The 56,476-nt window shown below is 66.7% G+C and carries 56 protein-coding genes (2 of these 56 only partly in view); 15 read left to right on the top strand and 41 right to left on the bottom strand.

Annotation, left to right across the window (positions count from 1 at the left end; all coding sequences use genetic code 11):
• Positions 1-266: the final stretch of a M1 family aminopeptidase gene (locus CIW53_RS11615; protein ID WP_149364887.1), read on the top strand. 3,337 nt of this gene lie to the left of the window's left edge; only the last 266 of its 3,603 coding nucleotides appear in the window; its start codon lies beyond the left edge, outside the window; it ends in the stop codon at positions 264-266.
• 319 nt (positions 267-585) lie between these two features.
• Here CIW53_RS11615 and CIW53_RS18075 read toward each other — a convergent pair whose 3' ends face one another.
• The 11 genes from CIW53_RS18075 to CIW53_RS11560 form a co-directional block, all read right to left on the bottom strand.
• Positions 586-942, bottom strand: a complete 357-nt coding sequence (locus CIW53_RS18075; RefSeq protein WP_277949633.1) for a DUF2884 family protein — start codon at positions 940-942, stop codon at positions 586-588.
• On the bottom strand, positions 939-1,382 hold the full coding sequence (locus tag CIW53_RS18070) for a DUF2884 family protein (RefSeq protein ID WP_172969649.1): 444 nt from the start codon (positions 1,380-1,382) through the stop codon (positions 939-941). The genes CIW53_RS18075 and CIW53_RS18070 overlap by 4 nt, the downstream gene beginning before the upstream one ends.
• Before the next feature lie 215 nt (positions 1,383-1,597).
• On the bottom strand, positions 1,598-2,449 hold the full coding sequence (locus tag CIW53_RS11600) for a mechanosensitive ion channel domain-containing protein (RefSeq protein ID WP_149364884.1): 852 nt from the start codon (positions 2,447-2,449) through the stop codon (positions 1,598-1,600).
• A 115-nt stretch (positions 2,450-2,564) separates the two neighbouring features.
• Complete coding sequence (locus CIW53_RS11595) at positions 2,565-2,870, bottom strand: DUF2845 domain-containing protein (protein WP_149364883.1); 306 nt, start codon at positions 2,868-2,870, stop codon at positions 2,565-2,567.
• 68 nt (positions 2,871-2,938) lie between these two features.
• Positions 2,939-3,211 (bottom strand): DUF2845 domain-containing protein, encoded by a 273-nt coding sequence (locus tag CIW53_RS11590; RefSeq protein ID WP_149364882.1) that lies wholly within the window; start codon positions 3,209-3,211, stop codon positions 2,939-2,941.
• Positions 3,212-3,238: 27 nt separating this feature from the next.
• Positions 3,239-3,814, bottom strand: coding sequence for a DUF924 family protein (locus CIW53_RS11585; RefSeq protein ID WP_149364881.1), 576 nt, complete (start codon positions 3,812-3,814; stop codon positions 3,239-3,241).
• A gap of 10 nt (positions 3,815-3,824) precedes the next feature.
• Entirely contained in the window at positions 3,825-4,265 is a 441-nt protein-coding gene (locus CIW53_RS11580; protein WP_149364880.1) for a DUF2383 domain-containing protein, read from the bottom strand.
• 117 nt (positions 4,266-4,382) lie between these two features.
• Positions 4,383-5,135, bottom strand: a complete 753-nt coding sequence (locus tag CIW53_RS11575; RefSeq protein ID WP_172969648.1) for a DUF2884 family protein — start codon at positions 5,133-5,135, stop codon at positions 4,383-4,385.
• A 120-nt stretch (positions 5,136-5,255) separates the two neighbouring features.
• A complete protein-coding gene (locus CIW53_RS11570) occupies positions 5,256-5,726 on the bottom strand; it encodes a hypothetical protein (RefSeq protein WP_149364879.1) in 471 nt (156 codons plus the stop codon).
• Positions 5,726-6,256 (bottom strand): peroxiredoxin, encoded by a 531-nt coding sequence (locus CIW53_RS11565; protein WP_149364878.1) that lies wholly within the window; start codon positions 6,254-6,256, stop codon positions 5,726-5,728. The genes CIW53_RS11570 and CIW53_RS11565 overlap by 1 nt, the downstream gene beginning before the upstream one ends.
• A gap of 103 nt (positions 6,257-6,359) precedes the next feature.
• A complete protein-coding gene (locus tag CIW53_RS11560) occupies positions 6,360-6,818 on the bottom strand; it encodes a hypothetical protein (protein WP_149364877.1) in 459 nt (152 codons plus the stop codon).
• A gap of 284 nt (positions 6,819-7,102) precedes the next feature.
• Between CIW53_RS11560 and CIW53_RS11555 the strand changes: the two genes are divergently transcribed.
• Positions 7,103-7,519 carry a universal stress protein gene (locus tag CIW53_RS11555; RefSeq protein WP_149364876.1) on the top strand — a complete coding sequence of 139 codons (417 nt, stop codon included), beginning with the start codon at positions 7,103-7,105 and terminating at the stop codon, positions 7,517-7,519.
• A gap of 134 nt (positions 7,520-7,653) precedes the next feature.
• Positions 7,654-8,475 carry a ferritin-like domain-containing protein gene (locus tag CIW53_RS11550; RefSeq protein ID WP_149364875.1) on the top strand — a complete coding sequence of 274 codons (822 nt, stop codon included), beginning with the start codon at positions 7,654-7,656 and terminating at the stop codon, positions 8,473-8,475.
• Between the two features lie 19 nt (positions 8,476-8,494).
• Here the strand turns inward: CIW53_RS11550 and CIW53_RS11545 are convergent, their stop codons facing one another.
• The 3 genes from CIW53_RS11545 to CIW53_RS11535 all read right to left on the bottom strand — a co-directional run bounded on the left by CIW53_RS11545 (position 8,495) and on the right by CIW53_RS11535 (position 10,773).
• A complete protein-coding gene (locus CIW53_RS11545) occupies positions 8,495-8,956 on the bottom strand; it encodes a DUF6491 family protein (protein WP_242451873.1) in 462 nt (153 codons plus the stop codon).
• Positions 8,957-9,070: 114 nt separating this feature from the next.
• Positions 9,071-9,820: a hypothetical protein gene (locus CIW53_RS11540; RefSeq protein WP_149364874.1), complete on the bottom strand. Its 750-nt coding sequence runs from the start codon at positions 9,818-9,820 to the stop codon at positions 9,071-9,073.
• Between the two features lie 86 nt (positions 9,821-9,906).
• Positions 9,907-10,773 (bottom strand): LytTR family DNA-binding domain-containing protein, encoded by an 867-nt coding sequence (locus tag CIW53_RS11535; RefSeq protein WP_149364873.1) that lies wholly within the window; start codon positions 10,771-10,773, stop codon positions 9,907-9,909.
• 139 nt (positions 10,774-10,912) lie between these two features.
• Here CIW53_RS11535 and CIW53_RS11530 point away from each other — a divergent pair, with 139 nt between their 5' ends.
• From CIW53_RS11530 to CIW53_RS11520, 3 genes are all read left to right on the top strand, one after another.
• Positions 10,913-12,724: an FAD-binding protein gene (locus tag CIW53_RS11530; RefSeq protein WP_149364872.1), complete on the top strand. Its 1,812-nt coding sequence runs from the start codon at positions 10,913-10,915 to the stop codon at positions 12,722-12,724.
• Between the two features lie 294 nt (positions 12,725-13,018).
• Positions 13,019-14,287, top strand: a complete 1,269-nt coding sequence (locus CIW53_RS11525) for an MFS transporter (RefSeq protein ID WP_149364871.1) — start codon at positions 13,019-13,021, stop codon at positions 14,285-14,287.
• Positions 14,288-14,312: 25 nt separating this feature from the next.
• Positions 14,313-15,230, top strand: coding sequence for an arginine deiminase-related protein (locus tag CIW53_RS11520; protein ID WP_149364870.1), 918 nt, complete (start codon positions 14,313-14,315; stop codon positions 15,228-15,230).
• A gap of 355 nt (positions 15,231-15,585) precedes the next feature.
• On the opposite strand, the gene CIW53_RS11515 is transcribed toward CIW53_RS11520, so the two are convergent.
• Positions 15,586-17,748, bottom strand: coding sequence for a TonB-dependent receptor (locus CIW53_RS11515; protein WP_149364869.1), 2,163 nt, complete (start codon positions 17,746-17,748; stop codon positions 15,586-15,588).
• Positions 17,749-17,930: 182 nt separating this feature from the next.
• On the opposite strand from CIW53_RS11515, the gene CIW53_RS11510 reads away from it, so the two are divergent.
• Together CIW53_RS11510 and CIW53_RS11505 are read left to right on the top strand one after the other, a co-directional pair.
• Positions 17,931-18,692 (top strand): hypothetical protein, encoded by a 762-nt coding sequence (locus tag CIW53_RS11510; RefSeq protein WP_149364868.1) that lies wholly within the window; start codon positions 17,931-17,933, stop codon positions 18,690-18,692.
• A 76-nt stretch (positions 18,693-18,768) separates the two neighbouring features.
• Entirely contained in the window at positions 18,769-19,515 is a 747-nt protein-coding gene (locus CIW53_RS11505) for a pteridine reductase (protein WP_149364867.1), read from the top strand.
• 10 nt (positions 19,516-19,525) lie between these two features.
• Here CIW53_RS11505 and CIW53_RS11500 read toward each other — a convergent pair whose 3' ends face one another.
• The 4 genes from CIW53_RS11500 to folB all read right to left on the bottom strand — a co-directional run bounded on the left by CIW53_RS11500 (position 19,526) and on the right by folB (position 22,740).
• Positions 19,526-20,386 (bottom strand): DUF6159 family protein, encoded by an 861-nt coding sequence (locus tag CIW53_RS11500; RefSeq protein WP_149364866.1) that lies wholly within the window; start codon positions 20,384-20,386, stop codon positions 19,526-19,528.
• A gap of 72 nt (positions 20,387-20,458) precedes the next feature.
• On the bottom strand, positions 20,459-20,947 hold the full coding sequence (folK, locus tag CIW53_RS11495; RefSeq protein WP_149364865.1) for a 2-amino-4-hydroxy-6-hydroxymethyldihydropteridine diphosphokinase: 489 nt from the start codon (positions 20,945-20,947) through the stop codon (positions 20,459-20,461).
• A 4-nt stretch (positions 20,948-20,951) separates the two neighbouring features.
• Positions 20,952-22,232, bottom strand: coding sequence for a mechanosensitive ion channel family protein (locus CIW53_RS11490; protein WP_149364864.1), 1,281 nt, complete (start codon positions 22,230-22,232; stop codon positions 20,952-20,954).
• 148 nt (positions 22,233-22,380) lie between these two features.
• A complete protein-coding gene (gene folB / locus CIW53_RS11485; RefSeq protein ID WP_149364863.1) occupies positions 22,381-22,740 on the bottom strand; it encodes a dihydroneopterin aldolase in 360 nt (119 codons plus the stop codon).
• A 117-nt stretch (positions 22,741-22,857) separates the two neighbouring features.
• Between folB and dbpA the strand changes: the two genes are divergently transcribed.
• Both dbpA and CIW53_RS11475 read left to right on the top strand, forming a co-directional pair.
• Positions 22,858-24,237 carry an ATP-dependent RNA helicase DbpA gene (dbpA, locus tag CIW53_RS11480; RefSeq protein WP_149364862.1) on the top strand — a complete coding sequence of 460 codons (1,380 nt, stop codon included), beginning with the start codon at positions 22,858-22,860 and terminating at the stop codon, positions 24,235-24,237.
• Positions 24,238-24,280: 43 nt separating this feature from the next.
• Positions 24,281-25,069, top strand: a complete 789-nt coding sequence (locus CIW53_RS11475) for a glutaminyl-peptide cyclotransferase (RefSeq protein WP_172969647.1) — start codon at positions 24,281-24,283, stop codon at positions 25,067-25,069.
• Positions 25,070-25,240: 171 nt separating this feature from the next.
• Here the strand turns inward: CIW53_RS11475 and CIW53_RS11470 are convergent, their stop codons facing one another.
• Positions 25,241-26,509, bottom strand: coding sequence for a TIGR03862 family flavoprotein (locus tag CIW53_RS11470; protein WP_149364861.1), 1,269 nt, complete (start codon positions 26,507-26,509; stop codon positions 25,241-25,243).
• Between the two features lie 229 nt (positions 26,510-26,738).
• Complete coding sequence (locus CIW53_RS11465) at positions 26,739-27,254, bottom strand: hypothetical protein (RefSeq protein ID WP_149364860.1); 516 nt, start codon at positions 27,252-27,254, stop codon at positions 26,739-26,741.
• Between the two features lie 297 nt (positions 27,255-27,551).
• On the opposite strand from CIW53_RS11465, the gene CIW53_RS11460 reads away from it, so the two are divergent.
• Positions 27,552-30,086, top strand: a complete 2,535-nt coding sequence (locus CIW53_RS11460) for a pre-peptidase C-terminal domain-containing protein (protein ID WP_149364859.1) — start codon at positions 27,552-27,554, stop codon at positions 30,084-30,086.
• Positions 30,087-30,328: 242 nt separating this feature from the next.
• Entirely contained in the window at positions 30,329-31,723 is a 1,395-nt protein-coding gene (locus tag CIW53_RS11455) for a M20/M25/M40 family metallo-hydrolase (protein ID WP_149364858.1), read from the top strand.
• Positions 31,724-31,755: 32 nt separating this feature from the next.
• On the opposite strand, the gene CIW53_RS11450 is transcribed toward CIW53_RS11455, so the two are convergent.
• From CIW53_RS11450 to gspE, 14 genes are all read right to left on the bottom strand, one after another.
• Positions 31,756-32,442 carry a helix-turn-helix transcriptional regulator gene (locus CIW53_RS11450; RefSeq protein ID WP_149364857.1) on the bottom strand — a complete coding sequence of 229 codons (687 nt, stop codon included), beginning with the start codon at positions 32,440-32,442 and terminating at the stop codon, positions 31,756-31,758.
• Positions 32,443-32,528: 86 nt separating this feature from the next.
• Entirely contained in the window at positions 32,529-35,156 is a 2,628-nt protein-coding gene (locus CIW53_RS11445; RefSeq protein WP_149364856.1) for an EAL domain-containing protein, read from the bottom strand.
• A 170-nt stretch (positions 35,157-35,326) separates the two neighbouring features.
• Entirely contained in the window at positions 35,327-37,852 is a 2,526-nt protein-coding gene (hrpB, locus tag CIW53_RS11440) for an ATP-dependent helicase HrpB (RefSeq protein WP_149364855.1), read from the bottom strand.
• A gap of 74 nt (positions 37,853-37,926) precedes the next feature.
• Positions 37,927-40,551 (bottom strand): type II secretion system secretin GspD, encoded by a 2,625-nt coding sequence (gene gspD, locus CIW53_RS11435; RefSeq protein WP_149364854.1) that lies wholly within the window; start codon positions 40,549-40,551, stop codon positions 37,927-37,929.
• A gap of 3 nt (positions 40,552-40,554) precedes the next feature.
• A complete protein-coding gene (locus CIW53_RS11430; protein ID WP_149364853.1) occupies positions 40,555-41,283 on the bottom strand; it encodes a general secretion pathway protein GspN in 729 nt (242 codons plus the stop codon).
• On the bottom strand, positions 41,280-41,930 hold the full coding sequence (gene gspM / locus CIW53_RS11425; protein ID WP_149364852.1) for a type II secretion system protein GspM: 651 nt from the start codon (positions 41,928-41,930) through the stop codon (positions 41,280-41,282). The genes CIW53_RS11430 and gspM overlap by 4 nt, the downstream gene beginning before the upstream one ends.
• Entirely contained in the window at positions 41,927-43,135 is a 1,209-nt protein-coding gene (locus CIW53_RS11420; RefSeq protein ID WP_149364851.1) for a PilN domain-containing protein, read from the bottom strand. The genes gspM and CIW53_RS11420 overlap by 4 nt, the downstream gene beginning before the upstream one ends.
• A complete protein-coding gene (locus CIW53_RS11415) occupies positions 43,132-43,959 on the bottom strand; it encodes a type II secretion system protein GspK (RefSeq protein WP_343192316.1) in 828 nt (275 codons plus the stop codon). Before CIW53_RS11415 ends, CIW53_RS11420 begins: the two co-directional genes overlap by 4 nt.
• Before the next feature lie 35 nt (positions 43,960-43,994).
• Entirely contained in the window at positions 43,995-44,666 is a 672-nt protein-coding gene (locus tag CIW53_RS11410) for a prepilin-type N-terminal cleavage/methylation domain-containing protein (protein ID WP_149364849.1), read from the bottom strand.
• Positions 44,663-45,157 carry a prepilin-type N-terminal cleavage/methylation domain-containing protein gene (locus tag CIW53_RS11405; RefSeq protein ID WP_242451872.1) on the bottom strand — a complete coding sequence of 165 codons (495 nt, stop codon included), beginning with the start codon at positions 45,155-45,157 and terminating at the stop codon, positions 44,663-44,665. The genes CIW53_RS11410 and CIW53_RS11405 overlap by 4 nt, the downstream gene beginning before the upstream one ends.
• 23 nt (positions 45,158-45,180) lie before the next feature.
• Complete coding sequence (locus CIW53_RS11400; protein WP_277949637.1) at positions 45,181-45,651, bottom strand: GspH/FimT family pseudopilin; 471 nt, start codon at positions 45,649-45,651, stop codon at positions 45,181-45,183.
• A gap of 83 nt (positions 45,652-45,734) precedes the next feature.
• The gene (gene gspG, locus CIW53_RS11395) at positions 45,735-46,154 is read right to left on the bottom strand and encodes a type II secretion system major pseudopilin GspG (protein WP_149365038.1); all 420 of its coding nucleotides are present in this window, start codon (positions 46,152-46,154) and stop codon (positions 45,735-45,737) included.
• Between the two features lie 111 nt (positions 46,155-46,265).
• Positions 46,266-47,483, bottom strand: a complete 1,218-nt coding sequence (gspF, locus tag CIW53_RS11390) for a type II secretion system inner membrane protein GspF (protein WP_149364847.1) — start codon at positions 47,481-47,483, stop codon at positions 46,266-46,268.
• Position 47,484: 1 nt separating this feature from the next.
• Positions 47,485-49,218: a type II secretion system ATPase GspE gene (gene gspE, locus CIW53_RS11385; RefSeq protein ID WP_149364846.1), complete on the bottom strand. Its 1,734-nt coding sequence runs from the start codon at positions 49,216-49,218 to the stop codon at positions 47,485-47,487.
• A gap of 473 nt (positions 49,219-49,691) precedes the next feature.
• Between gspE and CIW53_RS11380 the strand changes: the two genes are divergently transcribed.
• A complete protein-coding gene (locus CIW53_RS11380) occupies positions 49,692-50,489 on the top strand; it encodes a TatD family hydrolase (RefSeq protein ID WP_149364845.1) in 798 nt (265 codons plus the stop codon).
• 36 nt (positions 50,490-50,525) lie between these two features.
• Here the strand turns inward: CIW53_RS11380 and CIW53_RS11375 are convergent, their stop codons facing one another.
• From CIW53_RS11375 to CIW53_RS11355, 5 genes are all read right to left on the bottom strand, one after another.
• Positions 50,526-51,062: an rRNA large subunit pseudouridine synthase E gene (locus CIW53_RS11375; protein WP_149364844.1), complete on the bottom strand. Its 537-nt coding sequence runs from the start codon at positions 51,060-51,062 to the stop codon at positions 50,526-50,528.
• Positions 51,063-51,077: 15 nt separating this feature from the next.
• Positions 51,078-52,013, bottom strand: a complete 936-nt coding sequence (locus CIW53_RS11370) for a class I SAM-dependent methyltransferase (RefSeq protein ID WP_149364843.1) — start codon at positions 52,011-52,013, stop codon at positions 51,078-51,080.
• A 74-nt stretch (positions 52,014-52,087) separates the two neighbouring features.
• Positions 52,088-52,750: an NYN domain-containing protein gene (locus CIW53_RS11365; RefSeq protein WP_149364842.1), complete on the bottom strand. Its 663-nt coding sequence runs from the start codon at positions 52,748-52,750 to the stop codon at positions 52,088-52,090.
• A gap of 175 nt (positions 52,751-52,925) precedes the next feature.
• On the bottom strand, positions 52,926-54,038 hold the full coding sequence (locus tag CIW53_RS11360) for an S-(hydroxymethyl)glutathione dehydrogenase/class III alcohol dehydrogenase (protein WP_149364841.1): 1,113 nt from the start codon (positions 54,036-54,038) through the stop codon (positions 52,926-52,928).
• A gap of 71 nt (positions 54,039-54,109) precedes the next feature.
• Positions 54,110-55,030 carry a LysR substrate-binding domain-containing protein gene (locus CIW53_RS11355; protein ID WP_149364840.1) on the bottom strand — a complete coding sequence of 307 codons (921 nt, stop codon included), beginning with the start codon at positions 55,028-55,030 and terminating at the stop codon, positions 54,110-54,112.
• Positions 55,031-55,137: 107 nt separating this feature from the next.
• On the opposite strand from CIW53_RS11355, the gene CIW53_RS11350 reads away from it, so the two are divergent.
• Entirely contained in the window at positions 55,138-55,317 is a 180-nt protein-coding gene (locus tag CIW53_RS11350; protein ID WP_149364839.1) for a hypothetical protein, read from the top strand.
• A 109-nt stretch (positions 55,318-55,426) separates the two neighbouring features.
• Positions 55,427-56,371, top strand: coding sequence for an aldo/keto reductase (locus CIW53_RS11345; protein WP_149364838.1), 945 nt, complete (start codon positions 55,427-55,429; stop codon positions 56,369-56,371).
• A gap of 11 nt (positions 56,372-56,382) precedes the next feature.
• On the opposite strand, the gene CIW53_RS11340 is transcribed toward CIW53_RS11345, so the two are convergent.
• Positions 56,383-56,476, bottom strand: partial view of a TraB/GumN family protein gene (locus CIW53_RS11340; RefSeq protein WP_149364837.1) — the 3' portion only. The gene runs 917 nt beyond the window's last position; only the last 94 of its 1,011 coding nucleotides appear in the window; its start codon lies off the right edge, out of view — the gene reads right to left on this strand; it ends in the stop codon at positions 56,383-56,385.

The following is a 56,476-nucleotide window of genomic DNA, read 5'->3' as shown; positions in this document are numbered from 1 at the left end:
ACGCCGGCAAGGTCTACGTTGACGGCACCGGCAAGGAGACCGCGGCGAAGCCGGATATTCCGATCGACATCGGCGTGTTCGCCGCCTCGTCCAGTGCCGGCAAGGACGGCAAGCCGCTGTACCTGGAAAAGCGCCTGCTGCCCGATGGCGACAGCACGATCACGGTGACCGTCGACAGCCTGCCCGCGCAGGCCGGCATCGACCCGTACAACGAGCTGATCGACAAGGTCTCCAGCGACAACCGCCGGGCGGTGACGGTGCAATAGACGACCGCAGCAGATGCGGATTTCACTTGACCACGGGCAGACATTCTGAGATCCGCGTTCCTGCGAAAGCGCGCCGCTGTCCGAAGTCATCGGGAGTGGAAACCGGGAACGCCCCACGCGCTTCGACGGTTTATCCTGCCTGTGGGAGCGACTTCAGTCGCGATGCTTTTTGCGCAGACGCCGCAGAACTCCAAGAGCATCGCGACTGAAGTCGCTCCCACAAACGTTCGAGGCTTCCGATCCGGTCGGGACCAGGAGCCGCGTCCGGCAGCGAGCCATGCGCGGCGGCTGTTCCGCGCGATCGGGTCGACTCCGGGCTTCAGCGTGCGGCGAGCTGCCCGGCCGGCTTGTCGCGCCCCGCTTCCGGCACGATCAGTTTCAGCGGTGAACCATCGGCGAGCCGGAAGCGAAACTGTTGCTGCAACCGGTCGAGCGCCTGCAGGCGTGGGCAGACCGCCTTGACGCGCGCATCGAGCTTGCCCGAGCGCGCATCCATCTCCTTGTCGACCGACTGATCGACCGTATCGGCACGCGCCTCGACATCGCTGGTGCGACCGGTCAGCACCGACCACAACACGTGACGCGTGAGCGAGCTGGCCAGCGCGTTGGCGGCATCCGTCATCGGCTGTTCGAGCGCCCGCCCGAGACCCTGCTGATCCCAGCGCTGCGCGTTCATGTGCGCGCCGAGCTCACGCAACGCATCGCGACGTTGTTGGTTGAGCCCGTCCACCAGCGCATCGCGATGATGCCGGCTGCCGCCAACGTCGCCGCCACGATGGCCAGCGAATCGAACCCGATGCCCACGGCCTCCTGCGCGATGCCGGCCATCTTCGGCAGCAGTTCGCGCATGCCGGCCTCGTAGTCGCGCAGGCGTGCCGCATCGTCGGCCGACACTGCAACCGCGCGCCCGTCCACGCTCAACTGGCCATCGTGCATGAACACGTCCGTCGGTCGCGCGTCGCTGCGGCTGAAGTCGACGCCGCCCGACTTCACCTGCACGTCGTAGACACTGTCGTAGCCGCAGTGATCGCCTTCGATACGCATGTCATGGGCCTGCACCTGCGTCATCGCAGCCAACCCCACAGACACGCAAAGAACCACCCATCGTTTGCGCATGATCGTTTCCCCGTGGGCGCGGACGGTCATCGTCCGGACGCGGCCTGGATGCCGCGTCATGCCAACAAGGTTTAAGGCAACGCCGATCCGTCACGCCGGCATGAGCCGGTGGTCACGCCGTGCCATCAGTCATGTGCAGGCGGGACGAATGGCACATCGACCTCAACGAATGGACGTCCATTTGCGGGCGCGCGATCGAATGCAGGCAGCGCCGCTCAACCTCGCCCGGACACCGTCGATGGCGGGGGTTCGGCGGTCCAGCGGATATCCATCGGGATGACCGGGATGCTGATCCTTCCGGCGTCGATCTGCTGCTTGATGGCACGCAACAGGTCGGTCTGCACGGCCCAGCCGTCGGCACTGCGGGTCCAGCCGCGCAGTACCAGGTTCACCGTCTGGCCGGCCAGGCTTTCGATCCACACGCCGGGCGCGGGATCCTTCAGCACGCGATCGTCCGCTTCGAGCAGACACATGATCGTGCCCATCACCTGGTCCGCCTCGTCGCGATGGCCGATACCCAGCTTGAGCTCGAAACGGCGCGTACCCAGCCGGTTGAAGTTGACGATGACGTCGCTGCCGATTTTCGCGTTCGGCAGGATCGCCTCGCGGTTGTCCGGCAGGATCAGCAGGGTGTGCATCAGGTTGATGCTCTGCACCGTGCCCTCGGTGCCGCCGGCGGTGACGTAGTCGCCGATGCGGAACGGCCGGAACACCACCAGCAGCACGCCCCAGGCCAGGTTGCTGAGCGACCCCTGCAAGGCAAGGCCGATCGCCAGACCGCCGGCACCCAGCGCGGCCACCAGCGGCGCCGACGGCACGCCGGCCTTGGTCAGCGCCATCACGATCAATACCGCCACCAGCACGCCATAGATGAGGTTGCGCAGGAAACCGCTCAGGGTGACGTCGACCGCGGCCCGCCGCAGCGCGCGCTGGCTGAAATTGGCCAGTCGCGCGGCCAGCCAGGTCCCGACCAGCAGGATCAGCAACGCCACCAGCAGGTTCAATCCGGCACGGATGACGCCATCGGAAAGCGTGGTTCCGAGCAGGTTGTCGAGAAAGTCATGCATGGAATCGGCTCGTTTGAAAAGCCGCCACAGCGTATCAAACCGGTCATGAAGCCGCGTCGAGGATCGCTCGGCAACTGCGTACCGACCTGTTTGCCGCGCAGATCCGAAGCCGCCTTCAAAGTCGACGATCCTCGATATCGCTGACACGGCCGCCGACGATCGTCACCACGGTGACATGGTCGCCGCGGCGGTAGCGCCATTGTTCGCCGCCTTGGTGGTTGTCCAGCACGCGGACGCCACGACGACCGCCGCGGCGGCGCGACTTGTGCGCGTGCGATTTCGACGTGGGCTTGCCCAGCAACGCGACGACCCGCTCGCGGCTGTCGCCGGCGGTGAGCACCCGGTTGCCCACCCGCAAGGTGCTCGATGCGTGCACCGCGGCACTGAAGGCGAACAACGCAACGATAAAATGAACACGCATGACCTGCTCCCTGGCCTGACTGGAAATCCTGCAACCCCGAATAACCGTCTCGCGACGGCGCTTCCGCTTCAGCTGCGGCGATCGTCGATGTCGGCGACCTTGCCGGCAATGATCGTCACCACGACCACGTGCCCCTTGTCGCGGGCGTATTGCCAGCGCTCGCCCAGATGTGCGCCGAACTTGTTCTCCACCGGCTCCTTGAACGCCGGCGTGCCCAGCAGGGCGATCGCATGTGCGGCGGTATCGCCGACTGTCAGCACCTGCTGACCGATGCGCAGGGTCTGCCCGGCCTGGGCGGCCAGGCTGAAAGCCAGCAACGAAATCAGCAAGAGATGGCGCATCACGTGCTCCTTTTCAGCGAAAGGATTTCAAAACCCCGCATTCGGCCCGGCCAGGTAGAACATCTCTTCGGACGTGCTGGCCCGGCCGAGCAACGCGTTGCGATGCGGAAAGCGGCCGAAGCGCGCGATCACCTCGCGATGGCGCCGAGCATAATCGAGAAACCCCTCGAACCGCTCGCGATGATCCAGCGGCGCCTCGGCGCACAGCGCCTCGAACAGGGCTACCGAACGCTGCTGCAGCGCCATGTCTTCGGCGTGTTCCAGCGGCAGGTAGGCGAACACGCGCTGCAGCGGGGGCAGTTGCCGGTCATCGCCGCGGGCGATGCCTGACAGCGCAACCTCCTGCGCGTGCGCGTCCTGTGCCCAGGCCTGTGGGTCGTGGCGGTGGATGTTGCGTGAAAACTGGTCGAGTACGATCAACCACGCCAGCCAGCCCAGCGGGATGGTCTTCCAGTCGTCGAGCGCACCTCGTGCGGCCGCGTCCAGCAGGCGACCGAAACGGTCGCGGATCTGCTCATCGAACGCCGCGTCGACATCGAACCAGCGCGGCATGTTCGCTTCGGCAAACCAGAACGCCAGTACCTCCTGTGCAGCAGGCGACATCTTTTCACCTTCAGTAGCGTGCAGCACCACCCAGATTATCCAAATCGAGATGAATGTCACGCAGACGTGAAAGTTGCCGGCGCAAGGCCAGCGTGTCGGGAGCCGGCGCGGTGGCTATCGCCCGCTCGAACGCTCCCAGCAAGGCGGCTTCCTGATAGGCCAGTGCGCGGATCCACGCGTTGTCGGGGCGGGCGGCAAGCCTCACCAGCCACCCGGCCAGGTGACGTCGGCCGACTCCGCGCCAACTGCCGTGCCGACGCGGCGTACCGCCCTCGGCGCGTCGCTGTGCCTGCAGATCGGCAATCAGCAGATCCAGCGTCTGCGCGCTCTCATTCAGCACCACCCGCAAACCCGGCTCGCATTGTCGGGCGGCGTGGCGGTACAGCCGTCGCAGGTCGATGGCCTGGCGCAGGAGAGCATTGCAGCTGGAAGGTTGGAATCGCGGCGGCATGGCCGCCTCCGGTGGGCGATGAGCGTGGGGGAGCATGGTCGCGCCGACGCACTTAGCGGGACATAAACCCGGCGGCACAGGCCGAACAACGGTCAGCCGGGGGTCACTCTGGCGTCTTCAGGGAGCGATCTGCAGCAGGTTCAACGGACGCCCGTCACTGCCGCGCACGCCCTGCTGCAATTCGGCGAGCCGCTGGATGGCCGGGCACAACGCTTCGATCTGCGGACGCAAGGCCTGCATGCGCTGTTGCAGCCGCGGCTGCAAGTCGCTGGCCAGGGCGCTGGCGCGATCACGCAGACTCGCGGCAGATTGAAGGTCGCCTGCCAGTGCCGCGTCGAGCGCTTGCTGGCCGAGGTCGGCCGCCACCACCGGCAACAGGTCGGCGGCGACCTTGTTCGCATATTCGCCGGCGACGTCGCCCTGCCAGTCGTGCGTGCTTCGACTGGTCGCAATACGCTGCCGGAGTTGGTCGGCGTGCACGCCGAGCCGGCGATCGAACTCGGCGCGGGTTGCCGGGGCCAGGCCCATGCCGTCGGCTTCGGCGCGCATCGCGCGCATCGCCAGATCCACGCCGTTCCGGGCGACGACGCGCACGCGCGGAACCAGCGTCCGCAGGTCGCGCTCGAACAACGCCAGCCGATCCTGGTCCTCCGCATTCAGATGCACGGCCACGCCGTCGGTACGCAACGCACCGTGCTGAAGCTCGACATGAAATGGCGCTGGCGAGGCACGATCGAACAGCAGGCTGTCGGTCTTCAGGGTGACGTCGTAGCTGCTGCTGGCATGGCAGGTAGCCGCCAGATCCTGCGCCTGCAGCGGCAATGCGGCGGACAGGAACAGCACAATGGCGAGCGAGCGAAGTGGACGCATCAGCATGATCCGGCGGGCAAAGGACATCAGCGATACCCGCTGCGCCACCAACCGAGGCTGAATGTGCCATGGCATGCCGCCCGGCGCGGAGCCCGACCCATGCCGTCTGTCGCGGCGAACTCAGCGACGCCGCTGGAACTGCGCCCGCACCGCCGGCCGGCCGAGTTGCCAGGCCAGCCAGAGCAGCAGCGGTATCGCGATCGCCTTCAACACCAGGGCTACCTGCCAGGTGCGCTGCGCCCGATCGATCATCCACAGCGCGATCTGGCCAAGCTGCGGCTGCGCCATGGCATGTTGCCGTGCGGCTTCAAAGTCGCCCGACTGCTGCAGCATCAGCACGCCGGTAACCAGCGCCCATGCCGCCAGCAGCACCGCCAGCACTTGCATCGCCGGGCGCGCCCACGACTGCCGCAGGATGCAGCCGGCACACACCGCGATGACCACCAGCGCCGCCGCGAGATACGCATATTCGGCGTGCCGCAGGTATTGCACGCCGCCCAACGCCGCAAGCAGCAGCGCCACCCACGGACCAACCGCCCAGAGCGAAAAGCGCCGCGCCGACGCCGTGTCGGCGCGCACCGCCAGCGGCATCAGGGAGCCGCCTTCAGGGTCGCCAGGTCGCTGAGCACCTGGGCGGAATTCTTCTCCGGATCGACGTCGACGTAGACCTTCGCGATCCGGCCTTGCGGGTCGATCAGGAAGGTGGTGCGCTTGGCGTAGTGCATGCCCATGTGCGAAGTCAGCACGCCGTAGGTGGTGGCGACGCTGCGATCGGCATCGGCCAGCAGCGGGAACGGCACGTGGTATTTCTTCGCGAATTCGGCATGCGACTTCACGTCATCCAGGCTCACCCCGACCACATCGGCCCCGGCCTTGCGCAGCTTGGCGATGTCATCGCGGAACGTGCACACCTCGGTGGTGCAACCGGGCGTGAAATCCTTCGGGTAGAAATACATCACCAGCCAGTGGCCGTGGAAATCGGCCGGCGAACGCCAGTGTCCATTCTGGTCTTGCAGTCGGAACGTGGGGGCGGCTTGGCCGACCTGCGGCGTGGCAGCGAAGGCCGGGGCGATCAAGGCACACAGCAGGGTCAACACGAGCAGGCAGGACAGACGACGCATGGCGCAACTCCAGCGGGAAACGAAAGTACGGCCCCGGCAGTTTACGCTCACCCACAAAGAAGGGCGCCATCAAGGCGCCCTTCTTTGTGGGTGAGCGGGAGTATCAGCGCTTGCTGATGGTGAACTTGCCCACCGAGACGCCGAGGTTGACGCCCTGGCCGGTACCCGTCAGGGCCAGCGAGGTGGTGCCCTTGGTCAGTACCTGCGCGCTGGCGCTCTTGACCACGCCCGCCTCGGCGCCGGCCTGTGCGTAATCGCCATACACGTCCTGGATACTGTGCACGTTGCTGATTTCGCCCTTGCCGTTGTCGATGTGGTATTTGCCCGCGGTGAGGCCGCCGCCGACGACGGTGATCTTCACGCTCGCTCTCTGGCCGTTGTCGCAAGTGATCATCCCGCTGCCTTGGGCATGCTTGTAGATCAGCGACCAGCCGGACAGGTTGTAGGTGAGGTCACATTTCACGCTGGCTTCGGCGGCTCGTGCGTTGCCCGTCGGCAATACGGTCATTGCCCCCGCGCAGGCCATTACCAGTGCAGCCATTCCAAAAGTACGCTTGATCATCGGTATCTCCTTGGTTTTCCCATGCGGGTCGTAGTGTCGTGTCCGCGTCATCAGGAGCCCTTGGGGTGGCACCTGGTTACGCGGTGATCGAATCGTGTGCAGGAAAGTGTGACAGCCGCGTGCAGGTCCACGCGCCCCCGTTCAGCTTTGTGATCCTGGTGCATGGACAACCGCGCGCGGCGCAAACTGCAGTTGCATGGACGCCGGGAGCGCGGCACCGTGTCCACGTGGGGCATGTCCTGAAGGCATGGCCTCCGACGCCCGATCACAGCAAAGGAGCATTCATGGTCAAGTATTCCCTGGTCGGTTATGACGGCTCCGATGCCTCCCGCCGTGCATTCCAGTTCGCCATCGACCTGGCCCGTTGCGCCAACGGACGGGTTCGCGTGGTGTCGGTGCTGCAGGTGACCGAAGGCGGCGCCGACGCGTCGGCCCTGATGATGGCCGACTCCGGCACCCGGCGCGTGCAGGAACTGCTGGAAGAGCTGACCTCGATCGTGCCCGACGCCACCACCCTGGTCGACGTCGAGATGGTCTACGGCAGCCCCGGCGACGTACTGCTCGGCCAGATCGATCAGCATGGCGTCGACCACATCGTGATCGGACACACCGAGCGCGGCGCGTTGGCGCGCTGGCTGCTCGGTTCGGTTTCCAGCAACGTTCTGGCCCGCGCCCATGTGCCGGTGACGGTGGTGCGCTGAGAGAGGCCGGACATGTGCCGGACAGCGAGTCGGTCGGGGTTAATCCGGCAACGCGGCGAAGCCGTATGCTGTGTCATCCCTTTGTCATGCGCTGGCCGACGGGTCGGACGCAACCGTTGCGCACAGGAAACCGCTTGAATTATTCCGCTGCCCTGCCCTGGACTCTGGAGAGTCTCGCCCTCGACCAGATCGAGGTCGCCCGCATTCGCCACGACGAAGACCTGTTTTTCCTGCTGTGCAGCTCGTCGTTTGTCGAGAGCGGCTCGGATCTGTACACGCAGAACCTGATCGATCACTTCGCCGACGACCAGGAACTGCAGGGCTGGCTCAGCCAGCACTGGCAGCACGAGGAATTGCAGCATGGCCGCGCGCTGGCCGCGTATGTGCGCAAGGTATGGCCGGAGTTCGACTGGGATACCGCGTTCAAGGCGTTCTGGAACGAGTACGGCGCAGTGTGCACGGCCGAGCAGCTCGAACCCTGCCGCGGGCTGGAGCTGGCCGCGCGCTGCGTGGTGGAAACCGGCACCGCCAGCTTGTACCGCGCACTCAACGAGATCACCGACGAGCCGGTGCTGAAGCAGCTGACCGGCCAGATCAAGAGCGACGAAGTCCGCCACTTCAAGCACTTCTACCAGCACTACCGGCTATACCGCGAGCGCGAGGGTTTCGGCCGCTACAAGGTGTTGCGCACCATCCTGCGCCGGGTCAACGAGATCAAGAGCGAGGACAGCGACATCGCGCTGCGCCACGTGTTCAACCAGTGCTACCCGCAGCACCTTGGCAACGAGACCGAGTTCCGTCGCATCAGCGATCGCGCGCAGGGCCTGCTGCGGCGGCACATCCCGGCCGGCATGACGGTGAAGATGCTGCTCAAGCCACTGGACCTGCCGCCACGGCTGCAGAAGGCGCTGGAAAAACCGCTGGCGCGCGTGACCGAAAAGCTGTTCCTGCACTGAAGCGGCGGAGCCGAGGGCGTCATGGCTTGTCCGTCGGCGAGCGCGGTTTTTCCTCGATCTTGCGTTGGGCTTCCCGCGCGGCCTTCAGCTTGCTCACGTCGATCGGGCGGATCTGCGTGATGGTGCAGGGGACATTGCCGCGCCCGGTCAGTATGTGGTCGAAGCCGGCCATCACTTCATGCATGTTGGAAGTGAGCCCGATGGCGGTGGCGAACGGCAACTCGTTGCATCCGGGTACATCGAGCAGCCACGCCTGGTTGGGCCGCGTATAGACGGCCAACTGCTGATTGCCCAGCGGCTCCCATGAATACAGCGAGCCGAAGAAGCGGAAGCTGCGCACCGGTGCGCCAGTCGCGGCCTGGTACGCGGCCTGGCGCTGGCTCTCCCGCTGGGGGTAGTTCGTGGCGCATCCGCCGAGCAAGCCACCGAACACCAGCACGCCGACGATCAGGCATGAGCTGGGGATACTGCGAACAAGCATGGGAACCTCCCACTGCACGCACGCGCCGCTGCAGTCGAATGACCGTGTCGATAAAAGCCTATTCCCGCGGACGTCGCGGCCACGTCACGAGCGGGCCCTCCACGCCATCGGGCATCACTGGACCTGCTTCTTGCCGCCCTTGTGCCCGGCCTTGTCCAGCGGCGCCCATTTCGACGGATCGAAGCCACCCACTTCATAGACCAGTGCCTGCTTCTTGTCGCCATCGGCCAGGGTCACGTTCAGGGTGATTTTCTTCGCCTTTTCCAGCATCGCGATGAAGGCCTTGTCGTCGCGGATCATCAGCGCCGGCTCGCCGGTGGAAGGCGCAAATGCCTTGATGCCCACCGGCTTGCCGTCGACCGTGCCGGCGATGGTGCAGTTGCCGCGGCAGAAGAAGCCGGGCTTGCTGCCGTACAGGAACACGCTCTGGCCCCAGCTGGTGTGTCGGCGCAGCACCAGTTGCACGCGGTCATTGCCCGAAGGCTGGCTGTTCTGGATGGTGGCGGTGGACTGCGTGCCGCCGGCCATCGGCGACACCTGGTACAACCACAGCCGGGCCAGCCGGCTCTTCTCGCTGGTCTCGGTGTAGCGCTTCTCGATCGCAGGCAGGGTCTTCTGCACTTCCTTCGCGGCATCGCTGTCGGGAAACCGGTTGACGATGTCCTTGCCCATCGACACCGCCATCTCGTCGTTGTGGATGCGCAGCAACTGGCGATAGGTGTCGAGGTTGCGTGCCGCATCGGCGGCCTGCGTCTGGGCTTGCTGCTGTTGCGCGGTCGGTGCCGGCGTGCCGGGCGAGCAGCCGGCGAGCAGCCAGGTGGCGCATGCGGCGATCAGGGCGTAACGAAGAAAGGCGCGATTCATCGGCGGCATCCAGGCGGAAACAGGCAGCTAGCTTGAAGCGATCCGCGGTCACCATGCAACAACCGCACGGTTTCGCTCGGGTCGACTCAGTCCGGCTGGCCGAAGCGCTCGCGCAGCGCCGCGCGGTAGCGCCGGCTGCAGGGAATCTTCACGCCGTCACGCATCTGCAGGCGCGCGTCGCCGGTCTCCAGCGGCTCGATCTCGGCGAGGTAGTCGAGGTTGACGAAGTAGCTGCGATGCACCCGCACGAAGCGCGCCGGATCCAGCCGATCCTCGATCCCGGCCATGGTGGCGCGCAGCGGGTAGTCGCGCCCGCGCACGTGCAGGTTCACGTAGTTGCCCGAGGCCTGCAGCCATTCGATCTCGCTGGCGTTGAGGAGGAACTCCTTGCCCAGTTTGCGCACCAGGAAGCGCTCCGGCCGCTCCACCGGCTCCACCGGCGCGCCTTCATCCGGCTCGGCCAGCAGCCGCGCTTCGCCCTGCTGGCGCAGCAGCCACAGCCGGTACAGCACCAGCACGCCGACGATCAGGAAATAAGTGCGGATGTCCTTCAGGTATTCGTAGCCGATGCCCGGCTCCCATCGACCGAAGTCGTAGTGGATGCCTGCGATGCGGTAGCCCAGCACGCGTAATGCGATCATGCCGGTGACGTGCACCAGGCAGAACGGCACGGTGGCGAGCAGGTGCCAGGGCAGGTTTCGGCGCCAAGTGTCGAAGCGGAACGGCCAGCGCCGCTCCACTGCCAGCACGGCGGGCACCAGCGCCAGAATCATCAGCGAGCTGGTCCACTCCCACAGCCACGGCTCCCAGGCGGCGACGCGGGCATGGTCGATCTGCGCGACCACGCTGTTGAAGACGGTGTTGAGGATGGCCAGCAGGACCCAGAAGGCGATCTCGGTGGGGCGCCGCCAGCGGTGGACATCGCGGTATTCGAGTCGGATGGCATGGCTCATTCGACGAATTCTACGCGACGGCGCACACCATTCGTCCCGGCTGCCCACGGCTCGTCCCCAGGCGCCCACGATCGGTCACACCAGCGATGCGAACCGCCGTCGCACGGCGTAGCGTGCGCCAATCACCGGAGAGATTGCGATGGAACGACGTGAACTGCTGAAGGCCGCCCTCACCCTGCCGCTGGTGCCGCTGCTGGCGCGCACCGCACGGGCCCTGCCCGCTTCCGTGGCCGGCGCGCTGCGCGCGCGGGTGCGACCGGGCCAGTTGGGTTGGCCGGCGCCGGCCGAATGGGAAGCCTTGCGCCGCGCGGTCGGCGGCCGACTGTTGCAACCGGTTTCACCCTTCGCCGAGGGCGCACCGGCCGCCGCCCGCGCGCACGCGCTCGAGCAACTGCGCAACCCTTTCGCGCTCGGCGACGACCCGGCGCTGACCCAGACCAGCGGCTGGGCCGATGCCTGGATTTCGCAGCCCAGCGCCTACGCCGTGGCAGCCGAATCGGCGGCCGACGTTGCCGCAGCGGTGGACTTCGCGCGCCGGCATCGCCTGCGGCTGGTGGTCAAGGGCGGCGGGCACAGCTACCAGGGTACTTCCGAGGCGCCCGATTCGCTGCTGATCTGGCCGCGCCATATGAACAAGGTGACCCTGCACGAAGGTTTCGTGCCGCAAGGCGGCGCGGGCAAGCTCGCGCCGCAGCCGGCGGTGAGCGTGCAAGCCGGCGCGATGTGGATCGACGTCTACCACGCGGTGACCACGCTCGGTGGCCGCTACGTGCAGGGCGGCGGCTGCACCACGGTGGGCGTCGCCGGGCTGGTGCAGAGTGGTGGCTTCGGCAGCTTCTCGAAGAACTTCGGCACCGCTTCGGCCAACCTGCTGGAGGCCGAGCTGGTCACCGCCGACGGTGCGGTACTCACTGTCAACGCGCACAGCCATCCGGAGCTGTTCTGGAGCCTCAAGGGCGGTGGCGGTGGCAGTCTCGGCGTGGTTACCCGGCTAACCCTGCGCACGTTCGAGCTGCCGCCCTTCTTCGGCGCGGTTTTCGGCACGATCAAGGCGTCATCCGACGCGGCCTACCGCGCACTGGTCGCGCGGGCGATGGTGTTCTACCGCGATGCGTTGTTCAACCGCCATTGGGGCGAACAGATGGGTTTCCGCCCGGACAACACCCTGTCAATCATGATGGTGTTCCAGGGCCTGACCCAGGCGCAGGCCGAACAGACGTGGGCGCCGTTCTTCGACTGGGTGCGCGCCCGCGGCGAGTACACGTTCGCTGAACCGCCGCGGACAATGGCAGTGCCGGCACGGCACTTCTGGGATGCGGACTTCTACCGCCAGCACGCACAGCAGCTGATGGTGCCCGACGACCGGCCCGGCACGCCGGACTACCACATGGTGTGGGCCGGCAACCGCGGTGAGGTCGGCTGGTTCATCCAGGCGTTCCAATCTGCCTGGCTGCCCGATGCGTTGCTCGCGCCGGGGCGGCAGGCGGCATTGGCTGACGCGTTGTTCGCCGCTTCGCGCCGGCACGGGTTCGAGCTGCACTTCAACAAGGGAATGGGCGGCGGCGAACCCGAAGCGATCGCGCGCACCCGCGACACCGCGATGAATCCACAGGTGACCGCCGCCTTTGCCCTGGCTATCTGCGCCAATGGCAGCGACCCGGCCTTCCCCGGCATGCCTGGCCCGAGACCCGACCTGGCGCAGGCGCGGCGGACGGCGACGGCAGTCGAGCGCGTGATGGAAGCACTGCGCACGGTGGCGCCGGACGCGGGCTCCTACGTCTCGGAGAGCGACTATTTCCTGCGCGACTGGCAGCATGGCTTTTGGGGCGCCAACTACGCCCGGCTTGCCCGTGCCAAGCGGCGCTACGATCCAGAGGGCCTTTTCTTCGTGCATCACGGCGTGGGCAGCGAAGGCTGGAGCGAGGACGGCTTCAGCCACCGCGCCGGTTAGGCGCGGCGACGCGTCTGAATCCGGGTGCTCGATGCCGGCGATCCGGTCGACAGGCATCGCCGTGTCGGTCGGAGGTGCCAGATGTTCCAGGTGCACCACACCGTTGATGCCCGCGTTGCCATCGCCGTCGTAAAACAGCTGCACGGCGGGCATTCGCCGACAACGCCTCGCAGTGAGTGCCGTCGATCAACGACATCCTGACCCGGTCGCCGTCGGGCAGTTCCTCATCCCAGGCGCCGTGCTGGGCGGGACTCGCCGGCTCGGCGATAATGCGGCCTCTGCGAGGACTCCCCCGTGTCGTCATCCCACTCGCCGCGATCCACCGGATCGCTGCTGCAGCACCGCGCCTTCGTCGCGTTCTGGTTCGCCCGCATCGCCTCCAGCTTCGGCTTCCAGATGCTGTCGGTGGCGGTCGGCTGGCAGATCTATGCAATCACCGGCCGCGCCTTCGATCTGGGCCTGATCGGCCTGGTGCAGTTCGTCCCGTCGGTGCTGCTGGCGTTGCCGGCCGGGCATGTCGCCGACCAGTTCGAGCGCCGCCGCATCGTGCTGTCGGGTCAGCTGCTGGAATGGATCGCGATCGCCGTGCTGGCCGGGTTGAGCCTGGCGCACGGCATCCACGAGGTCGGCATCCTGCTGCTGGTGTTCGTGATCGGCATCGCCAAGGCATTCGAGTTTCCGGCGTTGCAGTCGATGCTGCCGGCGCTGGTGCCGCCAGCGATCCTCCCGCGCGCGATGGCGGTGAACTCGTCGGCCGGCCAGGCGGCGATGATCATGGGCCCGGCGCTGGGTGGTTTCCTGTACGTGGCCGGGCCAGGCGTGGTGTACACGGCGTGTGCCGCGCTGTACCTGGTCTCGGTGCTGCTGATGGCTCGGCTGCGTTACGAACACGCGCCGCCGAAGCGCGAGCCGGCCACCTTGAAGACCGTGTTCGCCGGCGTGCATTTCATCCGCGCGCGCAAGGACGTGCTCGGCGTGATCTCGCTGGACCTGTTCGCCGTATTGCTCGGCGGCGCCACCGCGTTGCTGCCGATCTTCGCCAAGGACATCCTGCACACCGGCCCGTGGGGACTGGGCCTGCTGCGGGCGGCACCGGCCGCGGGTGCGCTGTTGATGTCGGTGTGGCTGGCGCGGCACGACATGCAGCGGCGCGTCGGCATGATCATGTTCGCCTCGGTGGCCGGCTTCGGCGTGGCCACGCTGGTGTTCGCGCTGTCGACCGCTCTGTGGCTGTCGCTGCTGGCGCTGTTCGCGCTGGGCGCGTTCGACATGGTCAGCATGGTGATCCGCGGTGCACTGGTGCAACTCGATACACCGGACGACATGCGCGGCCGGGTCAGCGCGGTCAACGCGATCTTCATCAACACCTCCAACCAGCTGGGCGAGTTCGAGTCAGGCATGCTGGCGGCGTGGCTGGGCGCGGTGGGCGCCACGGTGATCGGCGGCGTCGGCACGCTGGTCGTGGTCGGGCTGTGGATGGCGATGTTCCCGACCCTGCGCCGCCGCCAGCAGTTGCATGCGCAGGCCGCCGCGCGGGAAGAACCGGCAGTGGATATCCTTTGACGTTGCCCATGCAAGGAACCACCGCGTGATCACCACCTCGCCGACCGAGTTCCTCGAAGCCCTTGCCGCACTTGCACCACGGCCCGAGGCCGCCGCCACGGCGCGCGCCGCCTATCTGGTGGCACCGGCCGGGTTCACGCTGGCGGCGGAATCGGCGCGCGACAACCGCTACATGGACATGAGCCTCGCCGTCGATCCGCTGAAGGCGCTGGCCCAGCACAGCGCGCTGGCGCAGGCCTTGCGCGCGGACGTGCCGGTGATCACCTTCCCCGGCGATCCGGCGACGCCGGACGCGGTGTTTCCCAACAACGTGTTCGGCACCGCGCCGGGCCGGCTGGTGGTGGGCCGCATGAGGCACCCGGTGCGCCAGCGCGAGGCCGGACGCAGCGACATCCGCGCGTTCTTCGGCGACGTGCTGGGCTACGACGAGATCGACCTGTCCGGCTGCGATGACCTTGTCGCGGAACTGACCGGTTCGCTGATCATCGACCGCGCGCGTGGCGTCGGCTACTGCGGCCTCAGCGAACGCTGCGACATGGCCGGCGCGCAAGCGATGCACAAGGCGTTCGATCTGCGCCTGACGTACTGCTTCGAGCTTGCCGAGTCCGAGTATCACACCAACGTGGTGCTGACCCTGCTGGCCGGTCGCGCCGCGATCATCGCCGCCGACGGCTTCCGCGATCCGGCCGCGGTACAGGCGATCGCCACGGCTTGCGGCAACCGCGCGATCTGGCTGACGCCGGCGCAGAAACAGGCCTTCGCCGGCAACGCGATCACCCTGTCCGACGACCGCGTGTGGATGAGCGCCTGCGCTGCTGCCTCGCTGACCGACGAACAGCGCGCGGCGCTGGCCGGTTACGGCTTCGCGATCGGTGCGGTGGAACTGGGCGAGATCGAGAAGGCCGGCGGCAGCCTGCGCTGCTGCGTCGGCGAGATCTACTGATTCGCCCTCGGCGTTGCGCACGCCGGATCGGCGGAGTCCAACCTGCGTGTTCGGCAACGCCGACGGCCCGCCGCCGCCAGCATCCGGCCTTGTCCCGGCACGTCGCCTGACCGATACCCGCGATGCCGAGACCGTCTGGAAGCCGGCGGGCTACGACGTGCGCCGGGGCTGGTGCCCGGCCGCCTGCACGAGACCTGCCAGTGCTTCGCCGATCAGTCGACGCGACTGGAAGTGCGCGTGTTGATCAGGGCGTGAAATACGTCGTGGCTGCCGACGCGTTCGACGAACGCGGCGTGTCGGAGCTGTCGCGGGCGTCGACGCTCGAACCTTGGATCGGGCAATCACTCTGCACCACTCAAAAATCCTTCTGCACGCTCAGGAATACGCCGCGGCGAGGGCCGAATTGCGGGGCGCCGACGCCGATGCCGCTGCCGTCGCGCAGTTCATACGTGCGATCCAGCGCATTGATCAGCGCAAGCTGCGTATGCAGTTTGCCGAAGCGGTCGAACGCGAAATCGTGCGAGACGTTGAGGTTCAACTGGAAGTACGCCGGCAAGGATGCGCCGTTCGGCACCGCGCCGTCCTTGCGCAGGCCGCTGCCGAACAGGTAGTCGGCGCCGAGCCGAGTGCTGTCGTCCAGCGCGTAGCCGATGCCGCCGGACGAGGTCAGTTTCTGGTCATGGTCGAGGAAGATCCAGTGATCGTCGACGTAAGCCAGGTCGTCCGCCGCGAAGTTGTACTGGCTGGTGATGATGCGCTTGCCGATGGCCTTGCCGAGCGAGGCATTGAAGTACGCCGACAACGACCCCTGCGCGTAACTGGCGGTGAACTCCAGCCCCTTCACGCGACCGGCTTCGTAGTTGAAGGTGGAGTAGACCAGCGCCGAACCGAACTGGCCCTCGTCCTGCAGGCGCTGCACCTTGCGGTAGTAGGCGTCCACGCCGACGGTCCAGGACAAGCCGATGTTCCGCGAGATGCCGACATCGAAGTAATCCGAGCGTTCGGCCAGTGGCGTGTTGTTGCCGCTGTCCGTCACGGCATTGGTGGTGCCGTCGAATTTCGCGATGTTGGAGCTGGCGATCATCTCGGTCGCCGGCGGCGTGAAGTAGCGCGAGTAGCCGGCGTGCACGGTAGTGCTGTCGGTGGCCTGCCAGGCCAGGCCGAGGCGCGGGCTCAACTGGCTTTCGCTGCGCACCAACTGGTAGCGGTCGCCGCGCAGGCCGTAGTTCAGCGTCCAGTTCTCGCCGATGCTCCATTCGTCTTGCACGTAGGCCGACCAGGTCTTCGCGACGAGATGGCTGTCGTCGAGGATGTTGAGCGGCATGGTGCTGCTCTGCTCGCCATCGGCATTGGCCGGGAACACCCACGCGTCGTTGCCGCTGGCGGCGCGTTCGAAGCTGCCGTAGATGCCATAGCGCAAGGTATGGCTTTCGCCCAGCGGCGTGGCGAAATCGGCCTGCAGCGTGCTGGCGCGATTGCTGCGGCTGACGTCGGACGCGACGCCATTGAACATCAGCTCGCCGATCCGGTCCGGCGTGTAGGCGAGGCTGCTGTAGCGCTGGCCGAGGGACACCTGATAGTCGGTCGCGCCCAGCTTGCCCTGCAGGGACAACACGCCGAAGCGGGTGTTCTCGCGCTGGCGTTCGTCGAGGTTGGCGGAGTCGAAGTCGACCGTGTCGAGATAGCCGAATGCAGGCGTCTGGCCCGGATTGTTCGGGATCTGGAAGCGGTTGTTGGCGACGCCGAACAACAAGCTCAAGCGGGTGTCGTTGTCGATCAGGTAGCTGATGTCGCCAAAGCCCTTCACCTGGTTGGTGTGGTCGTGGATCGGCTTTTTGCTCGGCGTGGGGTTCTCGATGCCGGCATCGTTCTCCATGTAGTTAGCGGTGAGGAACCAGCTCCAGCGATCGTCGCTGCCCCAGACCGATGCGTTCGGGTTCAGCGTGCCGTTGCTGCCGCCGGTGATGCCCACGCTGCCGCCGTTGCCGAGCTCGTGACCGCTGCGCGTGGTGATGTCGACCACCGCCGCCGTGCGCAGGCCGTACTGCGCCGGCAGCGCGCCGTCGAGCAGCTTCACGTTGTCGATCGTGCGCGCATCGAGGCTCTGGCCGAAGCCGCCGATCGACTCGGGAATGATCACGCCGTTGATGCGGTACTGCAGGTTCGCGTGGTCGCCGCGCACGTGCAGGCCGCCGTAGGAATCCTGCACCACGCCCGGCGCCTGCAGCAGCACCTGGTTCATCGGCGTGGACGCGCCCAGCGGCAGTTGCGCGATCGCCTTGTGGTCGATCACGTACTGGCTGCTGCCGGTACCCGGCGACAGCGCATTGCGGGCCTGGTCCAGCCGCGCCGACACCGTCACGGCGTCGAGGTCCCGCACCATGGCGGGTTGGCCGTCCGGGGCGTTGGCGGGGATGTCCTCCGCGGGCGCGGTCATTGCCGGAGATGGGCCGGCGGCATGGGCGGCGGTTGTACCCAGCGAAAGGGCGAGGCTCAGGGCAAGCAGGGAAGGTTTCATCAGGGATCCGAGCAAGGGGCGGGGGGGATTTTGTAATGTTATAATATTACATTACGGACAACCACCGTCGCCTGCGCCAGAAGTCATGCCTCGCGAAGAATCGTCGCCGCGTCGCGCCGTCATCAGCCCCGCTTCACGCCGTGTCCCTAGACTGCAGTGATGCCCGCCTCACGGAGCCACGCATGACCCAGCACAGCCAGCAGGTGCCCGCCGTCAGCGCACCGGTCGAACACGGCCGGATCACTTCGGCGATCCTCGATTTCGTCAGCCAGGTGCCGGACAGCAAGGTCGGCAACAGCAAGGAGCCCGCCAGCGAGGCGCGCCGGCTGGCCAATCGCGCCGCCCAGCGCGCCGCGCTCACCGCCGGTTCGCTGGCCCTGCCACCGGGGCCGCTGGGCTGGCTGACCCTGTTGCCGGAATTGATCGCGATCTGGAAGATCCAGGGCCAGATGGTCAGCGACATCGCCGCCGCCTACGGTCGCCATGCCACGCTGGGGCGCGAACAGATGATGTGGTGCCTGTTCCGGCACACCGCGGCGCAGGCGTTTCGCGATCTGGTGGTGCGCATGGGCGACCGGCTGGTGTTCCGGCGGATGTCCCACAGCGTCGCGCAACGCGTGGCGAAACGGGTCGGCGTCAAGCTGACCCAGCGCACGTTGAACAAGGGCATCTCGCGCTGGTTGCCGGTGATCGGCGCGCTCGGCGTCGGCGCGTACGCGTATTACGACACCGGGCAAGTGGCGAGCACCGCGATCGAGATGTTCGAAGGGGAGATCGCCATTGAGGGCGACGACGAAACCCCGAAGCCGGAGCGACAGGCCGAGCCACGCCGCCGCATGGCGGACAGCCTGATCGAGAAGGCCGTGGCCGGCGCCGCACGCAAGGTGGCCGGCACGGCGCGCAAGGCTGCCGCCAGAAAGCCGCGCAAGCCGAAAACGGACTAGCTCCGGCCATGCCGGCGGATGACGCCGGTGCCGCTTTGCGGCAAGCTGCATGCTGGATATTCGCCGGAGCCGCCGCATGCCGCCACGCCACGATCGCCCCGTCGCGCTGATCACCGGCGCCGGCCGCCGCGTCGGCGCGGTGATCGCACGCACGCTGCACGCGGCCGGCTACGACCTGGCGCTGCACTATCGCCATTCCGCCGATGACGCCCGCGCGCTGGCCGACGAACTGGAACGGCAACGCGGCGGCAGCACCTTGCTGCTGCAGGCGGAACTCGCCGAGCTGCCGGCGTTGCCGGCGATGATCGAACGCTTGCTGGCGCACTACGGCCGGCTCGACGCGCTGGTCAACAACGCCTCGGCATTCTTCCCCACGCCATTGGGCACGGCGACCCCGCAGCAATGGAACGAGCTGTTCGCCTCCAACGCGCAGGCGCCGTTCTTTCTCAGCCAGGCGGCGATCCCGGCCTTGCGCGAAGCACGCGGCGGCATCGTCAACCTGATCGACATCTACGCCGAACGGCCGCTGGCGGAACACGCCGTGTATTGCATGGCCAAGGCCGCGAACGCCGCGATGACCCGCTCGCTGGCGCTGGAGCTGGGCCCGGAGATCCGCGTCAACGGCGTGGCGCCGGGTGCGGTGATGTGGCCGAGCGACGGCAAGCCGTACGACGACCAGCAGGCGATGCTGTCGCGCACGCCGCTGCAGCGTGCCGGTACGCCGGAGGACGTGGCCGGCGCGGTGCTGTGGCTGCTGCGCGATGCGCCGTTCGTGACCGGACAGATTGTTCGCGTCGACGGTGGGCGCACGCTGTCGGTGTGAGTTTCTGCGGCTATTTCTTCTTCGGCGCGAACGCCTGCTGCAACAAAGCCTGGTCGAATCCGACGCTGGCTTCGCCGGATTCCGCGTAGCGGTACAGCGCGGCCGAGTAGATGCCCTGCAACGACGCCTGCACCAGGCCGAGCAGGACGAATCCCGTCACGACGATCACCGCAGCCACCACGATCGCGACGACCGATTGCATCGCCACCGCACCGCCGATCAGGACGGCACCGACCAGCACCGCCAGCACCATCAGCAAGCCGAACACGATGCCGATGCCGCCGTTGCCGATCAGGTTCTCGCCCCAGCTGCGCTTGAGCAGCGCGACGCTTTCCTTCACCGCATCGATCGGCCCCACGTCCTTGCTGACCAGCACCGGCACCACCAGGAAGGTCGCCACCGTCCAGGCCAGTCCGATGAAACCGACCACCAGCCGGCCGAGCAGGCCGAGGCGCTCCTGGATCATTCGCAACACCAGCCCGACGGTGGCCGCGATCAGCGCATAGCCGAGGATTTGCGGCAGCCTTGCGCGGGCCAGCGCAAAGCCGGCAGCCACGCTGGTCGGCTCGCCGCGCAAGTGCATCAAGGCCACGCCGGTCAGCGCGGTCTGGAAGAAGATGATCACGAAGTACTGCACCAGGTAGAAGCCGAACATCAGCAGGTACGCACCCGCCGACATGCCTTCCTCGACGCGCGCCCCGGCGTGCCCGTCGCCGAACGCCATCAGGCCGACCGGAATCAGGAAACTGGCCGCCACCAGCAGCGTGCACAGACCCGACAGCAACGGAAACACCAGCAACGACTTGTCCGAACGCAGCACCGCCGCGCTCGCCTTCATCAACGCCCAACTGCGTGCAAATTTCCCGGCCATGCGTGCCCCCTCGTCCGTGGATCGTGAATACCTTTCTAGCACCCGCCGTGCGGCCGCGACAGTGCGCCTTGCTCAGCCGGCCAGGGGCTCGACCTGCAAGGGTTCGCGCTGCGGCGGAAACGCCGCCCACAACTCGGCCATGCTCAGCCCGCTGACCGGGTGCCGGAACGCCGGCGCGATATCGGCGATCGGTCGCAACACGAACGCGTGCTGCAGTTCCTTGCGCGGGATCTGCAGATGACCCGGGCCGTCGAGCACCAGCGCGTCGTAGAACACGATGTCGACATCCAGCGTGCGATCGGAATAGCGCGGCACGTCGCGGCGGCGGCCGTGGCGGTCCTCCAGCGCGTGCAGCCAGTCATTCAATGCCTCGGGCGCCAGGTCGGTATCCAGCCCTACCGCCAGGTTGACGAAGTCCGCACCCTCGAAACCCACCGACCGGCTGCGGTAGGCCGGCGACACGCTGAGTTCGCCGAAACGCTCGCGCAGTTCGCCGATCGCCGCCGGCAGGTAGCGTTGCGGTTCGAGGTTGGAGCCCAGGCTCAGGTAGACGCGTGCCACGTGGTCAGGCCTCGACGAGGTCGTGGGCCTTGCGGCCGGTGAGCGATGTTGCTCCCTGCCCGGCCTGCGCCGCCAGCCCCGCGCGCACGTCCTGCCCCGACGGCTGCTGGTAAAGCGCCAGGCCGAACTCCGGCAGCAGGGCGAACAGGTGGTCGAAGATGTCGGCGTGGATGCCTTCGTACTCGGCCCATTCCACCGTCGCGGTGAAGCAATACAGCTCCAGCGGAATGCCCTGCGCGCCGCTGGCCAGCTGGCGCACCATGCAGCTCAGGCCATGATGGATCTGCGGATGGCCGTCCAGATAGGCCTGCACGTAGGCGCGGAAGGTGCCCAGGTTGGTCAGCCGGCGGCGGTTGGCGGGCACCGCGGCCGCGTCGCCCTGCGCCTGGTTCCATTGCGCCAGGTCGCGCTCCTTGGTCGACAGGTAGTCGGCCAGCAGGCGCAGCGAGGACAACCGGCGCAGCTCAGCCTCGCCCAGGAAATGCACGCTGGCTGCATCGATCTGCAGCGCGCGCTTGATCCGCCGCCCGCCGGTTTCCTGCATGCCGCGCCAGTTCTTGTACGAGTCGGAGATCAGCCGCCAGCTTGGGATGCTGGTGATGGTCTTGTCCCAGTTGCGCACCTTGACCGTGTGCAGCGCGATGTCGATCACGTCGCCGTCGGCATTGAGCTGCGGCATCTCGATCCAGTCGCCGACCCTGAGCATGTCGTTCGACGACAGCTGCACGCCGGCGACGAAACCCAGGATGGTGTCCTTGAAGATCAGCATCAACACCGCCGACATCGCGCCCAGGCCGGACAGCAGCAGGCCGATGTGCTTGCCGGTGACCGCCGCAATGATGATCAGCGCAGCGGCGACGAACAGGCCGAGCTTGATCAACTGCACCATGCCCTTGATCGAGCGCTGCTGGCCGCGCGGCGTCTGCCGGTACATGTCCTCGGCCGCCGACAGCGCCGCACTGATCGCCATCACCACGAAGAACACCAGCAGCGCCGTCGTCAGGTTGCCGACCAGCGCCTCGGTGCCCGCCGGCACACCCGGTACCAGCACGATGCCGTACTGCACCAGCAGCGCCGGCACCGACCTGGCCAGCCAGCGGAAGGTGCCGTACTTGCACAGCGCATCGTCCCAGTGCGTGGCGGTGCGACGGGTGATCCCGCGCACCAGCCGCAGCAGCAGACGCCGCATCAGTTGCCCGGCCAGCCAGGCCAGTGCCAGCAGCGCCAGCACGCCCAGCACGCTGCGCGTCCAGGGAAGGTCCATCAGGTGCTGCAGGGTTTGCATCGGCTCGTTCCTGTCGGCTCGGGACCCGCGCAATGGACAGCGGGCACGGATCGGGGCGGCATGAACCGCAAGAGATTCTCGACTGTCCGGTCAGGATGGGGACACGGCGCCGGCGGCACAACCACCGTCGGCGCGGAACATGGCGCCGCTATTGCGGCCGCACGCCACGCTCGATGCACACGCCGACCGCCTTCGCGCCGCGCACCGCGCCCGGCTTGGACAGCTTCAGGCGCACCCAGCGCACACCGAATTCCTCGCGGATGATCGCCGCGCAGCGCTCGGCCAGCGTTTCGACCAGGCCGAAGCTCGACGCACCCACGTAGTCGATCAGGCGCTTCGACACGTCCTTGTAGTTCAGCGTGAGCGCGATGTCGTCCGTTGCCGCCGGCACGGTGTTGTCGAACGCCATCTCGATATCGAACGACAGCGTCTGCCGCACGCGACGCTCCCAGTCGTAGATGCCGATGACGGCATCGATGCGCAGGTCTTCGATGAAAACGGTATCCATGGCGATTCACTGTGGCAATAGCCATACAGGGTCGGGCAGCCGGCGGCCGGATGCAAGTACGGGGTTGCTCGCGAAAGCCACCGCAGCGAACGCATCGCATAGATGCGATCATGTCGCATGGCCAAGTTCGACACGCTTCCGCTCAAACCCGCACTGCTCGCCAGCGTGGAAACGCTCGGCTACGCGGAAATGACCCCGGTGCAGGCGCAGAGCCTGCCGCCGATGCTGGAAGGCCGCGACGTGATCGCGCAGGCTCAGACCGGCAGCGGCAAGACCGCGGCGTTCGGGCTGAGCCTGCTGCAGTCGCTGGACGTGGACACGATCCGGCTGCAGGCACTGGTGCTGTGCCCCACGCGCGAGCTGGCCGACCAGGTCAGCAAGGCGATCCGCAAGCTCGCCGCAAACATCCCGAACGTGAAGTTGCTGACCCTGTGCGGCGGCATGCCGCTGGGGCCGCAGCTGGCCTCGCTGACGCACGATCCGCACATCGTCGTGGGCACGCCCGGCCGCGTGCAGGAACACCTGAAGCGGCAAAGCCTGCACGGCGGCGGCATCAAGGTACTGGTGCTGGACGAGGCCGACCGCATGCTCGACATGGGCTTCTCCGAGGCGATCGACGACATCATCGGGCGCATCGCGAAACACCATCAGACCTTGCTGTTTTCGGCCACCTATCCGGACGAGATCCGCGCGGTGAGCGAGCGCGTGCAAAAGGATCCGGTGGTGGTCACGGTGGAAGCGCCGGCCGAGCAGAGGCCGGCTATCGAGCAGCAGTTCATCGAGGTGGAGCCCGCCCGGAAGCCCGATGCGCTGGCACAGCTGCTGGCCGGCGAACGTGGCCAGCACGCGCTGGTGTTCTGCAACATGCGCCGCGAAGTGGATGCGGTGGCACAGGAGCTCGACCGCCGCGGCTTCTCCGCGCTGGCCCTGCACGGCGACATGGAACAACGCGACCGCGACGAGGTGCTGGTGCGCTTCGCCAACCGCAGCTGCAACGTGCTGGTGGCCACCGATGTGGCCGCGCGCGGGCTCGACATCGTGGCGCTGCCGCTGGTGGTGAGCTACGACATCGCACACGACCCGGAAACCCACACCCACCGCATCGGCCGCACCGGCCGCGCCGGCGAATCGGGTCTGGCAATCACCTTGTGCACGCCGCGCGAGCAGCCGAAGGCCGCCAACATCGAGGAACTCAACGGGACGCCGTTGCCGTGGCGACCGCTGAAGGTCACACCCGCACGGGGCAAGACCCTGCACCTCGCACCGATGAAAACGCTGGTGATCGACGCCGGCCGGCAGGACAAGCTGCGTCCGGGCGACATCCTCGGCGCGCTCACCGGCGATGCCGGGCTCGATGCGAAAGACATCGGCAAGATCGACGTGTTCGCCACCCGCGCCTATGTGGCGATCAGCCGCGCGCTGGCCAACAAGGCACTGGAGCGGCTGCGCGCCGGCAAGATCAAGGGCCGCAATTTTCGCGTGCGGCCACTGGCCTGACCGGCGCGCTGCCACAACGTTTCCTGCTGCGAGAAACCGACCGATGATCCGATTGCCCGGCCCGTACTCGATTTTCGCGCTCGCCCTGCTGCTCGTCAGCGGCGTCGCCCAGTCCGCCGCAGCCATCCCGGTGTACGGCTACAAGATCGTGCACACCTACCCGCATGACACCAGCGCCTACACCGAAGGCTTGTTCTACAAGGACGGCTACCTTTACGAGAGCACCGGCGAAGTCGGCCAGTCGACGCTGCGCAAGGTCGAGCTGAAGACCGGCAAGGCCGTGCTGCGCCACGACCTGCCGGCACACTATTTCGGCGAGGGCATCGTGGACTGGAAGGGCCGGCTGGTGCAGCTCACCTGGAAGAGCCAGACCGGCTTCGTCTACGACCTGGCGAGTTTCAAATTGCAGCGCACGTTCGGCTATCCCGGTGAAGGCTGGGCACTGACCCGCGACGACCGCCAGCTCTACATGAGCGACGGCACCGCGGTGCTGCGCGTGCTGGATCCGGAAACGCTGGCCACGACCCGGCGCATCACGGTGACGGCCGATGGCGTGCCGGTCACCAACCTCAACGAGCTGGAGTGGATCAAGGGCGAGATCTACGCGAACGTGTGGCTGACCAACCGCATCGCGAGGATCGATCCGGTCAGCGGCCACGTCGTCGGCTGGATCGATCTCGATGGCCTGCTCGATATCAGCCAGTTGCCCGAACCCGGCAACGACGTGCTCAACGGCATCGCCTACGACGCGGCACACCAGCGGCTGTTCGTCACCGGCAAGCACTGGCCGAAGCTGTTCGAGATCACCCTGGTCGAGCGGCCAGCCCGGTAGATCCCGGGCTGGCCCGAACGAAGCTCGCGGCGCACTCCCGGCGCGATCTTCTTCGCAAGTGTCGTCGAGGAGAGAACAAGTGCCTCACAAGATCGAGTATCTGGCGACTGCCGATCCCGCGTTCGACGCCATGCGCCGGCAACGCGGCACCACTGGCCGAGGTCGAGTCGATTACGCGTCCGGACCCAGACCTGTCGCGCCGCCATCGACGCCCAGCCAGCGCGCTGCGCCACGACCGGCGATCCGTCCACTGGCGAAGCAGGCAGTGAGCAGATAGCCGCCTGTCGGCGCTTCCCAGTCCAGCATCTCGCCGGCGCAGAACACGCCGGGACGCGCACGCAACATGAGGTGTTCATCCAGCACCTCCAGCCGGACACCACCGGCCGTGCTGATCGCCTCGGCGATCGGCCGTGGCCCGCGCAGCCGCAACGCCAAGGCCTTCAGCTGCGCGGCCAGCGCGAGCGGATCGGCCAGCGTGGCCTTGTCGGTGAGTTCGAACACCAGCGCGCATTTGGCCGCGTCCAGTCCGGCACGACGGCGCAGCCAGTCACCGATGCTGTGTTTGCCCCGCGCTGCGGCAAGGCGCTCGGCCAGTACCGGCTGGCTGTAGCCCGGCACCAGGTCCAACTTCAGCGTGGCCGCGCCACACGCGGCGATCTGCTCGCGCAGTTCGGCACCGATCGCGTAGATCAGGCTTCCCTCGATGCCGTATTCACTGAGCACGAATTCGCCCTGGCGCGAATGCGCCACGCCGTTGCGGTCGATCCATTGCGCGACCACCGGTTTCAGCGGTGCGCCGCCAAAGCGGCTGGACAGATGTTCGCTCCACGCGAGTTCGAACCCGCAATTGGCCGGCTGCAGCGGCGCGATGTCGACCCCGGCCTGCTGCAATGGCGACAGCCATGCCGCATCGGACCCCAGTTGTGGCCAGCTGGCACCGCCGAGCGCCAGGACTGTCGCGTCGGCCGACACCTCGCGCTCGCCATCCGGCGTGGCGAAGCGCAGCGCACCGTGCGCCTGCCAGCCAAGCCAGCGATGATGCATATGGAACACCACACCCGACTCACGCAGGCGACGCAGCCAGCCTCGCAGCAACGGCGCCGCCTTCAGGTCGGTCGGGAACACCCGCCCGGAACTCCCGGCGAAAGTCTCCACGCCCAGTCCACGCGCCCACGCACGCAATGCGTCCGCGTCGAAGGCATCGAGCCAGCGACCGACCTCCACCCGGCGTGCACCGTAGCGTTCGACAAAGCGGGCCGCCGGCTCGCCGTGGGTGAGGTTGAGCCCGCCCTTCCCGGCCAGCAGAAATTTTCGTCCGACCGAGCCCATTGCGTCGTACAGATCCACAGCCATGCCCGACGCACGCGCCACCTCGGCGGCCATCAACCCTGCAGGGCCGCCGCCGATGATTGCCAGTCGCGGGATGGGCGTCGGAGTCATTCGTGCATGGTCGCATGCCGCATGGACGGAATGAACCGATCGACGGCTGCGTGCGACGTGAACGAGCCACCCGGTTGGCCTCGTCAACAAGGGCAGGAAACGAAGAAGTGATGGTGAAGCGTCGACAGAAGAGCCTCCGCTCTGCGACGCCACGTCGATATTCCCAACGCGCAGGACCGAGGGCAGCCAATTTAGCCGAGCGACTGCTGGCAGCTCGCTGTTTCGCTCGTCATCCCGCGAGAAAACCCGACCACGTTTTCTGCCGCAATTCACAGAAATGCACAGTCAGATCTTGCGGATTATCGCCGGACAGCACCCGCGTATCGCAATAATTTACGCCATTCCTGCCCGACCAAATTATCACGTTGAAAAATGATGCAATTCGCGATTTCCGCAACATGGAAACCACCGCCATTATTCCGTTGATAATACATATCCGCATATTATTTATTGCGTACGCAAATACCCGCACCGACCGAAATATTGCCGCAAGGGACTGCACCAGAACCGCCACGTCCGGCGCTTTTTTCGGCGACCGCAGGGCATCGGAACTCCGCAAGAAATCGCCCACCATCAGGGCGCGTAAACCTCGCCCAATAAACACCACGACGGTCGACGGCGTCGGGCGGCAGCCTTCGAGAAGGGCGGTCGTGGTTTTCCGGAAAACGATCCGCGAATCGCAGGTAATTACGATTTCGGCAATGCGAATTTTTTCGTCCCGAATACGATGCCCACTGGACGGCACCGGAAAAAATCCTATTGACGCTTTTCGGCGGCAAACCCTACCGTCAACCGGTTCGTCAATTGGGAGCTTGACGAATGATCCGGTGACAACGCCATGCCATTACGGCGTTGATTGAAATACAAAACCGCGCGCCGCCTCTTGAGGGAATTCATTGGGGGAGGAACGGCCGCAGTGCGCACGGGATCGCCAGGCAATTCATAAAGACCATGGTGTCGTGTCTGTCCACGCCGCCTTATTCATGAAGTCCAGGTGGCTTCATTGGGTTCGTTCGCCTCAAAAAAACTTCGGGAGTTACAAATGCCAAGTCATTTTCGTCTCAAGTTGCTCGTGGCCGCCATCGGCGTGGCCGCCGCGGCCACGGTCAGCGCGGCGCCGGCCAGCAATGCCGTTACCGGCAACGCATTCGTCGCGCTGGCGCAGCACGCTGCGCAGTTGCGCCAGGGTGATGTCGTCAGCGGAGCGCTGGCGACATCGCAACCGATCCATATCGAGGTTGCGCTGAAGTTGCGCAATCCGGCTCAGCTGCACACCTTCCTGGCGACCGCCAAGACCTCGACGCTGTCGATGGTGCAGCACAAGATGTCGACGCAGCAGTTCGTGGCCGCCTATTCGCCCACATCGGATCAGGCGAACAAGGTCGCCGCGTGGCTGAAGGCCGCCGGTTTCACCAACGTCACGATCGCGCCGAACCGCATGATGATCTCGGCCGACGGCCGCGCGGATACCGCGCATGCCGCGTTCAAGACCTCGTTCGTCAAGGTCAGGACCAAGGAAGGCCGCAACGCCTTCATGAACACCAGCGGCGTGCAGATTCCGGCCGCACTGCAGGACAGCGTGCTGTCGGTGATCGGCCTGCAGAGCGTGCACCAGGCGCACACCTTCGCCAAGCCGATGCAGGCTGGCTACACCACCCAGGCGGTGACCGGCCACAACCCGACCGAGTTCTCCTCGATCTACGGCGGCAACGGCGTGACCACGGCGGCCGGCGTCCCGGTGGGCATCGTCACCCAGGGCAAGATCACCCAGACCATCACCGACCTGAACACGTTCACCTCGCAGAACGGCCTGGCCACGGTCACCACGCAGACCATCAACACCAATGGCACCAGCACCGATACCAGCGGCCTGGGCGAATGGAGCCTGGACAGCCAGGACATCGTCGGCATGGCCGGCGGCCAGGTCGGCAGCCTGATCTTCTACAACATTCCGACCCTGTCCAACGCCAACCTCACCGCCGACTTCAACACCATCGTCAACGCCAACGCCACCAAGATCATCAACGTCTCGCTGGGCGAGTGCGAGACCAGCGCGCAGAGCGACGGCTCGGCCGCAGCGCAGGATCAGATCTTCCAGCAGGCGGTGGCGCAAGGGCAGACCTTCTCCATTTCCACCGGCGACTCCGGCGCCGACGAGTGCGGCGACGGCGGTGTCACGCCGAGCTGGCCGGCCGCGTCGCAGTACGTGGTGGCGGTGGGCGGCACCACACTGAATGCCTCCACCACCACCTGGAGCAGCGCCACCGTGTGGACCAGCGGCGGCGGCAGTTCCAGCACCTTCGAGCCGCAGCCAAGCTGGCAGAACGGCGTGGCCCCGGGCAGCAAGCGCGGCCTGCCGGACATCGCCTATGACGCCGACCCCAACTCGGGCTCGAAGATCATCGTCAGCGGCGCCACCCAGCAATACGGCGGCACCAGCCTGTCCGCTCCGTTGTTTGCCGGCGCCTGGGCGCGCGTCATCGCGATCAAGGGTTCCAACGTCGGCTTTGCCGCACCGCTGTTGTACCAACTGCCGGCGTCCGACTTCCACGACATCACCTCGGGCAACAACGGCGGCGAGACCGCCAGCGCCGGCTACGACCTGGCCACCGGTCGCGGCGAACTGATCATCAGCGGTGCCGCCAACGACATCGGTGGCGGTTCGCCGCCGGCCAACGTGCCGCCGGTCGCCAACTTCAGCGACAGCGCGAGCAACCTGATGGTCAACTTCACCGACAGCTCCACCGACAGCGACGGCAGCATCGCCTCGCGCTCGTGGAACTTCGGTGACGGCAGCACCTCGACCGCGACCAACCCGAGCCACACCTACGCCGCTGCCGGCACCTACAGCGTCTCGCTGACGGTGACCGACAACGACGGCGCGACCAACACCAAGACGCAGTCGGTGACGGTCACCGCTGCCGGCGGTGGCGGTGGCAACGTGCTGCAGAACGGCGTGGCGTTGACCGGCCAGTCCGGCGCGACGAATGCGCAGCTGTTCTACACGGTGGTGATCCCGGCCGGCGCCAGCAACCTGGTGATCTCCGAGTCCGGCGGCACCGGCGATGCCGATTTGTACACGAAGTTCGGCTCCGCCCCGACCCTGTCCAGCTACGACTGCCGCCCGTACATCACCGGCAACAACGAGAGCTGCACCGTGGCTTCGCCGCAGGCCGGTACGTACTACGTGATGCTGAACGGCTACACCGCGTTCTCCGGCGTCAGCGTCAAGGCGACCTGGAGCACTGGCGGTGGTGGCGGCGGCAACGTGCTGCAGAACGGCGTGCCGGTGTCCGGCCTGAGTGCGACCAAGGGCAACGCCGTGTACTACACGATGGTCGTGCCGACCGGGGCCAGCAACCTCAACATCAAGATCGCCGGCGGCACCGGCGACGCCGACCTGTACGTCAAGCTCGGTTCGACACCGACCACCAGCAGCTACGACTGCCGTCCGTACATAGCGGGCAACAGCGAGAGCTGCACCGCGTCGGCACCGACCCCGGGCACCTACTACGTCATGGTGCGCGCCTACAGCAGCTACAGCGGCGTCACGCTGACCGGCAGCTACACGCCATAAGGAAAAGGCAATACGCCACAGGACGGCGCGCACGGACGCGCGCCAGCGGCCCTCTTGATGTCGGCCGCCACGGATGGATACTCGGCACAAGCGACGCATACGGACGTACGTCGACACTACAGCAGGAACCCGAGGCCCGGTCGGCAACGACCGGGCCTTCCTGTTTCCATGCCAAAGGGCATCTGTCCGCCCGTCGCACCGGCGCGGTAAGGTGTCTGTTTCCCCGCTGAAGGATGCGAACGATGCTTCGAGCCATCTCCCTGCTGCCGGCTGCCTTGCTGGCCATCGCCGGCACTGCCCAGGCGGCGCAAGCGCCCGTCACGCCCCACGAGCAACCGGCGCTGCACGCACTGGCCAATGCGCCCAGCGAGGCGGAACTTCGCGCCACGATCACCCGCCTGGTCGGCTTCGGCACCCGCCACACCCTGTCCGACACGACATCGAACACGCGCGGCATCGGTGCGGCGCGGCGCTGGGTGAAGTCGCGCTTCGAAACGATCGCGCATGACTGCGGCGGCTGCATCGAGGTGATCACCCCGTCGCAGATGTTCACCGGCAAGCGCGCACCGAAACCGACCGAGGTGATGGACGTGGTCGCGATCAAGCGCGGCAAGCGCGATCCGGATCGCGTCATCGTGATGACCGGCCATCTCGATTCGCGCGTCACTGACGTGATGAACGCCACCAGCGACGCGCCCGGCGCGAACGACGATGCCTCCGGCGTCGCCGCGCTGATCGAGGCAGCGCGGCTGCTGTCGAAGCAGGACAACGACGCCACCCTGGTGTTCGCCGCGCTGTCCGGCGAGGAACAGGGCCTGTACGGCGGCAAGGTGCTGGCCGACTACGCGGTGGCGCACGGCTGGCAGGTCGAGGCCGATCTCAACAACGACATCGTCGGCAACAGCCACGGCCAGAACGGCGTGATCGACAACACCACCGTGCGGGTGTTCTCCGAAGGTACCAAGAGCAACGAGAGCGTGGCGCAGGCGAACTACCGCCGCTATCACGGCGGCGAAGTGGACTCGCCCTCGCGCAATCTCGCCCGCTATATCGATCGCGTCGCCGACACCTATCTGCCCGACTTCCGCGTGCACATGGTCTACCGTACCGACCGTTACAGCCGTGGCGGCGACCAGGTGCCGTTCCTCGAGGCCGGCTATCCGGCGGTGCGCGTCACCGAAGCGCACGAGAACTACACGCGCCAGCATCAGGACCTGCGCACCGAACATGGTGTGCACTACGGCGACACCATCGACGGCATCGACTTCCGCTATCTCGCCCGCGTCACCGCGTTGAACACGTTGACCATGGCATCGCTGAGCCGTGCGCCGGCGCCGCCTACCGGCGTCGACAGCAAGGGTGCGCTGGCCACCGACACCACGCTGACCTGGCACAAGGTGCCGGGCGCCGCGGGATATCGCGTGCATTGGCGCGAGACCACCGCGCCCCAATGGCAGCACGAGCTCGCGGTCGGCGATGTCGACCGGGCCGTGGTGAAAGACGTGGTGATCGACGACTGGTTCTTCGGCGTCTCGGCGGTCTCGGCCGATGGCTACGAAAGCCCGGTGGTATTCCCCGGTTACGCCGGCAGCTTCGAACGCTCGCCGGCAGAAGCCGCCACCAGCGCCAAACCCTGAAGGGCGACCGACGCGGGTCGTGCCGACCCGCGTCAATCCAGCCGCACGCCGAGCAGGCCGAACCGGCGCAGGCCATCGGCGCTGGGACGCAGCGCGCGACCGGGCGGCAACCGGCGCAACCAGCCGGCATCGAACATCGCGGTAGTCAGCGCCACGCCGAGCGGACCGCCCAGGTGCATGCGCCGCTCGGTCCAGTCCAGGCAGCTGCGGCCGTACAGCGCCGGCACGCCGGCCAGCGGCAGTCCGCTGGCGGCGAGCGCATCGGCACCGTGCGGCAACAGCTGCAGGCCGCGCGAGCCGGTACGCAGCCAGCCGTGCTGCAACAACGCGCTGCAGAATGCCACGCCCAGCGTTCCGGCCAGATGCCGGTAACAGCAGCGCGCCCGCTGCAGTTGTGCATCCCCTTTTTTCGGCAGCGCGCACGGGAGCGGTGCGCGGGCGAGTGTCAGCGACTCCAGCATCGCCGCAACGCGCTCATCGGCCAGCCGGTAATAGCGATGCCGGCCCTGCACATGCAGCGCCAGCAGGCCACCGTCGAGCAGCCGGCGCAGATGCGCGCTGGCAGTAGCCGCACCGATGCCGGCCAGCTGTGCCAGTTCGCCGGCTGGACGCGCGGTGCCATCGGCCAGCGCCAGCAGCATCGCCGTGCGCGCCGGTTCGGCAAGCAGGCTGCCCAGTTCGGCGAGCTGGTAGCGATTGAGTGCAGCGTCGTCGTTCATGCGCGCAGTCTAGCCAGCCGGGCTGCCGGATGCTTCGCCGTGCGACGAAGCACGAGCATCCCGATCGACGTGGCTGCAGGGGTGGCTCAGCGCTCGAACAACGCCAGTTCGGGCCGGTGCAGGCTGAAGCCCTGCACGCTGTTGACGCCCAGCGCGGTCAGCGCCGCCACGGTCTCGACATCGGTCACCCATTCGGCCACCACCTCCAGTCCGAGCCGATGGCCGATGTCGGTGACCGCGCGCACCATCACGTGGCTGACCGGATCGGTGAGCATGTCGCGGATGAAGCTGCCGTCGATCTTGATGATGTCCAGCGGCAGGTTCTTCAGATAGGTGAAGGACGACATGCCTGCGCCGAAATCGTCCAGCGCGATCTTGCAGCCGACCGCGCGCAGGCGTTCCATGAAGCGCGCGACCTGCGACAGGTTGCGCACCGCGACGGTTTCGGTGATCTCGAAACACACTTGCGACGGCGCCACCTGGTGGCGTCGCATCAACTCGATGATCAGCTCGGCGAGCGCATCGTCCTCGACGCTGGCCCCGGACAGGTTGATCGCCACCAGGGGCACTTCACTGCCGGCCGGATGCAGGTGGTCGAAATTCGCCAGCGCGGTCTCGATCACCCAGCGGTCGATCACCGGCATCAGGCCATAGCGCTCGGCCGCAGGCATGAACACGCCCGGCGCCAGCAGCTGGCCGAATTCATCGCGAAAGCGCAACAGCAACTCGATGCCGGCCGGGCTGCCGCCTGCCTGCAGCGGCAGCGGCCACACCTCCTGATAAGTCAGCCTGAGGCGGTGCTCGTCGATCGCCCAGCGCAACCGGTTGGCCCACTCCATCTCGCTGCGCCGCGTGGCCGTCTTGGCGTCCGCATCGGAATAGAAATGCACGCGATTGCGACCGAGCTCCTTGGCCATGTAGCAGGCAGCATCGGCGTGCGCGAGCAGATCCCGCACGGTGGCACCGGGATGATCGATCAGCACGCCGCCGATGCTGGCACTGATCGTGTAGCTGCGTTTCTCCCAGATGAACACGTAACCGTCGATGCAACACCGTACCCTCTCTGCAAGGGACTGCGCGTCGGCAAGGTCATCCACGCCAGTGGCCAGCACGCCAAACTCGTCGCCACCCAGCCGGGCCAGCACGTCGCCCGCGCCCAGATTCCTGCGCATGACGATCGCCAGCTGGGCCAGCAACTGGTCGCCGGCGAGATGACCGGAGGTATCGTTGATCAGCTTGAATTGATCGAGATCGACGTATAGCAGGAGCACCGGCGCAGTACTCTCGCCGATGGCCTGCAAGGCACCTTGCAGGCGGCGCTCGAATTCGCGCCGGTTGTAGAGCTCGGTCAACGCATCATGGCTGGCCTGATAGCCCAGCTGCTCGGTCAACTCGCGCTGCTCGGTGATGTCGCTGGCAACCATCAACAACTTGCCGCGCCCTCCGAGGATGACTCGCGAAATCGCCGCGCTGGCCCAGAATTTTCCGCCTTCGCCGTTGCGCAACAGCGCCTCGACGCGGCTGCAGCCCTGGCCGGCCGGGTCCTGCAGACGCATCTGCAGGGCCGGATCCTCGAACACCTCCGGCAGATGCTGCTCGCCGATGTGCGCACCCAGCCGCTCGCGCGAGGCCTGGTTGGCGTAGGTGATCAGACCGTTCTCCGCATCGGCGAGCAGCACCATCGCCGGCAGCAACTCGTTCAATGCGCGGAAGCGCTCCTCGCTTTCGCGATACTGGCGGCTCATGCGCCAGCCCAGCTCCAGCGCACGCTGACGCGTGAAAGCCACGGAGAACACCAGCAGCGCCAGCAGCAAGCTCGCCAGCAGACCGGCCGGCACGGTCGACTCGGCCCACGTGATGGCGCTCGCATCCGTCGTGTACGGCTGCATCCGCATCTGCCACACGCGCCCGCCGTAATCGAGACTGTGCTGAAAACGGTAACCGCTCGCCGGCATCGCCACACCCGGTCGCGAGTCATACAGCGGCACCGGCCTGCCATCGGTGATGTCGCTGATTCTCAGGTGCAGAAGCCTTCGTGCATCGTCCGGCACGGCACTGCCGATCAGGCCGCTGACCCGGAAAGACAATGCCAGCGAGCCGCGCATCCGCGACCGACGCTCGGCGATGGTCGGCGGTGGCGAGCCGGAGCTGTAAACCGCCAACCGAAAGGTCACCCCATCAATGGCCGACGTCGGGCCGGCCTGTTGCAGCAGATGAAAAGGTGCCGACAACGTGGCGCGATCGCTGTCGCGCGATGCCATCAGCGCGGCAAGGTTGTTCGGCTGCGCCTCCACCTCCAGCCCCACCACCGCTTCGTTGCCGGCCAGCGGCTCGACCCAGCGGGTGACGTAATGCTCCCCGTCCGGTCGCAACTCGCGCCGCACATAGGCCAGCGCGACCAGGCTGGGAAACTGCGCGCGCGGCCTCAGGTTGACGTAGAAGTCGTGAAATTCCGCCGGAGTGACTTCGTCGGATGCAAGGAACAGGGTCTGTGCCGCACGCAGCAACAATTCGGCCGAATGCAACTGCGCCAGTACCGCGGCATAACTCTTGTTGGCCAGCTGGTTGCGGACGAAATCCTGTTCGGCCTGCTGTCGTTGCAGTTGCTGCCAATGCACGATCACGGTCAGCGCTAGCCCGAGCAGCAGCGCCAGCAGGCTCCACAGATAAGCCGTCAGCTTGCGTGGCAAGGAGGACGGGACTTCGCTATCCATGCCACGGCGGCCCGCCCCTGCGGCAGGGGGAGCAGCGCCGGAATCCTTGGTTGCTCGCAAGAAAACTCCCCACATGCTTGATGAGTTCGGCCGCATGGACGACAACCCTTGCGGACACTATCCGGCAGCCGCACCGGCCAGGTCAAACAGACCGCGCGACCCCAGCGGTTTCAGCGTCGTTCGCGCGGTTTCGCGCGGTGCGTCGCCATGGCCGTCCACGGATCGTCCGGCCATGGATGGCGCGGGTAACGACCCTTCAATTCGCGCCGAACCTCCGGATAGGTCCGCTCCCAGAAACCTTTCAGATCCTGCGTGACCTGGATCGGCCGGCCGGCCGGCGAAAGCAGGTGCAACGTGACCGGAATGCGTCCGCCACCGATGCGCGGCGTGTCGGCGAGGCCGAACAGTTCCTGCAGCTTGACCGCCAGCACCGGCGGTTCGCCGTTCGCATACTCCAGTTGTCGGCGCTGGCCGCTCGGCACGACGAGACTTTCCGGCGCCTGCGTGTCGAGCAGGCGGCGCTGCTCATGATCGAACCGCCTCGCCAGTGCCTGCGACAGGGTGTCCGCATCCAGCTCATCGAGTCGATGCATGCCGTCCAGGCAGGGTGCCAACCAGTCGTCCAGCGATGCCAGCAGCGCTGCGTCGGAGACGTCCGCCAGCCCCAGCTCCGGCATCCATGCACGCAACGCCTGCATGCGCGCGCGCAATCGCCGCGCATGGCCGCTCCACGGCAGCACGTCGATGCCGCGGGCCCGCACTGCGGCAAGCAGCGCAGGCAGTGCGTCCTGCGCGTTCACCGGCACGCTGCGGCGATCCAGCACGATCGCGCCGAAGCGCTGCTCGTCGAACGCTTCCACCGCGCCGCGCTGATCGTTCCAGCGCAACGTGCGTTCGCGCGTGAACTGCGCCGGATAATCGCGCTCCAGTGCATCCGGATCGAGTGGCGCAGCCGCGAAGATCAGGCTGTCGCGGGCTTCGTGGCGAAGATCCAGCGCGACCAGCCACGGCTCGCCGTGCAGCGCGGTGTTCTCGTGCAGGCGCGCACCACGACCGTTGGCCAGCGTGTAGCGCAGCGGATTGTTGTCATCGCGGCGGGCGACGCGATCGGGAAAGGCGTGCAGCAGCAGTTCGCCTACGGCATGACCGTTCGGCACGCCACTGGCGGCGGTACGGACGTCCAGACGTCTGCGCCAGCCCTTGCTGGCCTGCTCGATCGCGGCCAGCGCACCGGTATCGACTTCGCCACGTGCCAGCGCGCCGCGCCGGTCGCGCCATGCATGCAGCGCCATCACCCGCACGCGGAAATCGTCACTGCGCGCCTGCGTTCCGCGCAACGGCGAACGCGCCTCCATCAACGCCAGCAGGTCGGCGATCAGCGCATGCAGTTCGATGGGTGCACGCAGGGCCGCGGCGGCCAGGCGCGGGCTGGCACCGAGCTCCAGCATCCGGCGACCCAGCGCGGTGATCCGGCCATCGCTGCCGAGCGCGCCGAGCCGACCCAGCAGGTCGCGCGCCTGCGCCAGAGCGCCGGCCGGCGGCGGATCGAGCCAGCGCATGCCATCGGCGCTGCTCTGGGTGACACCCCATGCGGCGAGTTCCAGGGCCAGCGCGGAGAGTTCGACCTGGCCGATCTCCGCCGTGCGCGCCGCCTCCAGCCGCTTGCTTTGCGGCCACAGCCGATACGCCGTGCCCGCCGCTACGCGACCGGCGCGGCCGGCGCGCTGGTCGGCCGAGGCCTGCGAGATGGCGACCGTCTCCAGCCGGGTGAAGCCGGAATTCGGATCGAACCGTGGCTCGCGCGCAAGACCGGCATCGATCACGGCGCGGATGCCCGGCAGGGTGATGCTGGACTCGGCCACGTTGGTCGCCAGCACGATACGCCGGGTGCCCGGCTCGGCGGGCGCCAGCGCGGCCTGCTGCTCGGCCAGCGAGAGTTCCCCGTGCAGCGCCAGCACCTCGACGTCATCGCGGACCAGCGTCTGCGCCAGCACCGCCTGCACGCGCGCGATCTCGCGCCGACCGGGCAGGAAGGCCAGCACGTCGCCGTCATTTTCATCCAGCGCCTGGCGCGCGACGCGGGCGAGCTGGTGCTCGATGCTTTCCTGCGTGCGCGCCGGCGGATGCTCGATGCGCACCGGGAAGCTGCGCCCAGGGCTGGACAGCCGCGGCGCGTCCAGCCATCGCGCGATGCGCTCGCCGTCGAGCGTGGCCGACATCAGCAGCAGACGCAGGTCCGGTCGCAGCGTGCCCTGCACGTCCAGCGCCAACGCGGCGCCGAGGTCGCCGGCCAGGTGACGCTCGTGGAATTCGTCGAACACGATGGCGCCGATCCCGGCCAGCTCCGGATCGTGCTGGATCAGCCGGGTCAGGATGCCTTCGGTGACCACCTCGATCCGGGTCGCCGCACTCACTTTCGATTCGAAGCGGATCCGGTAACCGACGGTTTGCCCGACCACCTCGCCCAACTGCTGCGCCATGAATTGCGCGGCGGCGCGCGCCGCGATCCGGCGCGGCTCCAGCATCACGATCTTGTGGCCGGCCAGCCAGTCGGCGTCGAGCAGGGCCAGCGGTACCTGGGTGGTCTTGCCGGCACCGGGCGGCGCCTCCAGCACCAGCCGTGGATGGGCGGCGAGCGAGGCACGGATCTGCGGCAGCAGCGGCGTGATCGGGAAAACGGGCGGGGCTGAAGTCATTCGCGCGAATGATAACGGCTGCCGCCTCGACCGGCCCTCGGTGGCCCTCCATGGCCGCGCTTGCCCTTGCTTCGCTACGGCTGCGTTGCCGGCAGCCGACACTCGGCTTGTCGCTTGCGCGCCGCCTCGACACCCTTCTGATCGTTCGCATGCTTGCGCACCTCGATGACGACCTGCCAGTTGCGTTCGCACATGCCGCCCTGACGCGCACCCTGCTGCCACGATTTCATCGCCAGATCTTCTGCCGTCGCATAGTCGGCCTTGGCCAGCGCGATCTCGGCGTGCTGGTGCAACTGGTCCGGCCAGCTCGGCATGGCCGGCGACGTTGTGGCCGGCGGCACCGCTGTTTCAGGGGTCAGCGTGGCGGCCTTGCCGTTGCCGGCAGCGGCACGCAGCGGCGCCAGCGACTCGAACTTCTCCTGGTAGTCGTCGGTGACCTGTTTCGCATCCGCGCCGCCGCGGATCACCCGCGGCGTGATCAGCACGATCAGCTCGGTGCGATTGCGGCTGCGATTGGTGCTGCCGAACAGCCGGCCCAGGACGGGGATGCGGTTGAGCCCCGGAATGCCGGTGTCGGTATTGCCTTCGTCCTGCTGGATCAGGCCACCCAACAGCACGGTCTGGCCACTCTGCACGGCGACCTGGGTGGCCAGCTCGCGCTTGGAAATGGTCCGGTTGCCGTTGACCAGCGGCACCGCGTTGTTCGGCTGGCTGACCTGCTGGCTGATGTTCATGTAGACCAGGCCGCCGGGATTGATCCGCGGTTGCACGTTGAGGATCACGCCGGTGTCGAGGTACTCGACCTGGCTGAAGCTGGTGGTGTTGCCGATGCCGGTGTTGACGCTGGTCTGGTTGACCGGGATGCGGTCGCCCACCTGGATGTGCGCGTTCTGGTTGTTCATCACCACCATCGACGGCGCCGACAGCGTCTTGGTGTTGCCGCTGGTTTCCATCGCGCGCACGGCAACCTGCAGGTTGCTGTTGAGGAAGGAATAGAAGAACGGCTCGCCGCCGAACGCGTTGCCGCCCTGGCCCAGGCCGACCTGGCGATGCCGGTAAGGTTCGCCGGGGACAAAATTGCCATCGGCGGGACTGCCGGTACTGCCGGTCAGGCCCTCGAGGTACCACTGCACGCCGAACTGGAATTCGCCGGTGAGCCTGACTTCGAGGATGCGGGTCTCGATCTGTACCTGCAGCGGCACGTTGTCGAGCTTGTGGATCGCACCCTTGATCTCCTCCCATTGCGAGGGCCGTGCGCGCACCAGCAACTGATTGCTGCCGTCGACCGAACTGATCCGCACGCTGCCGTCGCTGGAGGTGTATTGCTGCTCGTTCGGAGCGTTGCTGCCGGTGCCGGCGGCACCATTGCCGAACGCAGGCATGTTGCTGCCGAAGCTGCCGGCCGAACTGCCCTCGCGGTTGTCCGCGCCGGTGGTGCCCAGGCCCGCGTTCGCGCCGGATCCATTGCCCGCGCCAAATGCCCCGCTGTCGCGCGAGGCTTCGGCCGGACTGCCGAAGCTGCCGGCGGTGCTGCCCATGCTGGTCGCCCCGTTGGCGTTGTCGGCGCTGCCCAGCGTGCCGCCGCCCAGTCCCGGCCCGACCTGGCCGCCATTGTCGCCGCCGGTTCCGGCGCTGTTGGTGTAGATCTGCGCCAGGTACCTGGCCAGGTCCGATGCCTTGATGTTGCGCACGTCATACACGAACAGTTGCGGCTCGTTGCCGCCGCCGCGATCGATCTTGGTGATCCAGTCGCCCACTTCCTGCAGATATTCCGGCTGGGTGCTGATCACCACGATCGCATTGGTCCGCTCGATCGGAATGAAACGCAGCATGCCGGCCAGCGGGGTGTCGCCGTGCACGCCGAACATGCCGTCGAGCTTCGGCATCAGCTCGCCGACGTTCGCGTACTGCAGGTTGAACACGCCCACCGACATGCCGCGCAGCCAGTCGACGTCGAAGGTGCGCACCATGCTCTGGTAGTTCGCCAGTTCCTGCGGCGTGCCGGACATCACCAGCAGGTTGCGTGCCGGGTCCACCAGCAGCACCGAATCGGCGCGCGCGAACGGCTTGATCAGTTTCTGCATCTCGGTGGCGGAGATGTAGCGCAGCGGGAACAGCCGCGCCTGCATGCCGCCCTTGGGCGCCGCGGCGCCCAGGCTGGGCACCATGTTGCCGGCCACCGCGTCCTTGGTAGGCATCACCACGTAGCCGCCGTCGCGCTGCACCAGCGCGTTGTTGGTCCACGACAACAGCGTTTCCAGGATCGGCAGCGCCTGGCTGGAATCCACCGGCTCGGAGGTGGAGAAGGAGATGTTGCCCTGCACGCCCGGCACGATGGTGTAGTTCTGCTTGAGCAGATCGCCGAGGATCGCCTTGACCACCGCCTGCACCGGCTGGTTCTCGAAATTGAAGGTGACCGCGCCGCCGCCGCTGGCCGCCGGGCGCGGCTTGATCAGCGCGCCGGGCCGGATGAACTGGCCGCTGCCGTGGCTGATTTCCTTGGCGGTGGTCTCGGTGGGCGCGGTGGCGTTGTTGTTCAGCGGCAACAGCGCGGGCACCGGGTTTCGGGTGCCGGCCATCGCCTCGCGCTGCAATGCACCATCGTCGTGCGGCTGCGGCAGGCTGGCGCAACCGGCCATGCACACGACCACGGCAAGCGTGATGGTGCGCAGGACTTGCGGGTAAAGGGTGCGGAACATGGCTCAATGATCTCCTTTGCGGGCGGCGGCGGCGCGTTCAGCCCGACGTTTCTGGATGTTCTTGCGCAACCGCTCGACGGCCGATTCGCGGGCATGCTCGGGCCTCGCCCGTTGCTGCGGCGTGACCGTGGGCGGCGCGATGATTTCGCTGCCGGAAAGCACCGGCGGCCTGCGTGCCTCGTCGGCCTCCGGCTCGTCAGCGCCGGGGCTCAGCAGTTCGTCGGCGTGCGGTCCTTCGGGCCGGCTCACGTCGATCGGCGCGCCGGCAGGCAGCTTCAACTCGGAGCGCCCTGCCGACGAATCGAACAGCGCCGAACGCGGATGGACTTCCACCAGCGTCACGCTGCCGTCGGGCAACGATTCGCCTTCGCGCAGTCGCACCTGCTTGTCGCCGTTGCGGTCGTGCAGCAAGGCCATGCGCAGGCTGGGGGTGAGGATGATGCCGGTCAGATCGAGATCGCCCAGGCTGCTGCCACCATCGGCAGCGCGTGCCACCGGCTTGCGCTCGGGGTTGAACAGCGGCTTCTGCCAGACCAGCGCAAACTGCTGCAACGGCACCGGCCTGGGCAGGGCATCGGATTTGCCGGCCGGCGGCAGCGGGGCCAGCGCCCGCGGCGGATTCCAGTGAGCCGTGGCACCGATGCCGAGCAGCAACATCAGCAGCACGGCGCCCAGCAGCACGGCGATCGCTGCCAGGATCGGGGTCAGTTGACGCTGGTTGGCGGCGTTCATGGCGTGCCTCCGGCGGCATCGGTCGATGCGGCAGCGGCTGTCGTCGACCGGGCACGTGGCGGGCGCACATAGCCGGACACGGTGAACTGCACTTCCAGCGAGGCGGCGTGGTTCTGCTGCGCGGCCACCGGGTTGCGATAGATGCTGAGGTCGTCGATGAACAGGTAGGGCGTGCCTTGTTCCAGCGCCTGCAATACGGCGGCCAGCGTCTGGATGTCGCAACTCAGGCTGATGCTCACCGCCGCCTGGCGGTAGGGTTCGCCGGGCGTGGGTGGCGGACTGGGCAAGGGCATCTTCTGGCTCACGGTGCAGCTGCCGCCGCCGGTGTTGGCGGCGACCACGTCGACCACGCGCTGCATCAAATCGGCCGCGGCGGTGTTCGGATCATCCGCGGCGAGGAACGCGCTGCTGGCGGCCTGGCCGGCACCGAGCGCGGCGATGCGCTGCTGCAGCGCCGGCTTCTCGGCGATCGCCGCCGCATAGCGGCTGTGCGTATCGCGCAAGTCGGCCATCTCGCTGCGGATCTGCTGCAGCGGCGCCACGAACCACCAGTGCAGCAATACGAAATAGCCCAGCAGCAGCACCAGCAACAAGAGCCCGATCGCCGCTATGCGACTGTCGCGCGGATTGAGTGCGGCCATCTTCATGGCGTGTCCCCGTCGTCCGTCGATGCCGCCGCCGCAGGCGGCTTTTTCGCCTTGCCGGCGGCCGGTTCGTTGACCCGCGCGGTGAGGTAGAAGCGCTCCTTGCCGGTGGTGGGATCAGGCTGGATGCTGCCCTGGAAACTGGCATCGGTGATCAGGCGCGAGTCCTTCAGCGTGTCGAGCAGTTTGGCCGCCTGTTTACTTTGTCCCTGGAAGCCGATCTGGCCCGTATTGTCGACGCTGAAGCGCTCCAGCCAGGCGCTGTCGGGCAGGCGTGCGGTGGTCTCCTGCAGCAGGGCGAGCATGCTTACGGTGTTCTTCTTGCGCTCGGCCAGGAAACCGGCGGCACCGGCGTTGTCCTGCAATTGCTGACGCAACGCAGCGACCTGCTGCGCCTCGCCGCCCATCGCCGCGACCTCGCTTCGCATCTGGACGAGCGCCAGTTGCCGGTTGTGCCGCCACTCGCCGAGCACCAGTGCCAGCAGCAGCACGCAGGCGGCGGCCAGCGCCAGGTTCAGGCGTCGACGCGGATGTGTGCGGCGCGGGATCTGTTCCGGCGGCAACAGGTTGACGCCGAGGCGCGCGTCCGCCACTGCCAGATCCACCGCATCGACCGCAATGCCCTGGTTACGCAGATTGGCCAGCAGCGGATCGACCGTGTCGCGCTTGACCACCACCAGCTCCGCATGGAAGCGGCCCGCCGGTGCCGGCGTGGTCAGCTCGCGCGCGGCGTAATACACCTGCGCCACGCTGAAGGGCGTCTGCCGATCCATCTCGAAGGCGGCAACCTGCTGCAGGTTGTCGCGGGCGGCCAGCGGCAAGGCCAGCGTTCGCCGCAGAACGACGGCGGACGGCAGCAGCAGCGCCAGCCGCCGATCTTCCCGATCCACATGGCGCCATGCAGCTTCCAGCACCGCCGATTGCAGGTGGCCATCGGACGTGCGGATGTCGCCGCCAACGGCATCGACCGGGTCGCTCCAGCTCGCCAGCAATTCGCTGTGGCCGCTGCGGCGCAAGCGCCACAGCCCGTCGACATGTTGCAGCAGATGCCAATCGGCACCACTGCCGAACCAGCCACGCCAGCGCACCGGCAGCAGGTTGCGCAGTTCGCCGCCCCACCAGTCGAGGAACCCCGGCAATGGCGAAGCACGCCAGCCGCGACGCAGACGGTCAACCCATGGCCGCCATGGCTGCATCACCGTACTCATTCCGCCGTTCCCTCCCGCCAGCGCAGTACCGCATAGGATTGTGCCTGCCCCGACTGCAGGCGAACCGTGACGCGCAGGACGGCACGGGTGCCGTCGGCCAGCGTGGCCTCCGACCGGATACTGTGCGTCGTGCCGTTATTGAGGATCAGGCTCGGATCGTTCGCGTGCTTGATCCGTGCGGCCTCGATCGCCTCGCGTTGCTGGGTCGTCATTCCCGGGATCGCGGCCAGCGCCAGCGGCGGCGCCATGTCCGGATCCGGACTCGTGCTGCCCGACCAGATCGTGATCACGCCCGCCAGTTGCCGGTACAGCGCCGGGGTCATGCCCAGTACCATCTGCAACTCCTCGACACTGGCAAACGGCGCGTTGCGCGGACCGTAGTCGCGTCCGGCCGCGGCATATGCCTCGCGGCCACTGTCGGCCGCGCCCACCAGGTTGACCGGGTTGCGCCAATCCACCACGCGGCCGGCCAGTATCTGTGCCTGTGCCTGCGGCATCCCGGCGGCCTGGAACAGGGCTTGCAGCACTTCGGGCGAGGCGGTGTTGAGATCGACCTTGCCGCCTTCGTCGACCGATGACAGCAGCACCGTGGCGTCGCCGTAATGGAACGTATAGGTTCGCCCGTCGCCGATCCAGCGCTGTTTCGCCTGCGGATCCTGCAAGCCATACACCGCCCGCATCACGCCGGCCTCGGCCGCGTAATGCGCCTGGGTCTGGGCAAAGTCGTAGCGTGCCTGCAGGCCCTCGGTGCGCGCCAGCGCGGCATAGCCGCCAAGCAGGATCGCCAGCAGCGTGCAGGCCCACAGCACCAGCAGCAACGCCACTCCGCGCTGTCCGGACCGTCGGGACAGGCACCGCCTCATCGCGCACCTCCCGCGCCAAGGCCCATCCGCGACAGACCATTCGCACCGGCGTTGTTCACCGGATTCAGGCGCAATGGAACCTGCATCTGCGGCCAGTCCTGGTCGCCCCGTGCATGCAGATCGATGCGCACCAATTGCGGCAGCAGTCGACCATCGGCCCACGCGGCGGACCACGGCACCGCGCGGCCCCGCAGATCGGTGCCGCGATAAGTGAAGCCGCCGCTGCCGATGTGATCGAGCAGTACCTGCGGATCGCCCAGCGGGACCGGGGCCTCCTCGTCGTTCGGCGGCAGCAGGGCCAGGCTCAACTCCAGACGCAGACCGCCGTGGCCGTCATCGACCAGTTGCAGTTGCTGCAACTGCGGCCCGAGTTTGCCGAGATAGCCGGGCAAGGGCGCGACGTAGCGCATCTCGCGCGCGGTGCCGACAAAATAGACCGGCTCGCCCGCGGCCGTGTGATCGATAGGCTGGAGGAGGCTTTGCGAAAGTTCGCGCCGTATGAACTGCTGGGCCGATCGGATCTGATCGATCCGATCGATCGCGGCGGTACCCGATTGCACGCTGCGGGAGGCGGTGCGGATGCCCGAGTACACCCCGACCAGCAGCAACGCCAGCAGGACCAGCGAGGCCAGTACCTCCAGCAGGGTGAAACCGGCGGCCCGTTTCATCGGGCTGCCTGCGAATCGTCGAGCTGGGCGCCGCCGACCTGTGGCCCACCCAGTCGCAGGGTGCGGAAATGTGCCGAGCGCGGATGCGCCGTCGGCCCCCACAGCACGTCCAGGTCCAGCTGGTACAGATGCAGTGGTGCGTTCGGTGCGGCGATCCCCGCACCGTTCCACGGGGTGACCTCGAGTTGCCAGCGAAATTGCCGGTCGAACCGGCCCGAGCTGCTGCCCGGTTTGACCGGCTCGCCCACGAACGCGCTGTCGAGCAGGCTGCGCGCCCACATCGCCGCCTCGCTGTGTTCGGCGGCGTTGTGGGTCAGGCTGATCGACGCACCAGCCACCTTCATCAACGCGGTGAACGCGATCGCCAGCAGCATGATCGCGGCGATCACTTCGAGCAGGCTGAAGCCGCTTTGCTGCCGGGAATGGGAAATCGGGAATGGGGAATGGCAAAAGCGGGCGGCCGGCGCTGACGCGCCTTGCCGAATCCCCATTCCCGAATCCCGATTCCCGGCTTTCATCGGACTGCAACCGTGTCGACCACGCGCACTTCGCCGGTCAGCCATGACACATTGACATGCCACTGGCGCTTGCCGCTCTGCAGCGTGATCCGCCCGCCGGTCGAGCTGCCGTCAGGGAAAAACCGGATGCGCCCGGTATGGTCGTTGGGTTGATCCGCCTGCGCGCTGGTGATGCTCACGCGCAGGCCTTTGGGCAGGCGCACGTCTTTCTGCCTTACGCTGCGATAGCTGTTCGCGCTGGTATCGACGTCGAAGTTCTGTTCCTTCCCGCGCACGATCGCCTGCGCGCGGGTGGCCCGCAACGCACCGGCCAGTTCGCTGCTGGCGGCGCGCACACGCGCGCTGGCCAGGCCCTGGGTCACCGACACCGACACCGCCGCCACCGCAATGCCGATCAACAGAATCACCGCCAGCATTTCCAGCAGGGTGAAGCCGTTGGCGCGCGAAGCGTGCCCGCGATTCGGGATTCGGGATGGCGGATTCGCAAAAGCGAACGGCTGGCGCAGATGCGCCTTGCCGAATCCCCCATCCCGAATCCCGAATCCAGGCTTCATTGCCAATTACCCACGTCCTTGCTGTAGCCGTCGCCGCCCGGCTTGCCGTCCTGGCCGTAGAAGATCAGGTCGAAACTGCCGTGCTGGCCCGGATACTGGTAGCCGAAGTCGTGCCGCCACGGATCTTTCAGATCGGATTCCTTCGCGTACGGCCCCTGCCAGTTCGGCGCATTGGCCGGCTTCACCGCCAGCCCTTCCAGTTGCTGCGGCGGCGAGCCGTTGTCGAGCGAATAGTTCTCGATCTTCTGGCTCAGCGTCATCAACTGCGCCTTGCCGGCACCGTACTTGCCCTTGTCCACGTTCTTGCCGACCTGGGTCACCACCACCGCACCGATGATGCCGATCAGCACGATCACTGCCAGCATTTCCAGCAGGGTGAAGCCGCGGGCGCGCGAAGCTCGCCCGAGATCAGGGATTCGGGATGGGGGATTCGGCAAGGCGCCTCTGCGCCAGCCGCTCGCTTTTGCGAATTCCGAATCCCGAATTCCGGATCGCATTGAGTGTTCAATCATGAATATCTCCAAGTTTCACTGGATGTTGCTGGTCAGACTCAAAAGCGGCAGCAGGATCGCCGCCATGATGATGGCCACCATCACCGTCATCACGATGGTCAGCGCCGGAACCAGCGCGGCCAACAGACGGTCGATCGCTCGTTTGGACTCAAGTTCAAATGTATCGGCCACTTTCAGCAGCATGGTGTCGAGCTGGCCGGCTTCCTCGCCGACCTGCACCATCTGCATCGCCAGTCGCGGGAAAAGCTTCGACTGGCCTAGCGCGAAACTCAGTCCGGCGCCGCCCTTGACCTGCTCATGCGCCGCGTCCAGTGCGGTGTCCAGAGCGAGATTGCCGGTGACCTGGCGCGCGATGGTCAGTGCGCTCAACAGCGGTACGCCGTTCTTCAGCAAGGTGCCGAGAGTGCGCGCGATTCGCGCAGTCTCCACCTTCAGCAGCAGCGGGCCGACCAGGCGCAGCCGCAGCAGCCGGGCGTGCCAGGCCAGCCGCGCGGCCGGGTCGCGCAGGCGCGCGCGCCAGACGAACCAGCCGCCGGCGAGCAGCAGCAGGATCAGCCACCACCATGCCTGCAACGTGTTGCCGACCACCAGCACCGCCTGCGTGATCCACGGGATCGGCACCTGCATGTCTTCGAAGATCGGCACGAATTGCGGCACCACGTACGCCAGCAGCAGCACCAGCGAACCGAGCACGCCGACCATCAGAAAGGCCGGATAGATCAGCGCATTGACGATGCTGCCGCGCATCGCCTGCGCGCGTTCCAGGTAGTCCGCGAGCCGGCGCAGGGTTTCCTCCAGCGAACCGCCCGCCTCGCCGGCCCGCACCAGGCTGACGTACAGCTTGGGAAACACGCCATGTTCCTCGTCCAGTGCCGACGACAGGGTGTTGCCGCCGCGCACGCGATCGCGCACGCGCTCCACCAGCTTCTTCGCGTGCTCGCCTTCGGGCAGGTCGAGCAGGATGCTGAGCGCGCGATCCAGCGGCTGGCCGGCGCCGAGCAGGGTGGCAAGCTGGTGGGTGAACTGGGCCAGCTGGTCGCCGGTGAACGGACCGCGCTTGAACAGCGCCGCGAAGCCGCTTCCGCCACCGACACCATCGGCCGGCCGCGCGTCCAGCGGCGTATGGCCCTGGTCCTGCAGCCGCGCGATCACCTCTTCGGCGTTGGCGGCCTCCATCTGCCCCTGCAACGCCTCGCCGACGTCGCTGATCGCCTTGTAACGGAACTGTGCCACGTCAACTGTCCTGCGTGACGCGCAGGACCTCCTCCAGCGTGGTGACACCGGCGACCGCCTTGGCGATGCCGTCCTCGTACATGGTGCGCATGCCTTCGGCGCGCGCCTGCTTCTCGATCTCGCCTGCATCGGCACGCTGCATGACCAGCCGGCGCAGCGGGTCGCTCATGGTCAGGAATTCCATGATCGCGCGGCGACCGTGGTAGCCGCTGGGATTGGCCGCGCTGCTGCCGGGTTTCCACAGTCGGATCGGCCGCTCGTCGGTGTACTTCTCCAGCTCGAATTGTGCGATCACCTCGGGCAGCGCCTCGTACGGGATCGCCGTTTCCGGGTCGAGCCGGCGCACCAGCCGCTGCGCCAGGATGCCGTTGATGGTCGAGCCGAGCAGGTAATCCTCCACCCCCATGTCGAGCAGGCGCGTGATGCCGCCGGCAGCGCTGTTGGTGTGCAACGTGGACAGCACCAGGTGGCCGGTGAGCGCGGACTGGATCGCGATGCGGCAGGTCTCCAGGTCGCGCATTTCGCCGATCATGATCACGTCCGGGTCCTGGCGCATGATCGAGCGCAGCGCGCCTGAGAAATCCAGCCCGATCTGCGGCTTCACCTGGATCTGGTTGATGCCTTCGAGCTGGTATTCGACCGGGTCCTCGACGGTGATGATCTTCACGTCGTTGGTGTTGATCTGCGACAGCGCGGTGTACAGCGTGGTGGTCTTGCCCGAACCGGTCGGGCCGGTGACCAACAGGATGCCATGCGGCTTTTCCAGCACGTCGATGAAACGTTGCTGGAAGCTGTCGGTGAAGCCGAGCGAGGCGAAGTCGAACACCACCGACTCGCGATCCAGGATGCGCATCACCACCGACTCCCCGAAGCTGGTCGGCACGGTGGACACGCGAAGATCCAGTTCCTTGCCCTGCACGCGCAACTGGATGCGGCCGTCCTGCGGCAGCCGGCGTTCGGCAATATTGAGCCGCGCCATGATCTTCACGCGCGAGATCACCGCCGCCGTCGATGACGATGGCGGCGCTTCCACTTCGTGCAACACGCCGTCGATGCGATAACGCACCTTCAGGCGATTCTCGAACGGTTCGACATGCACGTCCGAAGCGCGCTGCTCCACCGCGCGTTGAAGGATGAGGTTCACCAGCCGGATGACCGGTGCCTCGGAGGCAAGATCGCGCAGATGCTCGACGTCGTCCTCTTCGGCGGCGCTGCCGTCGAGGTTCTCGACAATCGTACCCATCGCCGAGCGGCCGGTGCCGTAATAACGTTCGATCAACCCGTCGATTTCCGAGCGCAAGCCGACCCGCAATGCGACCGGCCGCCCCGCGGCCAATTCGACCGCCTGCAACGGATACGGATCGGCGGGATCGGCGACGATCAGCGTCAGGCCGTGTTCATCGTCCTGAACCGGCACCACATGCTGCTGCTTGAGAAAGCGTAGCGACACGTCGAGATCGGCCGGCGGCAGCTCCGGCGCATCGCGCGCGGACAGCAGCGGCACCTGCAGCAATTCGGCCCAGGCCTCGGCCAGGTCACGCTCGGACACCAGGCCGAGCCGCGCCATCAGCGTGGTCAGCGTGCCTTCGACCGACTCCTCGTGCAGACGCCGCGCTCGCCCGAGATCGCTGTCCTTGAGGCGACCACGCGCAACCAGCCATGCACAGACGTCCCCCTCGCGATCGTCCACTGTTTCGCGCGTCGTGCTGATCACCGGCTCGATGGCTGCCGACATTCACCTACCTCACTCGGGTTAATGGCCTGTTCGGCGCCCCCCGACGCAGATTGGCAATAGCTATTGGTATCACATCCCGCCGGCTACAAGCGAGCGCCACGCGGGACGATTCTGAACGAATCTTTCCCGATCGGCCGAAAACACATTCTGTTGACAGAAACCGATACTTGAGTGCCGTTTCCTGTCGATTTGACAAGCCTGTCTGCCACGCAAAGCGATACCGCGCCGGCGTACCGGACGGTGAACGCCGCGCCAACGATCTGCCGCCTTGCTCCCCTTTCGAATCATTCGCGACATCGGCATTCGCACGCACGCCGATCACCGAGGATGGACGCTGCCGCTCTCTCCCCGGAGAGTCGGCAAGCGGCCGAAACTACTGACGGCGCCGAGTGGCTGTCAATGGGAATAATTCCGATACGCCATTCCAAAGTTGACGATGCGCCTGCGACAATCACCGCTTTTGCGGGCTCGCCATGCAGCTTATCGATATAGGCGCCAATCTCGGTCATGAATCGTTCCGGCACGATCTGGCCGATGTGATTCGGCGCGCGGCGGAGCATGGCGTCAACCGCATGCTGGTGACCGGCGCATCGCGTGCCGACAGCGAACATGCGCTGGCGCTGGCGCGCGCCCATCCGGACGTGCTGCGCGCGACCGCCGGCGTGCATCCGCATCATGCGATCGATTACGACGATGCCACCGACGCACTTCTGCGCGAGCTTGCACGGCAGCCGGAAGTGCGTGCGGTCGGTGAGACCGGGCTGGATTACAACCGCAACTATTCGCCGCGCGACGTGCAACTGCAGGCATTCGAGCGCCAGTTGCAGATCGCGGTGGAAGTGCAGAAGCCGCTGTTCCTGCATCAGCGCGACGCGCACCACGATTTCGTCGCGTTGCTGCGGCGCTATCGCGATCGCATTCCCGCCGCGGTGGTGCACTGCTTCACCGACACCGCGGCGGCCTTGCACGATTACCTCGAGCTGGATTGCCACATCGGCATCACCGGCTGGATCTGCGACGAACGCCGCGGCTCCCACTTGCGTGAACTGGTGCGCGAGATCCCGGCGAACCGCCTGATGATCGAAACCGACGCACCCTACCTGCTGCCACGCACGGTACGTCCGCAGCCGGCCCACCGACGCAACGAACCGATGTACCTCAAGCACATCTGCGAGGAGATTGCGCGCGATCGCGGCGAGCCGGCCGAGGTGACCGCGGCGAACAGCACGGCGACGGCCGAGGCATTTTTTGGTTTGCCCGCGCGCACGTAGGAACGCATCCCGGATCAAGCCTGGTGGCGCGCGCTCCTACATCGGGACGATGCGCGACTCGCCCGGGGCCAGCCCATCCAGCGCATACCCGCCGATGCGCACGCGGATCAGGCGCAAGGTCGGAAAACCGACCGCCGCGGTCATCCGACGCACCTGGCGGTTGCGGCCTTCGCTCAGGGTCAGGCTGAGCCAGCTGGTGGGAATGCTCTTGCGATAGCGTACTGGCGGATCGCGTGGCCACAGCCATTCCGGTTCTGTGGCAAAAGCAGCGTCAGCCGGCAGGGTCGGACCATCGTTCAACACCACGCCACGACGCAGCGCCCGCAATGCCGCCTCATCGATCTCGCCCTCGACCTGCGCCAGATAGGTCTTGGCCTGTTTGTGCCGGGGATCGGTGACTCGATGCGACAGCCGACCGTCGTCGGTCAGCAGCAGAAGTCCCTCGCTGTCATGATCCAGACGTCCAGCCGCATAGACGTCTTTTTGCCGTATGAATTCGGCCAGCGTGCGGCGACCGTCCGTGTCGGTGAACTGACACAGCACGCCGTACGGTTTGTTGAAGGCGATCAGCATCGTGCCACGTTCGAATCAGGGCGTGGTCGAAGCGGCCGGTGCCGCCGGCTTGGTGAAGCGCAAGGTCATCCGGTCGGACTCGCCGATCGCCAGATATTTCGACCGATCCTGCTCACCCAGGGTCAAGGTGGGCGGCAGCGTCCAGACGCCCTTCGGGTAGTCCCTGGTGTCCTTTGGATTGGCGTTGATCTCGCTGCTTTCGTCCAGCGTGAAACCCGCCTCGGTCGCCAGCTTCACCACGTAACGGGTGGGCAGGTAGCCGCTGCCCTTCACCGACTCGAGCGAGGCGCCCTCGTCGGCGCGGTGGTCGACCACGCCGAGCACGCCGCCGGGCCGCAGCACCGCGAAGAACGCCTTGAACATCGCCGGGGCGGTATCGGCCATGACCCAGTTGTGCACGTTGCGGAAGGTCAGCACCAGGTCGGCCGAGTCGGGCGGGCCGAACACCGGTGCCTTCGGATCGAATTCGACGATGCGGGCGTTGCCGTAGTGCGCCGGATCGGCGGCGAATTTCCTGCGCAAGGCACTGTCGTCGCTGCGCGCCTCGCTGTCGGCGGTCGGCATCTTCTCCGCGGCGATGTAATGTCCGTCGTCGTGCAGCAGCGGCGCCAGGATTTCGGCATACCAGCCGCCGCCGGGGGTGATCTCGATCACCGTCCGGTCCGGCCGCACGCCGAAGAACTGCAGGGTGGCCTTGGGGTGGCGATAGACGTCGCGGGCGCGATTCTTCGGCGCGCGCCAGTCACCGGCCAGGATGCTGTCCAGCTGGCTGGAGGTGAAGTCGCTGGCGCTGGTCGGCGGCACCAGCATGTCGGTCGGCTGGTCCGGCTCGGTCGATGCGGCCGGTGTCGCCTGCGCGCCGGCCACGCCCGGCAGGCTCAGCCACGCTGCCAACAGCAGCGCCACGCCAAAACGAGCCTTTGCCATCCGTGTTTCTTTCCAGCTGTTCATCGAATACTCCTGTGCGTGTGGACGTCCGGACTTGTGCCATGTGTCGACGAGGTTGTGCGGGATCGACAGCGGCCTCAGAACGGTCGCGGGCACACCGACTGCAGGCCGTCGATATGCTCGTGCAGATCCGATGCGATGCCCTGCCACATCGGATCGAGGATGAAGTCGATGCCTTCGTAGCGGGCCAGCTTCGCGGCCGGGATGAAATCCGCGTCGCCGGCGACCAGGATGATCTGGTCGACCAGCTTCTTGTAGGTCAGCGCGGCGATGTCGATGCCGATCTTCATGTCGACCTGGGTCTGGCGCATGTCCGGCTCGAAATGCTCGTCGCCCAGATCGTCCCAGTGCAGACTGCCCTCGCGCAACTGCTGGTAGGCGTTGCGCTTCAACTGCCACTCGCCGCGCTCGGCCAGCCGGCCCAGCCGCAGCGCCATCTTGCGCTGGCGGCGCAACTGGTCATGCAGCTCGCGGCGGAAGGCCGCGGCACTGGTACGGCCGAAGTCGATGCTGTCGCCGCTGATCGGCTTGGTGAAGCTCTTCTCCAGTGGCGGGCAATCGTAGAAATAGATCCGGTACAACTGCTCGCGCGGACGATCGACCGCCTTCAGGTGTTCCAGCGCCATGCCGAACACGGTTTTCGCCACCGCGCGCGCATCACCGGCGTCGCGCTCGCCATAGACCTTGCGGTAGCGCGCGAGGAAAAAGGCGCCGTCGACGAGGATGGCGGTGCGGTTCATTGGACGACCTTATGGATGAACGGAGTTGAAAAAAGAATGAATGCCGCCGGGAAGAATGGGGCCGACCGCATATGCCCATTCTACTTTGGGAGCGGCTTCAGCCGCGATGGGGTCAGGAAAGCCATCGCGGCTGAAGCCGCTCCCACAATCGAAGGACGTCTCTGGTGGACGCGCCTCAGTAATGGATCACCGAGCGGATCACCTTGCCTTCGTGCATCAGCTCGAACGCGTCGTTGATGCGCTCCAGCGGCAGCACCTCGGTGATCATCTCGTCGATCCTGATTTCGCCGGCCATGTAGCGCTCGACGTAACCGGGCAGCTGCGAGCGCCCCTTCACCCCGCCGAATGCCGAGCCGCGCCAGACCCGACCGGTGACCAGTTGGAACGGCCGCGTGCTGATCTCCTGGCCCGCGCCGGCCACGCCGATGATGATCGACTCGCCCCAGCCCTTGTGGCAGCACTCCAGTGCCGAGCGCATCACGTGGACGTTGCCGATGCACTCGAACGAATAGTCCACGCCGCCGTCGGTAAGCTCGACGATCACCTGCTGGATCGGCGTGTCCGGGTAATCCTTCGGATTGATGAAGTCCGTTGCGCCAAGCAGTTTCGCCATCTCGAATTTCGCCGGGTTGGTGTCGACCACCACGATGCGCCCGGCCTTCGCCATCACCGCGCCCTGCACCACCGACAGCCCGATGCCGCCCATGCCGAACACCGCCACCGACGCGCCCGGTTCCACCTTCGCCGTGTTCAGCACCGCGCCGATGCCGGTAGTGATGCCGCAGCCGAGCAGGCACACCTTCTCCAGCGGCGCGGCCTTGTTGATCTTCGCCACCGAGATTTCCGGCAGCACGGTGTATTCGCTGAACGTGCTGGTGCCCATGTAGTGCAGCAGCGGCTTGCCGTCGAGCGAGAAGCGCGAAGTGCCGTCCGGCATCAGGCCACGCCCCTGGGTGACACGGATCTTCTGGCACAGGTTGGTCTTGCCGGAACGGCAGTATTCGCACTCGCCGCACTCGGGCGTGTACAGCGGAATCACATGGTCGCCCACCTTCAGCGAAGTGACGCCTTCGCCGACTTCCTCGACGATGCCGCCGCCCTCGTGACCCAGGATCACCGGGAACAGGCCCTCCGGATCGGCCCCGGACAGGGTGAACGCATCGGTGTGACAGACGCCGGTGGCGACGATGCGGACCAGCACTTCGCCGGCTTTCGGCCCGGCGACGTCGACCTGCTCGATGCTGAGCGGCTTGCCTGCTTCCCAGGCGACGGCGGCGCGTGACTTCATGGTTCAACTCCTGACGATGGACCGGCAACGACCCACGATGATGACGCGTCCGGCCCGTTTGCGAAACCGCATCAATCGACCGCCGTGTCGCCGGGCCGGAACGCCGACATCTGCCGGCGGTAGTCGTCGGCCTCGGCCAGCAGCCATTCGCGGAACAGCTGCAAGCCGCGATGCTCCTGAGAGCGCGGCGGATACACCAGCCAGTACGCCTCCTTCACCGCCAGGTAGTTTTCGCCCAGCACCTGCAAGCGCCCGGCATCGATCAGCGACTTCGAGGTCACCATCCGTCCCAGCGCCACGCCGAGACCCTCCAGCGCCGCGTGGCGCAACGCGTCGAGACTGTCGAACTGGGCCACGTAGCGCCTCGGCGGCGTATCGCCGGAACGCGCGAACCAGTCGTGCCATCGCGTGGACGGTGCCGGTTCGCCGAGCAGGGGCCAGCGCGTCAGCTCGTGCGGATCGGTATCGCCCATTCGCGCCACCAGCTCGGGCGCAGCCACCGGTGCGATCCATTCGCCGAACAGCCGTTCGCAATGCAGGCCTGCCCAGTCGCCGCGACCGTAACGCAAGGCCACGTCAACCGGCTCGCGCTCGAAATTCACCAGGGTCGAACCGGACTGCAGACTGAGCTCCAGCTCCGGATGCGCTGCGACCAGTCGCGGCAGTCGCGGCACCAGCCAGCTCGACATGATGCCGGGACTGGCACTGAGCGTGAGCGCATCGTGGTGGCGGGTGCGATAGCTCGCCAGCGCGTGTTCGATGCGGTCGAAATGTTCGCCGACCGCTTCCAGCAGGCTGCAACCCTCGACGGTCAGCGTCACGCCGCGCGGCCCGCGCTCGAACAGGCGCCGCTCCAGCCGTTCTTCAAGCTGCTTCATCTGATGGCTGAGCGCGCTGACGGTGAGGTTCGCCTGCGTCGCCGCACGCGACAGATTGCCCAGCCGGGCGACCAGCACGAACTGTTGCAGCAAGCCCAGCGGAAGTCTACCCATCTTGAATATTCCTCAAGTCTGGCTTGCGAATATATCGCTTTTTGGCGGCCTGTGGCGCGCGTACCTTGAGCTCACCCCAAGTCACCAGCTTCCCCAGGAGGCTCCCCATGAACTCGATCTGGAAAGACCTGTTGTTTCTGCATGGCCATCTTCTGCACAAGGAAGATCTGGACTGGCGCCCCGATACATCGAGCAAACAGGCGCAGTGCAAGGACGTCGCCACGACCAGGCGCAGCGTTCTCGCGTGCTGTGCAAATGTCTGGCCACGGATCATGGGCCCACGTTGAGGAAGCCCGGGCTTGAATACCAAGGATATGCAGCCACCTCGGTTAAGTTGCGCGCGTCGCCCGTCGGGTGACGCGCAGATTTTTCGTCAGCCGCTATCCGAGGCATTCCATGCACAAGCGCCCACTTGGCAACTCGCCACTTTCGATCGCCCCGCTCGCCTTCGGCGGCAACGTATTCGGCTGGAGCGCGGATGAAGCGCGCTCGTTCGAACTGCTCGACGCCTTCGTCGACGCCGGCGGCAACCTCATCGATACCGCGGACGTCTATCCGGCATGGGTGCCGGGCAACCGTGGCGGCGAGTCGGAAACCATCATCGGCAAGTGGCTCAAGCGCAGCGGCAAGCGCGAGCAGGTGGTGATCTCGACCAAGGTCGCCAAGTGGGTCGAGCAGCCGGGCCTCTCGCCGGTGAACATCCGGCAGGCGGTGGACGGTTCGTTGAAGCGACTGCAGGTCGACTGCATCGACCTGTACCAGGCGCACGAAGACGATGCCAGCGTGCCGATGGAGGAAACCCTTGGCGAATTCGCGCGCCTGATCGAAGCCGGCAAGATCCGCGTGATCGGCGCGTCCAACTTCTCCGCCGCGCGCTTCGCCGACGCACTGGCCATGTCGAAACGCCACGGCCTGCCGCGCTACGAAAGCCTGCAGCCGGAATACAACCTGGTCAGCCGCGCCGGCTACGAAAAGGACCTGGAGCCGTTGATCCGCCGCGAGCACATTGGCGTGATCAGCTACTACGCGCTGGCCAGCGGCTTCCTCAGCGGCAAGTACCGCAGCGCGGCCGACCTGGCCAAGAGCAGCGCCCGCGGTGGGGCGGTAAAGAAATTCCTCGACCCGCACGGCCTGCAGGTGCTCGCCGCGCTGGATGCGGTAGCGGCCGCCCACCAGGCCACGCCCGCCCAGGTTGCGCTGGCCTGGCTGATCGCCCGTCCCGGCCTGACCGCACCGATCGTCAGCGCCACCAGCGTGGAACAGTTGCGCGAACTGTTCGGCGCCACCTCATTGCAGCTCGACGACAACGAGATCGCCCAACTGGACTTGGCCAGCGCCTGAGCACGCGCGTCCTACGGCGCGTCGATCCGATAACCCTCGGCCTGCAAGGCGGCCAGGTAGCCATCCGGTTTCAGCAGCTCGTCCATCGGCAGCAGCGCGAAGGTC

The organism is Rhodanobacter sp. T12-5 (assembly GCF_008329435.1).
GTDB lineage: Bacteria > Pseudomonadota > Gammaproteobacteria > Xanthomonadales > Rhodanobacteraceae > Rhodanobacter.
The sequence above is the reverse complement of the archived record's forward strand: the minus strand, read 5'-3'. Positions and strand labels throughout refer to the sequence as shown.

Excerpts from the sequence above, each read along its gene's own strand:
- CIW53_RS18075 (WP_277949633.1), bottom strand. The coding sequence starts at position 942 with ATGAACGCGCAGCGCTGGGATCAGCAGGGTCTCGGGCGGGCGCTCGAA.
- CIW53_RS18070 (WP_172969649.1), bottom strand. The coding sequence starts at position 1,382 with ATGCGCAAACGATGGGTGGTTCTTTGCGTGTCTGTGGGGTTGGCTGCG.
- CIW53_RS11600 (WP_149364884.1), bottom strand. The coding sequence starts at position 2,449 with ATGCATGACTTTCTCGACAACCTGCTCGGAACCACGCTTTCCGATGGC.
- CIW53_RS11595 (WP_149364883.1), bottom strand. The coding sequence starts at position 2,870 with ATGCGTGTTCATTTTATCGTTGCGTTGTTCGCCTTCAGTGCCGCGGTG.
- CIW53_RS11590 (WP_149364882.1), bottom strand. The coding sequence starts at position 3,211 with ATGCGCCATCTCTTGCTGATTTCGTTGCTGGCTTTCAGCCTGGCCGCC.
- CIW53_RS11585 (WP_149364881.1), bottom strand. The coding sequence starts at position 3,814 with ATGTCGCCTGCTGCACAGGAGGTACTGGCGTTCTGGTTTGCCGAAGCG.
- CIW53_RS11580 (WP_149364880.1), bottom strand. The coding sequence starts at position 4,265 with ATGCCGCCGCGATTCCAACCTTCCAGCTGCAATGCTCTCCTGCGCCAG.
- CIW53_RS11575 (WP_172969648.1), bottom strand. The coding sequence starts at position 5,135 with ATGCGTCCACTTCGCTCGCTCGCCATTGTGCTGTTCCTGTCCGCCGCA.
- CIW53_RS11570 (WP_149364879.1), bottom strand. The coding sequence starts at position 5,726 with ATGCCGCTGGCGGTGCGCGCCGACACGGCGTCGGCGCGGCGCTTTTCG.
- CIW53_RS11565 (WP_149364878.1), bottom strand. The coding sequence starts at position 6,256 with ATGCGTCGTCTGTCCTGCCTGCTCGTGTTGACCCTGCTGTGTGCCTTG.
- CIW53_RS11560 (WP_149364877.1), bottom strand. The coding sequence starts at position 6,818 with ATGATCAAGCGTACTTTTGGAATGGCTGCACTGGTAATGGCCTGCGCG.
- CIW53_RS11555 (WP_149364876.1), top strand. The coding sequence starts at position 7,103 with ATGGTCAAGTATTCCCTGGTCGGTTATGACGGCTCCGATGCCTCCCGC.
- CIW53_RS11545 (WP_242451873.1), bottom strand. The coding sequence starts at position 8,956 with ATGCTTGTTCGCAGTATCCCCAGCTCATGCCTGATCGTCGGCGTGCTG.
- CIW53_RS11540 (WP_149364874.1), bottom strand. The coding sequence starts at position 9,820 with ATGAATCGCGCCTTTCTTCGTTACGCCCTGATCGCCGCATGCGCCACC.
- CIW53_RS11535 (WP_149364873.1), bottom strand. The coding sequence starts at position 10,773 with ATGAGCCATGCCATCCGACTCGAATACCGCGATGTCCACCGCTGGCGG.
- CIW53_RS11530 (WP_149364872.1), top strand. The coding sequence starts at position 10,913 with ATGGAACGACGTGAACTGCTGAAGGCCGCCCTCACCCTGCCGCTGGTG.
- CIW53_RS11515 (WP_149364869.1), bottom strand. The coding sequence starts at position 17,748 with ATGAAACCTTCCCTGCTTGCCCTGAGCCTCGCCCTTTCGCTGGGTACA.
- CIW53_RS11510 (WP_149364868.1), top strand. The coding sequence starts at position 17,931 with ATGACCCAGCACAGCCAGCAGGTGCCCGCCGTCAGCGCACCGGTCGAA.
- CIW53_RS11505 (WP_149364867.1), top strand. The coding sequence starts at position 18,769 with ATGCCGCCACGCCACGATCGCCCCGTCGCGCTGATCACCGGCGCCGGC.
- CIW53_RS11500 (WP_149364866.1), bottom strand. The coding sequence starts at position 20,386 with ATGGCCGGGAAATTTGCACGCAGTTGGGCGTTGATGAAGGCGAGCGCG.
- CIW53_RS11490 (WP_149364864.1), bottom strand. The coding sequence starts at position 22,232 with ATGCAAACCCTGCAGCACCTGATGGACCTTCCCTGGACGCGCAGCGTG.
- folB (WP_149364863.1), bottom strand. The coding sequence starts at position 22,740 with ATGGATACCGTTTTCATCGAAGACCTGCGCATCGATGCCGTCATCGGC.
- dbpA (WP_149364862.1), top strand. The coding sequence starts at position 22,858 with ATGGCCAAGTTCGACACGCTTCCGCTCAAACCCGCACTGCTCGCCAGC.
- CIW53_RS11475 (WP_172969647.1), top strand. The coding sequence starts at position 24,281 with ATGATCCGATTGCCCGGCCCGTACTCGATTTTCGCGCTCGCCCTGCTG.
- CIW53_RS11470 (WP_149364861.1), bottom strand. The coding sequence starts at position 26,509 with ATGACTCCGACGCCCATCCCGCGACTGGCAATCATCGGCGGCGGCCCT.
- CIW53_RS11460 (WP_149364859.1), top strand. The coding sequence starts at position 27,552 with ATGCCAAGTCATTTTCGTCTCAAGTTGCTCGTGGCCGCCATCGGCGTG.
- CIW53_RS11455 (WP_149364858.1), top strand. The coding sequence starts at position 30,329 with ATGCTTCGAGCCATCTCCCTGCTGCCGGCTGCCTTGCTGGCCATCGCC.
- CIW53_RS11450 (WP_149364857.1), bottom strand. The coding sequence starts at position 32,442 with ATGAACGACGACGCTGCACTCAATCGCTACCAGCTCGCCGAACTGGGC.
- CIW53_RS11445 (WP_149364856.1), bottom strand. The coding sequence starts at position 35,156 with ATGGATAGCGAAGTCCCGTCCTCCTTGCCACGCAAGCTGACGGCTTAT.
- hrpB (WP_149364855.1), bottom strand. The coding sequence starts at position 37,852 with ATGACTTCAGCCCCGCCCGTTTTCCCGATCACGCCGCTGCTGCCGCAG.
- gspD (WP_149364854.1), bottom strand. The coding sequence starts at position 40,551 with ATGTTCCGCACCCTTTACCCGCAAGTCCTGCGCACCATCACGCTTGCC.
- CIW53_RS11430 (WP_149364853.1), bottom strand. The coding sequence starts at position 41,283 with ATGAACGCCGCCAACCAGCGTCAACTGACCCCGATCCTGGCAGCGATC.
- gspM (WP_149364852.1), bottom strand. The coding sequence starts at position 41,930 with ATGAAGATGGCCGCACTCAATCCGCGCGACAGTCGCATAGCGGCGATC.
- CIW53_RS11420 (WP_149364851.1), bottom strand. The coding sequence starts at position 43,135 with ATGAGTACGGTGATGCAGCCATGGCGGCCATGGGTTGACCGTCTGCGT.
- CIW53_RS11410 (WP_149364849.1), bottom strand. The coding sequence starts at position 44,666 with ATGAAACGGGCCGCCGGTTTCACCCTGCTGGAGGTACTGGCCTCGCTG.
- CIW53_RS11405 (WP_242451872.1), bottom strand. The coding sequence starts at position 45,157 with ATGGGGATTCGGCAAGGCGCGTCAGCGCCGGCCGCCCGCTTTTGCCAT.
- gspE (WP_149364846.1), bottom strand. The coding sequence starts at position 49,218 with ATGTCGGCAGCCATCGAGCCGGTGATCAGCACGACGCGCGAAACAGTG.
- CIW53_RS11380 (WP_149364845.1), top strand. The coding sequence starts at position 49,692 with ATGCAGCTTATCGATATAGGCGCCAATCTCGGTCATGAATCGTTCCGG.
- CIW53_RS11375 (WP_149364844.1), bottom strand. The coding sequence starts at position 51,062 with ATGCTGATCGCCTTCAACAAACCGTACGGCGTGCTGTGTCAGTTCACC.
- CIW53_RS11370 (WP_149364843.1), bottom strand. The coding sequence starts at position 52,013 with ATGAACAGCTGGAAAGAAACACGGATGGCAAAGGCTCGTTTTGGCGTG.
- CIW53_RS11365 (WP_149364842.1), bottom strand. The coding sequence starts at position 52,750 with ATGAACCGCACCGCCATCCTCGTCGACGGCGCCTTTTTCCTCGCGCGC.
- CIW53_RS11360 (WP_149364841.1), bottom strand. The coding sequence starts at position 54,038 with ATGAAGTCACGCGCCGCCGTCGCCTGGGAAGCAGGCAAGCCGCTCAGC.
- CIW53_RS11355 (WP_149364840.1), bottom strand. The coding sequence starts at position 55,030 with ATGGGTAGACTTCCGCTGGGCTTGCTGCAACAGTTCGTGCTGGTCGCC.
- CIW53_RS11350 (WP_149364839.1), top strand. The coding sequence starts at position 55,138 with ATGAACTCGATCTGGAAAGACCTGTTGTTTCTGCATGGCCATCTTCTG.
- CIW53_RS11345 (WP_149364838.1), top strand. The coding sequence starts at position 55,427 with ATGCACAAGCGCCCACTTGGCAACTCGCCACTTTCGATCGCCCCGCTC.